The following is a 57,671-nucleotide window of genomic DNA, read 5'->3' on the forward strand; positions in this document are numbered from 1 at the left end:
GCTGAACACGTGCCGCGACAGCGGGAGCGTCGCCGCCATCTCCGCGTCGTAGGTCGCGAGATCGCCGTCGTCGAGCGCGGCCAGCGCCGCCGAGGCGGCCGGAGCGATCGCGGCGAACGCGCCGAGCAGCGCGTCCGAGTGGTGGTGCGAGTCGCCGCGGATCAGCTCCGGGTAGTTGAAGTCGTCGCCGGTGTAGAGCCGCACGCCGGCCGGTAGTGCGGCGCGCAGACCGCGTTCGTGCTCGGCCGACAGCAGGGACACCTTCACGCCGTCGACCTTCGCGGCGTGGTCGCGGACGAGGTCGAGGAAGGCCTCGGTCGCGGTGGCCAGGTCGGTCGAGCCCCAGTATCCGGCCAGGTGCGGGTCGAAGACCTCGCCGAGCCAGTGCAGGATCACCGGCTCGGCGACCTGCCCGAGCACCGCGTCGTACACCCGCCGGTAGTCCTCGATACCGCAGGCGATGGCGGCCAGCTGGCGGGAGGCCATCACGATCACCTGCGAGCAGGTCGACTCCACGAAGCCGACCTGCTCCTGGTAGGCCTCGACGACGTCGTCGAGGGTGCTGGCCCCGGCCCGGTGGTCGGTGCCCGCGCCGGAGGCGATCCGGGCGCCGGCGGAGCGGGCCTGCTCGGCGCTGCGGCGGACGAGTTCCTGCACCGCGGGCCAGTCCAGGCCCATGTTGCGCTGCGCGGTGTCCATCGCCTCCGCCACCCCGAGGCCGTGGCGGAACAGCTCCCGGCGGAAGGCCAATGTGGACTCCCAGTCCACTGCCGCGGGCGCCCCCGGCGTGTTGTCGCCGAGCGGGTCGGCGACCACGTGCGCGGCGGCGAACGCGACCCGCGAGCCGTGCGGCTGCGGATGTTCCTCCCACCGCCTGGGTTCGCGCAGCACGACCTCCGCCCAGGTGCCCTGGTCGGTGGGCAGCTCGATCGCGCTCATGCCGCGCCGCCGGTGGGCAGCTCGATGCGGCGGCCCTCCGCCGACGAGGCGAGACCGGCGGCGGCGAGCCGGAGTCCGCGCAGCCCGGCCGCCAGGTCGTAGGGGTGCGGCCTGCCGTGGTGCACGTCCAGCAGGAAGCGTTCCCACTGCGCGCGGAAACCGTTGTGGAACTCCGCGTTGTCGGGGATCTCGTCCCACTGGCCGCGGAAGTCCTCGGTGGTGGGCAGGTCCGGGTTCCACGACGGCCGCGGGGTGCGCACCCGCGGCTGGATGCGGCAGCCGAACAGGCCCGCGACCGCCGAGCCGTGCGTGCCGTCGACCTGGAACTCCAGCAGTTCCTTGCGCTCCACCCGCACCGCCCACGACGAGTTGATCTGCGCGATGACCCCGTCGTCGAGCTCGAAGATCGCGTACGCCGCGTCGTCGGCGGTGGCGTCGTAGCGCTGCCCGTCCTCGTCCCAGCGCTGCGGGATGTGCGTGACCGCCTTCGCGGTGACCGCGCGGACCTGGCCGAAGATGTTCTCCAGCACGTAGTTCCAGTGGCAGAACATGTCCAGCACCACGCCGCCGCCGTCCTCGGACCGGTAGTTCCAGCTCGGCCGCTGCGCGGGCAGCAGGTCGCCCTCGAACACCCAGTAGCCGAATTCCCCGCGCACGGACAGGATCCGGCCGAAGAAGCCCGCGTCCACCAGCCGTTTGAGCTTCTGCAAGCCGGGCAGGAAGAGCTTGTCGTGCACGACGCCGTTGACGACCCCGGCGTCTTCGGCCGCTTTCACCAGTTCCTCGCCTTCGGCCACGGTCTCGGCCACGGGCTTCTCGGTGTAGACGTGCTTGCCCGCGGCCACGGCCTTCAGCACCGCCTTGCGGCGCTCGCTGGTGACCTGGGTGTCGAAGTAGATCTGCGCGGTGTCCTCGGCCAGCAGCGCGTCGAGATCGGTGCTCCACTCGGCGATGTCGTGGTCAGCGGCGATGCGGGCCAGCTTCTCGGCGTTGCGGCCGACCAGGACCGGCTCGACCTGGATGCGGCCGCCGTCGGCGAGCGGCACGCCGCCGTCGTCGCGGATCGCCAGCACCGAGCGCAGCAGGTGCTGGCGGTAGCCCATCCGGCCGGTGACGCCGTTCATCAGGATGCGGTAGGTGCGATCGGTCATGGTCGCGGGCCCCCTGTCTTCGACGATGCGGTGCTGGCGCGTCGGCTGCCGAGGTAGAGCTCGCCGAGCTGCGGGTCGGCGAGCAGGTCGGGCGCCGGGCCGGAGATGTGCACCCGGCCGAGGTCGAGCACGCAGCCCAGGTCGGCGACCTCCAGCGCGCGGCGGGCGTTCTGCTCCACCAGCAGCACCGCCGTCCCCGCGTCGCGCATCCGCGCCACCTGGGCGAACACGGTCTCGGTCGCCTTGGGGTCCAGGCCCATCGACGGCTCGTCGAGCAGCACGACCTTCGGGCTGACCATCAGGGACCGGGCGAACTCCACCTGCTTCTGCTGCCCGCCGGAAAGCGCCCCGGCCAGCGCGTCCCACCGCTCGGCCACGACCGGGAACAGCTCCTTGACGAAGGCCGCGCGGTCGGCGATCTCGGACCTGTCCCGCAGCGCGTACGCGCCGAGCAGCACGTTCTCCGCGACCGTCATCTCCTTGAACACGCTGTGGCCCTGGAGCACGTGGGACAGACCGGCTTCGAGCATCTGCTGCGGTCGGCGGTTCGTGACGTCCTTGCCGCACACCAGGATCCGGCCGGCCCGCGGTGCGAGCATGCCGCTGGCGACCTTGAGCACCGTGGACTTCCCGGCGCCGTTCGGTCCCACTAGGCAGACCACGCTGGCCGGTGGCACCCGCACCGTCAGCCCGCGCAGCACCAGCGCTGCGCGCCCGTAGCCGGCCTCGACGTCGACGAGCTCGAGCAGGTGCTCGCTCGAACCCCGCTGCTCAGATCCCAAGGTATGCCTCCAGGACTCGCGGGTCGTTGCGGACCTCGTCGGGCGTGCCCGCGGCGATCGGCCGCCCGCGGTCGAAGACGACCACGTGGTCGGACAGGCTCATCACCAGGTCCATGTTGTGCTCCACGATCAGGAAGGTCCGGCCCTCGGCGTTGAGCGCGCGCACCAGCTCCCCGATCCGCTCGATCAGCGCCGGGTTCACCCCGCCCGCGGGCTCGTCGAGCAGGACCGTCTCGGGATCGGCCATCAGCACCCCGGCGAGTTCGAGCAGCTTCTGCTGGCCGTAGGACAGGTCGCGGGCCTGGACGTCGGCCAGGTGCTCGATGCCCACGCGGGTGAGCAGTTCGCGCGCCCGGTCCAGGTCGGTGCGCTGGCGCGCGGAGACCAGCTGGCCGAGCAGGGTTCGGGAGCGGACCGGGACCAGCAGGTTCTCCAGCGCCGTCATCCGGGGGAAGATCCGGCACAGCTGGAAGCTGCGGCCGATGCCGGCGCGGGCGATCCGGTGCGGCGGGCGGCCGGTGATGTTGCGCCCGCGGTAGCTCGCGGTGCCGGAATCGGGCTTGATCATCCCGGTGACGCAGTTGAAGAACGTGGTCTTGCCCGATCCGTTGGGGCCGATCAGCGCGTTGACCTTGCCGTGCTGGAAGGCGACGGTGGCCCCGTCGACGGCGCGCACCCCGCCGAAGGACTTGGTCAGTCCGGTGGTTTCCAGTCCCGTGCTCACAGGCGCGCCTCCTCGACGGTCCCGGTCCGGCGCTGCTCGGCGAGCTCGGCCTGGCTGACTTCCCGGATCGACGCCGTTCGCGGGCGGAACCGGTGCAGCAGGTCGCGCAGCGCCGGGATGATCCCGTCGGGCATGAACAGCACGACCGCGGCGAGCAGCACGCCCAAGGCGACCAGGTGCAGCTGGGTGTCGCCGTACTGGGCCTTGAAGTACTCCACGGCGTAGCCGACGATCACCGCGCCGAGCACCGGCCCGAACAGGCTGCGCACGCCGCCGAGCAGGCTCATCAGCACCAGGTAGGAACCGGTCAGCACGGAGAACTGGAAGATCGGGTCCAGGAACCCGAACCACAGCGCGTAGAGCCCGCCGCCCAACGCGGTGAACAACGCCGAGACCACGAACGCGACGAGCTTGTAGGCGAAGGTCGGCACCCCGAGCGCTTCGGCCTTGTCCTCGTCCTCCCGGATCGCCTTCAACCCGGAGCCGAACCGGGAGCGGTCGATCACCCACCAGCACAGCAGGGCGACGGCCAGCAGCGCGGCGTGCAGGTAGAAGAACCGCTCGTGCTGCTCGGGGCGGAGCACGTCCGGGCCGAACGGGCGCGGCACGCGCAAACCGTTGGAACCACCGGTGAGATCTCCCCAGCTCTGGAAGACCAGCAGCGTGATCAGCACCAGCGCGATCGAGACGATGACGAACGACGCACCGCGCACCCGGAGGCTCGCGACACCGATCGGCACCGCGAGCACGGCGACGACCACGGCGCCGAGGACCAGCGCGAGCCACGGGTTCAGGTCCGCGTGCACGACCAGCAGCGCGGTGGCGTAGCCGCCGAGCCCGGAGTACGCCGCGTGGCCCAGCGAGATGTAGCCGGTGAAGCCGCCCACGAAGTTCCACGACGTGGCCAGCACGGCGTAGCTTATGATCACCACGCCGACCGACAGGATGAACGGATCCGGTGCCAGCGCGGGGAAGGCGAGCACCAGCGCGGCCAGCAGGAGTAGGCCGACGAGCTTCGCGGCGCGGGCGGGGTCAGAAACGCTGCGCAAGGCGGCCTCCGAAGAATCCCTGGGGGTGCAGCAGCAGGGTGGCGAACAGCGCGATGTAGAAAACCGTTTGCGCCCAAGTGGTTCCGAGCGGCAGCTGGAGCAGGCTCTGGCCGAGCCCCAGCACCACGGCGGCGATCGCCGCACCGGGGACGCTGCCCAGCCCGCCCACCACGATGATCGCCATCAGCGGTCCGATCCAGTGCCAGTGCAGCGACGGGTAGATCGTGGAGTCCAGGGCCAGCGCGGTTCCGCCGATCGCCGCGGTGGCCAGGCCCAACCCGAACCCGTAGCCGGCGATCCGGCCGGTGTTGATGCCGACCAGCTGCGCGGCCTCCCGGTGCTGGATCGTCGCGCGCAGCGCCTGGCCGAACCGGGTCTTCTTCAGCAGCACGGAGAGCCCGGCCAGCGACACCGCGGCGAGGCCGAACGCGATCAGCTTCACCACCGGGATGCTGGCCCCGAAGAACTGGATGTCCGCGCCGGAGTAGGGCAGCTGGATGCGCCGGTGGGTACCGCTGAAGAGAAGCCCGAGCGCGCCCTCGATCACCAGCGCGATGGCGAACGTCAGCAGCACCGACATCATGGTCAGCGTCGCCGGGCGCAGCCGCGAGATCAGCAACCGCTGCATGGCCACGCCGACCGCGAAGAACAGCGGGACGGTCACCACCAGCGACAGCAGCGGGTCCAATCCGGTCTGGAGGTTGAAGAACCAGGCCAGGTACGCCGCCAGGATCAGGAAGGCGGAGTGCGCCAGCATCACCACGCGCATCACGCCGAAGTACAGCGTCAGGCCCGCGGCGAGCAGGGCGTAGAGCCCGCCGAGCAGCACACCGAGCACCAGGCTCTGCAGCAGAAGCGATCCGGTCATCTCGGCATCACCACGCCGGCTTGGGGTGGACCAGGTCGGCTTCCTTGGTCTCCGCCGGGAGCACGATGCGGATCCGGCCGCCGACGTACTGCTGGATCAGGTGCGCGCCGCGCGGTTTCCCGGTGGCGTCCCAGCTGAGCTTGCCGACCACGGTGTCCACCTCGTTCCGGTGCAGCCAGTCGATGAGCCTGCGCTGGCAGTCGGGGTCCGGATCGGCGCAGCCGACGGCTTGCACGGCGGCTGCCACGACCTGCCCGGTGGTCCACGCGTTGGCCTCGTCCTCGCTGGGCGGGGAGTTGAACATCTTCGTGTAGTGCTCGACGAATTCCTTGTTGGACGGGAAGTTCGCGTCCGGCGTGTAGCCGGTGGGGGAGAGGATTCCCTCGGTCTGCTCGCCGATGGCCTTGGCGAACTCCGGGTTGGTCGGCGCGGTGGAGAAGGCCGCCATCGACGGCTGGTAGCCGAGTTGGCGCAGCGCCAGGATGAGGTTGACCGCGTCCTGGTACTGCGTCCCGCCGACGACGAGGTCGGCCCGCGAATCGGCGATCTTGGCCGCGATGGAACCGAAATCCGTGGTGTTGGGCGGGTAGACCTCGTCGACCACCGTGCGGATCCCGGCCGCTTCGAGCTTGCCCTTCAACCCGTAGGCGGTGCCCTGGGCGAACGGGTCGTCCATCGCGGCGTACGCGGCGGTTTTCGGGCGCTGGTCGGCGGGCATCGCCAGGACGGCCTCGGCCAGGTGGTTGTAGTGGTCCTCGGCGACCGCTGGCGCGGCGTAGAAGAGGTTGTCGAAGCCCTGGTCGAACACTTCCTCGGCGGCGCCTGCCGGTTCGACGAACAGGAAGCCGTAGTCCTTGGCGACCTGCGCGGCCGGGACCACCAGGCGGGTGGAGAACGGTCCGAAGACCAGGTCGGCGCCGTCCTGGTTGATCAGCTTCTCGTAGTCGGCCGCGACGCGGTCGGCGTTGGACTGGTCGTCGAGGACGGTCAGCTCGACCTTGCGGCCCAGCAACCCGCCGCGGGCGTTGACGTAGTCGGCCCACGCTTCGTAGCCGCGGCGGACGCCCTTGCCGGGTTCGGAGAAGTCGCCGGTGAGGGGCAGGGAGATGCCGATCTGGATGCTGTCGTCGTTGCCTCCGGCGCCCGAGCTGAGGCAGCCGGTCAGCGCGAGGCTCGCGCTGGTCACGAGTACACCTAGTCGAAGACGTTGTGAAATTTTCATGGTCCACCCGTCGTTGGGGGCATCCGCAAGCGCTTACGTAAGCGCTTACGGCAGAATAGGAACCATCGGGCGAAGTGGCAAGGGTCACGGATCATGGTTCGCGGTCCGCGGGGCGGACCGGAGCGGAAGGGGGCACGGATGCCGCAGCAACGCGCGAGGCTCAGGCTCATCGACGTCGCCGAGCGGGCAGGGGTGTCGATCGCGGCGGCGTCGCGGGCGTTGTCCGGGTCAGCGGGCGTCAGCGACGCCATCGCCGAGCGGGTGCGCGAAGTCGCCGCGCAGATGGGCTACGTCGCCAACGTGCACGCCCGCACGCTGGCCGGTGGCGCGAGCACCAGCGTCGGACTGCTCGTGCACGAGATCGGCGACCCCTACTTCACCGAGATCGCCAGCGGAGTGCTGCGCGTCGGTGCGCAGCAGGGCCTGACCGTGCAGATCTGCCACACCGGGCGCGACCCGGAGAACGAGCTCGTCCAGGTCCGCACGCTGATCGCCAACCGGGTCCGGGCGATCATCATCGCCGGTTCGGGTTTCGTGGACGCGCGGAAGCAGGCGCCGGTGAAGCAGGACCTCCAGGCCTTCCAGGAGACCGGCGGCCGCGTCGCGGTGATCGGACGCCACCACCTCGGCACCGACGCGGTCCTGCCGGACAACACCGCGGGCGGCCGGTCGATCACCGAGCACGTGCTGTCCCTGGGGCACCGGCGGATCGCTTTCGTCTCCGGCCCCCGGACGCTGACCACAGTGGCCGATCGCCTCGCGGGCGCCGCGCAGGCACTGGAAGCGGCCGGACTGTCGATTGAGGACGTTCCCGTCGTCGAGGAAGCGTTCACCCGCGACGGCGGCACGACGGGCATGCGGCGCGTCCTCGACGAGCACCCCGACGTGACCGCGGTGATCGCGCTCAACGACGACATGGCGATCGGCGTCCTCGCGGCCCTGCGAGCGCGCGGAAAGGCTGTGCCGGAGGACATCTCGGTGGCGGGCTTCGACGACGTGGCAGTCGCGGAGCACCTGTCGCCTGCGCTGACGACGGTCCGGTTGCCGATGGCGGAAATGGGGGAGCAGGCGTTGCGCCTCGCCTTGAAGGACCCGTCGGCCCGCCCCCGCCGCCGCACCACGGCGCACTCCCTGGTGGTGCGCGAGTCCACCGCCCCACCCCCGCGCCGCAAGCGGTGACTCCCGCCGGGGCTGTGCCGGTTGCGGCGAGCAACCAACGGCTGCTGGACGAGCACGGCTCGACGGAGTACTACGGCCCGAAGCCGGTCGCGGGCCGACATCGCGCGCTCTGAGTCGGAAGCCTCTGTTCGGATGTTCGAACAGCGGCATGCTTGTGGTTGGGCGCGGCCGCAGCGCTCCCCAAGATCGGAGCTGCTGGCAACGTGGCCGCACGGGGAGATGAGCAGTCGATGAGCGAGGTCGTTGGCCGGTGGTGCGCGGGGCGCGGTCACTGGCACGAGGACGGCTGCTTCGAGATCGTCTTGGAGCACGCCGCGGGCAAGTGGCTGGTCACCTACCTCACCCACGGCGAACAGCACGCGCGCATCGGTTTCGACACGGAGGAAGAAGCGCACGGGGACATTCGGTGGCTGATGTCCATCCTTCCCCCGGACGTTGCTCCGTGGGAGCGCGTGGCTGATGAGTAGTTGTCACGTACCGGCTCGCGGGGCGGGAAGTGCTCCCCGGCGATTCCGGCGAGGTGGGGGTCGTCGGCGACTCCAGGCCTGAGCTCGACGGGCCGACCCGGGTGCTGTTCGACGGCTGGTTGTGGTCGTGGTCCGGCTGCGGCGGTGCGAAAATCAGGGCGGGGAGTCGGACGCATCGGGGCGAGATGGTCGAGGAACGTGATGCCGAGTTCGTGACCCGGGGTGGGCACGGCGGGATCGCGCGGCTGCAGTCGAAGGCTGAGGCGCGCCTCGGGCTGCTGGCCGCGGGCTTGCAGGAGTACGCGATCTTCGCGCTCGACGTGGCCGGCCGGGTGGAGGGCTGGGGCGACGGCGCAGAACGCATCATGGGCTATCGCAGTGCCGAGATCATCGGGAGGCACTTCTCGGTGCTCTCCCCGGCGCAACCGGGTGCTGCCGACAACGCGGAGTGGCAGCTGGCCCAGGCCGCCGAGTTCGGCAGCCACGTGGACGAGGGCTGGCTCCTGCGCCGGGATGGCACCCGCTTCTGGGCCCACGTGGTGACCATCGCGCAGCGGTCGGTCGAGGGTGGCGTGCGGGGCTTCGTCCAGGTCACCCGTGATGAGACCGAAGCCGGTGCCCGGCAGCAGCGGTCCAGCCGGCGGTTCACCGACCTGTTCGACCTGACCCCGGCCGGTATCGCCCTGTTCGACGCGTCCGAGCGCGTGCTGGATGCCAACGAGGCGCTGTGCGGCCTGCTGGGCTACCGGCTCGCGGATCTGAACAACATGCCCGCCGCGGGCCTGCTGCACCGGGACGACCGGGGCGCAAGCCTGTTCGTGGACGCCGCGGCACTGGATGCACCGCTGAACCAGTCGCGGGTGCACCAGCGGGTGCTGGTGCGTTCGGATGGCCGGCCCGTGCACTGCGACGTGCACAGCGCGGCATCGGTGGCGGACGACGGGAGCAAGTTCTGGCTGGTGGTGTTCCAGGACATCACCGAGCGGCTGCGGCAGACCGAGGCGTTGCGCTACCAGGCCACCCACGACGATCTGACCGGCTTGCTCAACCGCACGGGCCTCAACGAGCTGCTCGACAGCTTGCTGCACCGGGGGGCAGAACAGGTCGCCGTGCTGTTCTGCGACATCGACAACTTCAAGCGCGTCAACGACGCACTGGGCCACGAGGCCGGCGACGAACTGCTCACGGCGTTGGCGCGGCGACTCGTGGACGGACTGCCGTCCGGCTGCACGCCGGCCAGGCTTTCCGGCGACAAGTACTTGATCATCTGCTCGGACGTCGACGCCGTGGGGGGCCTGGAGGCCTTCACGATCTGGGTGGCGGAGCTGCTGCGCACGAGCGTGCCCGTGCGCGGGTACCCCGTCGCCGTATCGGCCTCGATCGGGGCCGCGACGCTCGACCGGGACACCGTCGGCGCGGATCTGCTGCGCTACGCCAACGCGGCGATGTTCCACGCGAAGAGCCGGGGGCCCGGGCGGGTGTCGTTGGCCACCCCCACCATGATCGCCGTGGTGGAGGAGCAACTGGGCCTCGAAGAGCAACTGCGCTCAGCGATGGAGGCCGACTCCCTCGTCCTGCACTACCAGCCGGTCATGGCCGGCGATCGTTCCGTCGTGATGGCCGAGGCGTTGGTGCGCTGGCCGCATCCCGACCGCGGCCTGCTCTCACCGGAGGTGATCCTGCGCGTGGCGGAGCAAGGCAACCTGCTGCGCCGACTGGACCGGTGGGTGCTGCGCACCGCCTTGCGCGAGGCAGCCGACTGGCCCATCCACAATGGACGCCCGGTGGCCGTCGCCGTCAACCTGGTCGATCTGCTGCCGCACGACCCGGAATTCGCCGACGAGATCATCGAGATCATCACCGAGAGCGGCATAGACTCGCACCGCGTGGTGCTGGAAATCGTGGAAACGTCCTTGATCGACCTGCCCGCGCGCCCCCGCGATGCGATGGTCGAGCTCGCCGAACGCGGCGTGCGCTTCGCCCTGGACGACTTCGGCACCGGCTACTCCTCGCTGGCCCGCCTCAAAGACCTCCCCACGCAGATCATCAAACTGGACCGCCAATTCGTCTCCGGTGTGGAGACCGACCCGGCCGACGTCGCCATCGCCAAGGCGATGACCGGCATGGGGCACGCGATGGGACGCAGCTGCGTCGCCGAAGGTGTCGAGAACGTCGGCCAGTTCCAGGTCCTCAGCGATCTCGGAATCGACTTCTACCAAGGTTGGCTGTTCTCCCGCCCGCTCCCGGCCGACCAGCTCCGCGCCTTCCTCGAAGAACCACCCACCCGGGAACCGGAGTAGGACTCCGCCGGTCCGCGATCGCCGGTGCGCCCCCGCACCCCGACCGGGCGTCGGAACGCCACGTGGCGCCGCTCCTGACCAGGGGCGGCGCCACGTGCTCGCGGACGGATCAGGCGCGGTCGGCGAGGGCAGGGTAGTCGATGTAGCCGGCTTCGCCGCCACCGTAGAAGGTGGCGTGGTCGCCTTCGGCCAGCTCCGCCCCGGTGCGGAAGCGCTCCGGCAGGTCGGGGTTGGAGATGAAGGGGCGGCCGAAGGCGACCAGGTCGGCGTTGCCGGAGGCCAGGATCTCCTCCGCGCTGTCCCGGTCGAAGTCGCCGTTGGTGATGATGGTGCCCGAGTACGCCGAGCGGGCCAGCGCCGTCGGTCCGCCGACGTGGATGAGCCCCTGCGGCGGCGTCGTCTGGGACGTCTCGACGACGTGCAGGTAGGCCAGCCCGTACTCGTCGAGCGCCTTGATCGCGTGGTGGAACGTCTCGGCCGGGTCGTCGTCGTGCATGTCGCCGAAGGTGCCGCCGGGGGACAGGCGCACGCCGACGTGCTCGGCGTCCCACGCCTCGATGACCGCTTCGGTGATCTCCCGCAGCAGGCGAACCCGGTTGGTCACCGATCCGCCGTAGGCGTCGGTGCGCTTGTTGGTCCCGGTCTGCAGGAACTGGTCGATCAGGTAGCCGTTCGCGCCGTGGATCTCGACGCCGTCGAAACCGGCCGCGCGGGCTTGCCGCGCCGCGTGGCGGAATTCCTCGACGATGCCGGGGATCTCGTCGGTCTCCAGCGCCCGCGGGGTCGGGATCGGCTGCGGCCCGTCGGGGGTGAAGATGTCCAGGTCCGGCGCGATGGCGGACGGCGCGACCGGGGTCTGCCCGTGGACCGAGGGGTGGCCGGAGCGTCCCACGTGCCACAGCTGCGCGAAGATGCGCCCACCGGCTTCGTGGACTGCGTCGGTGACCAGGCGCCAGCCGTCCCGCTGCTCGTCGGTGTAGATGCCGGGCGTGTACGGGTAGCCCGCGCCGAGCTCGCTGACCTGGGTGGCCTCGCCGATGATCAGCCCGGCGCTCGCGCGCTGCGCGTAGTAGCGCGCGTTCAGCTCGGTGGCCACGGTCTCGAAGGACCGGGCGCGGGTCATCGGGGCCATCAGAACGCGGTTGGCCAGCGTGGTGGGGCCGAGCTGGTACTGCTCGAACAGGCGCATGTAGTGCCTTTCCTCTTCGGGGCATGTCGACTGCGTGCCGCCGCACGTGCGGCATCGACCGGGGACGTTGTTTCGGATTCAGCCGGGCGGACGTGATCCTCCACCAGTCGACGAACGGGAACGGGGGAGAATTCCCGAGCCCTGACCGAAGCGAAGCTGGTCGGCGCCCTGCCCTGCGAAAACTTCGTCCAGCGGTGACTTTTCCCACGAGGAGCGCCGGGCCGCTTCACCGGCCCGCTTCCTCGTGGAGGGCGAGGAAGGCGCGCAGCGGCGCGGCGGGCGCAGGGGTGCGGCGCCACGCGAGGGCCTTCTCGTACGGGATGGCCGGGGACAAGGCGACCGCGGTCACGCTGTCGCCGACCACCTCGGCGGCGGGGGTGAGGGCGATCCCGGCACCGGCCGCGGCGAGCGCGATCTGAAGTGCGACGTCGTTCGCGGTGTAGGCGGGGCGGAAGGCGGCACCGGCGGTGTCGAAGGCCTCCTCCAGGTGGGGGCGCAATCCGCTGTCGGAGCCGTAGCCGATCAGCGGGGTGTCGGCCAGGGCGGCCAAGGAGATCCTGCCCGCCTCCACGGCGGGATGGTCGTGGGGGACGACGGCCACGATCTCGTCCCGCAGGAGGGTCCGGAACTCGAGGTCGTCCGGCGACTGCCGGGGACGGGCTACGACGGCGGCGTCCAGGGCGCCGGTGCGGACTTGGGACAGCAGCGGGCCGCTCGTGCCGCTGACGAGGCGGACCGATACGCCGGGGTAGCGGCGGTGGAACGCGCCGAGCACGTCCGGCAGCGCGGTGATGTGGGCGCCGTCGACGGTGCCGACTCCGAGGTCTCCGGTGAGCAGGCCGGAACGAGCGGCGAACTCGGCTTGAGCCGCCGCTACCGCGGACAGCGCTGCGCGGGCGTGCGGCAGCAGCGCCTCTCCTGCCGGGGACAGCCGCACCGAGCGGGGCTCGCGGTAGAACAGCGCCTCGCCGAGCTCGCGTTCCAAGCCGCGGATCTGCTGGCTGATCGCCGGTTGCGCGACGTGGCAGCGAGCGGCGGCGCGGGTGAAGGACGCCTCCTCGGCGACCCCGCCGACGACCCGGTGTACCCCGACGCGGACGCCCGGGAGTTCTTCCTGGGCAGCGCGGCGCTCGGACCGGCATGGCGCAACGAGGTCACCGTCCGCACCGGGGAGTGGAGCAGGGTGTACGACGCCAGCGCGTACGTCGAGCTGGTCAGCCCCCGGCCGCTGCTCATGGTCGTCGCTGCGGACGACACCCTGTCCGGCACGGATCTCCAGTTGGCGGCTTACGAGCGGGCACTGGAACCCAAGTGGTTGCGCATCCTGCCCGGCGGACATTTCGCCCCCTACGTCGAGCAGTTTGAAGCATCGTCGTCGGAAGCGGCCGAGTTCCTCGCCCAACACCTGTGACGGTCCGTCGCCGTTCGTGCGGACGAGGACGATCGGGGTCAGCGAGCGGGCCAGGGGCGGGCGTCCCGCAGCAGTCCGAGCATCCCGGAGACGAGCCGCATCTGCTCCACCGTCCGGATGTCGGCCTCCAGCAGCCGCGGGCTGCACACCAGCACCGCCACCGACTGCGCTCGCGACAGCGCCACGTTCAACCTGTTGCGGGACAACAGGAAATCCAGTCCGCGGGGCAGGTCGATCGCGGACGAGGACGTCATCGTCGTCACCACGACCGGGGCTTCCTGGCCTTGGAACCTGTCCACCGTGCCGACCCGCACGTCGCCGAAACCGGCGTCGGCCAGCGCGCGGGTGACCGTCCGGGCCTGCAGGTTGTACGGCGCCACCACGAGGAAGTCCTCGTCCGCCAGCGGGCGGCCCTGCCACGTGCGCCCGTGCAGGTCCGCGATCACCGACACGACCTGCGCCGCTTCCTCGACCGACCGCGTGGTGTTCCCGCGGTGCTCCACCGACGCGAGGTACAGGCCGGAGGCGAAGCCGTCGACCGAGCGGTCCGCGGACGGGTGCGAGTGCAGCAAACCCGCGTACGACAACCGGGAAACCGGCGCGCACACGGCAGGGTGCATGCGCCGCGTCTGGTCCAGGAAGTAGCCCAGCTCGGGCGGCATGATGTCCGCGTCGCCGATCAGGTGCCCCAACGCCGACGCCTCCGCGCCCGCCGGGTGCGTGCCCTGCACGACCTGCGGCAGCTGCTGGGGATCGCCCAGCAGCACCACGTTCTTCGCGCACATCGACACGGCCAGCGCGTCCGCGAGCGCGAACTGCCCGGCCTCGTCGATCACCAGCACGTCGAACGGTTCCTCGCGCACGGCGGCGTTCGCGAACGTCCACGCGGTGCCGCCGACGAGGTGCCCGTCGTTGTGCTCCTCGCGCCACTTCGCCAACGCGTTGTTCGTCTTCGGCTGCTCCCACGGCAGCTCGGGGTCCGGCGTCCGGCGCGGCCGTTTCGCGCACGCCATCGACGGTGCGTTGCGGAGCGCGGCGGACAGCACGTTCTCCACGGCCTTGTGGCTGTTGGACGTCACACCGACCGTCCGCCCGGACCGCACGAGGTGCGCGATCAGCTTGCCCGCCAAGTACGTCTTCCCCGCTCCGGGCGGGCCCTGCACCGCGAGCACCGACCCGTCGAGCGCGTCGACCGCCTCGATCGCGGTGGCCACGGTGTCCTCACCGGGTGCGGGCAGCGCGCCGCCGCGCAACCGCGGGATCCGGCGCAGCAGGTCCACGCCCGGATGAGCGGGCAGCTCGGGGAGCGCTTCCCCGACCAGCCGGGCCAGGTCGGCCACGGCCTCGTCCTTCGGCGCGGGCCGCACCGGGCCGCCCGGCAGGACCGCGACCGGTCGCTCGTCCGACGTGCTGTCCGGCGCGCTGCTCTCCTCCAACGTCAGCTCGACCGCCGACGCCGCCACGACTTTCGCGTCCCGCGCGTCGGCGCCGTACCGCAGCCGCACGCCGTCCCCGACCGCGAACGGATGCGGCCGGTCCGGGTCGCACGCCACCGTGAGCGTGCGCTTGGCCGTGCGCTGCCGCCCCGACGGCGGAACCCACTCGCCCGCGGACACCGACACCGGCACCGCGCAGGTCGTGTCCACCTCCAGGTCGCCGACCGGTGCGGCGAGCTGCCGGAAGAACTCCCACCACGCCGGGTTCGTCTCGCGCCGGTGGTACCCGACGGAGGCGGCGAGCAGCGCGCGGGCGTGGTCGTCCGGGGTGAAGTCGGCGGGATCGTCGGGCAGGCCGTCGAGCAGCGGGTCGACCAGCGCCGCCAGGGCGGCCGCGCGTTCGGCCCGGCGCAGCGCGGCCTCTTCCTCCTCCGCCTCCCGCAGCAGGGCGTCCACTTCGGACTCCGGCTCCGGGGTCGCGAGCTCGATGCCCGCTTCCTCGCGGACGCGGTGCAGGAATTCCAGCAGCCGCAACGTGGACACGCAGTCGTACTCGTTGTAGTCGGCGATGCCGCGCAGCACCTCGTCGGCCTCTTCGACCTCGCCGGCCTTGGTGAGCGTCAGGTAGTCCTCGTACGCCTCGATGCTCGACGCGGCCGTCTTCACGTCGCCGTCGCGGGCGTCCGGCATGTACAGCGGTTCGAGGTACTTGATCGAGTACGACCGCTGGCCGACGCGCAACGCCTTGCGCACCACGGCGTACAGGTCGACCATCCGGCCGCTGCGCAGGAGCTCGTCCACGGCTTCCTCGCGCGTTCCGTGCACCGCGGCGAGCCGCTTGACGGCCGTGACCTCGTACGGCGCGTAGTGGAAGATGTGCGCGTCCGGATCGTCGGTGAGCCGGGCGGTGGCGAAGTCGATGAACTCCTCGAAGGCGCGCTTCTCCTGCGGACGCGTGTGCGCCCAGAACGGCGTGAAGCGGGCGTCGGGCGTGACCGCGCCGAACAGGTACTCCAGCCCGGTCCCGGCGAGCGCGTACGGGTCGCCCTCCATGTCGAAGAAGATGTCGCCCGGGCTCGGCGGCGGCAGCTCGGCCAGCGCCGACGGGTCGATGATCTCGTACGCCAATTCCCCGGTTTCGTCCTGCCGCACCTGGATCGCGGCCTGCGCGCGCAAGGTCGCGAACGTGCCCGCCGACATGTCGCGCGGCCGGTCCGCCGGCTCGGCGGTGGCGAGCGCGTCGATCGTGCCGAGCCCGGCCGTCACGAGCTTGCGCCGCTGTTCGCCGCGCATGCCCGCGACCAGCGACAGGTCCCGGTCCGCTTCGCGCGCGGACGAGCAGTGGTCGGCGAAGCCGCAGCCGGTGCAGGCGGGGCGTTCGTCGGCCCACATGCGTTCCGGCAGCCGCGGCGGCCGAGTGGTGAGCCGGTCGCGGAGGCGGTCGAGCAGCGGCAGGAAGTCGTCGACGCGCAGGCTGCGCGTGGTGCCGTCGCCGAGCAGCAGGTGCATCTCCGGCCCGGCCGGCCAACCGGCGCGGCGCAACGCGTCGGCGTAGGCGGTGAGCTGCACGACCGCGGAGGGCTTCGCGTGCTGGGCGAGCTTCGTGTCGTAGACCTCGTAGCGGCCCTGGTCGTCGCGGAGCAGGAAGTCGGCGCGGCCGGAGAACTCGCCGTCGTGGAAGACGGCTTGGTAGACCACCGGTGCGCCCGCCCGCAGCGCTTCCTCGGTGGCCTTCGCGGCGGTGACCGGGTCGCGCTCGTCGATCTCGACCACGGTCTTGCGCTCGCCGCGGAGCCGTTCGAGCGCGGCCGCCTCGTGCGCGTGGCCGTGCTTGACGGCCAGCCGGTCGGGCCCGGAGCCCGGGCGCGGCGCGCCGGGCAGCCCCGCCGCCAACGCTTGCTTGAGGATGCTGCGGTGTTCGCATTCGAGCAGGTCGGCGAGGTCGGACGGGGTATGCATCGCCAGGCAGTCTTCCATGCGCGCCCGTCCTGGCCGCCGCCGCGGGTGCCGACACGCCGAGGCTCACGGCACACGCCCACCGCTGCGTGGGGACGGCCCCCGATTCAGCAGCGAGTCGGTCGGCACCCGACCGCGGCCGCGCCCCACCGGCGCAGTTGGCCGAGTGCCGACGGCTGGGATGGTCAGCGGTGCTGCAGCATCATGCTCGCGCCTGCGACGCCGAGCACGCCTACGACGGCTCCGCTGATCACGTTGCTGATCACGACGGGCATCGTCGCGACGGCACCGCTGATGACCCAGGGCGTGATGATCGTCCACACCCCGAGCACCGGGATCAGCCACGCGGCACCGTGGAGCCGGCCGAAGGCCGAAGCGCAGCCGATGCCCAGCCCGGCAACGGTCAGGCCGATGATCAGGTTGTTGACCGCGAGCGTGCTCATGCCCGCGAAGCCGACGATCCACGGCGACAGCGCGACGTACAGCCCGGCCAGGACGGTCAAGGAGTACGTGGTCTGCGCGAGGGGAGTCTCGGCGACGTGGTCGTAGCGGGCCCGCAGCTCCGCGAGATCGGGATGCCGTGCGATGGGAACTTGCTGACTTGTCATGGCGCACCTCCCCGACGCTGTGGTGCTACATCCAGGTTGACATGCGGATTTGCACTATGCAAGTCTTGCTGCTGTGAAGTCTGCGTCGGGCGCCGGGACGTGCGACTCGAACGCGATCAGCGCGTTCGAGACGGCCACGCGCATGCTGGTGGGACTGGCGTCCCGGAGCCTGGCGGGCGAACCGGTGACCCTCCCGCAGTTCCGGTTGCTCGCGGCCCTGGCGGAACAGGGGCCACTCCCGTCCTCGCGTGCCGCGGCGGCGCTGGGGTTGAACGCGTCCTCGGTGACGCGCCTCGGAGACCGGTTGGCGCTCGGCGGGCTGATCTCCCGCACCCGCGAACCGGACAAACGCAGCGTCGTCACGCTCGCCCTCACTCCCGCAGGCGACCAGCTGGTCCAACGCGTACGCGCGTCCCGGCGCGACACCCTCGCCCGCCTACTGGCGCAGCTCGACCCGCGCGAGGTCGACACGGCCGCGAAGACCTTGCAGCACCTGGCGGCGCTCGCGGCCGACGACGAGGAGCTGGGTGACCACCTGACCCCCTACTCGCACGGCTGATCAGCCGCTCCTCGGGTTGGGAGCAACTTGGTCTTGGGCAAGGGGTTTCGGCTGGTGCGGCAACCGATTCCGTTGAGCGGCAGCGCGCCTGGCGCTCAGCAGCAGCGGGTCTTCGGGTTCGACTCCATCCGGTCGGTCCTTGCAGTATGTACGGTATCTTCTGGAAATGTATGGTAATTGTTCCATGTGAAGTTGTCGGAGTATGCGCGTAGGAACTCGGTGACCTACCGGACCGCTTGGAACCGGTACCGGGCCGGGAAGATCGAGGGCGCCTACACCGACGAGCACGGCTTCATCCACGTCCCCGAAGACATCGATGTCGACCTGAGCAAAGCAGCCATCTACGCGCGGGTGTCGGACCCGCGGAAACGAAAAGACCAGCTGCTCAAGCAGGAAAGGCGCGTGCAGGACTGGGCAGTGGTCAACGGCTACCAGGTCGTTGAATCGGTGCGCGAGGTCGGCTCTGGGGTGAACGACAAGCGCACAGCGCTCACCGCGCTGCTCAAGCGGGACACGTGGGAACGTTGATCGTGGAACACAAGGACCGGTTGACCCGGTTCGGGTTCCGCTGGTTCGAACTGTTCGTCACCGCCCATGGCCGCCGGATTATCGTCGTGAACGAGGCGGCCGAAGGAACCGACGACCTCGTTCACGACCTGGTTGCGATCATCTATTCGTTTTCTGCGCGCCTGTACGGGCAGCGGCGTTCCGGGCGTGCTCAGGCGCTGTCCCGTTTGGCCCGTGATCCGATGGATGTTGAGGAAATGGGTGACGACGGGACCGAGTCGTCATGAGTGGGAAGGCATCGCGTGCGTTCCGTCTGCGCAGCAGTTCGCACCGGATCAAGGATGAGCGGGTAGCCGAGATCCTGCCGGTGTGGCAGGCCGGTCTTGGCCGCATGCAGGCCGAGGTTGCTCGCCTGATCTTCACCACCGGCGAGCTTCCCAAGTGGGTGGACGCCAAGGGCTGGGATGGTGGCCTGTCGCAACGCCAGTGGGACTCGGTTCGAGCTCAGTGTATTGCCCAGCACAAATCGTGGTTGGGCAACTGCGAACGCGTCTTCCGGCAGACCGTCGCCGCGTCCGCGATCACCGGTCAGGTGCGTAAGGACTTGTTCTCTGTCAACAAGTCCCGCGCCTGGTACCTCCCGGTTGAGGGCGATAGCGTGGCGATCACCGGCAAACGCAGCGTCCCCGCTGAGACCATGTGGCTCGCTCGCCGCATCATGAAGCACGTCCGCGCCCGGGTTGGTCGGCCGGACATGCGTCGGCTTCCGACGATGGTGATGGATGGCAAGGTCGCCAAGGTCGAAACACCCCACGGTCATCACGGCGACTACTGGGTCCGCATCGCCACCCTCACCGCCGGTAAGCCCGTTGTGATCCCGTTGCACGCGCACCGCGCGTTCCTCGAGCGCCTCGCGCGGCCGGGCGCGAAGCTGGCCAACCACTGCCAGGTGCATGTCAACACTGACGGCACGGTGGACTACCGGCTCGTCATCCACACACCCACATGCCCAGCCCGCACGGGCGGACGTGAGATGGGTATCGACTGGGGCATGTCCACCCTGTTCGCCACGAGCGACGGGCGCCTGCACGGACGCGGATTCCTCGACCGGCTCCGCGCCTACGACGCGCGTCTGCAGCCCCTCATGGCCGCGTTGCAGCGCAACGGAATCAAACTCCGTGACTCGCGGCGCTATCGGGCGCTGGTGCAGGACGTTCGCGGGTTCATCACCAACGAAGTCAACCGCTGCCTCAACCGCATCATCGCAGACGACTCGATCGACACGCTCGTAGTCGAGAAGCTGAATTTCCAGGGCATGGCCCGCGAAGGCCGCCTGTCCAAGCGCATGCGGCGCCTGCTGTCCAACACCGGACGCGGTGCCGTCAACACCAAGCTCGCTTCCCTTGCCGAGGACCACGGGGTCGCCACTGTTGAGGTCAACCCCGCCCACACCAGCCGGGAATGCACCGGCTGCGGCTACACCAGCAAGACCAACCGCACGACCCAAACCACGTTCCGGTGCAGGTTCTGCGGCAAGACCGTTCACGCCGACATCGGTGGTGCCCGCACGGTGCTGGGACGTTCCCAGAACAACAGGCATTGGACCGACCGGAACCGTGGACAAATCCTGACCATGCTCGACGAGGATTTCCGGTCCCGGTGGGGCTTGGGGTTCGCCGACGTGGCTCAGCGACGCAACACCAGGGGGTCACGAGTCGCCCCCACGCCGGCTACCCCAGCGGCGCAAGCAAACGCGCTACCACGCCAAGCATGACTCTTCATCCGCTCGAACTCGCGCCGGGACGGCGGTGTGCGGTCCGGGTGACGTGCGCGCAGGTGATCGACGTAGCGCTGGTAGTCGTTCTCGCCGACCACTTCGCGGACGTACCAGATCGCCCTGCGCGCGGCTCGGCGCAGCGCCCCGGCCACTCGGCGGTCGGGGCGTGCAGCGCGGTCGGTGCCGGTCAACCCGATCCCACCCGTTCGGTTCCGGTCGACTCGTACTCCTTCCAGCGCTGTGCCAGTGCCTTCTCCTCGGCCGTGGTGATCAGTCCCGCTGGTTCGAACACCTTCGACGGTTCGGCGGGGTGCTCGGTGGCGTCGATCGCGCCGCCGCGGATCGCTGCCATCGAGCGCCGCGCGGCGTCGACGAGCACGATCACGATCAGGACCGCGAAGACTATGGACAGCGTGCCTTGCACGAACGTGTTGTAGACGACCTGTTCCATCTGCTCGACGTTCTTGGCCTGGCCCATCGACGTCTTCCCGGCGGCCAGCGCGTCCCGGTACGCGTTGTGCTGCGCCCAATAACCGATGGACGGGTTGCCGCTGAAGATCTTCTGCCAGCTCGCGGTGAGGGTGACCACCGCGTCCCACACCAGCGGGATGCCCGGGACCCACACCCACCGCACGCGACCGGTCTTGCACATGATCGTCACGCACACCGCCAGCGCGACGGCGGCCAGCAGCTGGTTGGCGATGCCGAACAGCGGGAACAGCGTGTTGATGCCGCCGAGCGGGTCGGTGACGCCCATCAGCAGGATCGATCCCCACGCCGCGACGATCAGCGCGCTCGTCACGATCGAACCGGTCTTCCACGACGTGTCGCGGAACTTCGGGATCAGGTTGCCGAGGGTGTCCTGCAGCATGAACCGGCCGACGCGGGTCCCGGCGTCCACAGTGGTCAGGATGAACAACGCCTCGAACATGATCGCGAAGTGGTACCAGAACGCCTTCAGCGCGGCACCGCCGAACACGGCGCCGAGGATCTCCGAGATGCCCACCGCCAGCGTCGGCGCACCGCCGGTGCGCGACACCAAGGTCTTCTCCTCGACGGCCGCGGCCGCCTGGCCCAGCGCCTCGGGCGTGATGGACACCCCGGGCAGACCCAGTCCGTTGACGAAGGTGGCCGCGCCTTGCGCGGTGCCACCGGTCGACGTGGCCGCCGAGTTCATCGCGAAGTACAGGCCCTGGTCGATCACGCTCGCCGCGACCAGCGCCATGATCGCCACGAACGACTCGGTGAGCATGGCGCCGTAGCCGATCAGCCGGACCTGCCGCTCCTTCGTCACCAGCTTCGGCGTGGTGCCCGAGGAGATCAGCGCGTGGAAACCGGAGAGCGCACCGCAGGCGATCGTGATGAACACGAACGGGAACAGCGAACCGGAGAAGGCCGGCCCCTTGCCGTTGAAGGCGAACTCGGTGAAGGCGGGCATCACCGTGCTCGGCAGCGTGATCAGGATGCCGACCGCCAGCAGCGCGATCGTGCCGACCTTCATGAAGGTGGACAGGTAGTCGCGCGGGGCGAGGAGCATCCACACGGGCAGCACGGAGGCGAGGAAGCCGTAGCCGATCAGGCACCAGACCAGCGCGACCTCGCTGAGCGTGAAGACACCGGCCAGCGGTGAGGCGGCCACCCACCCGCCCGCGACGATGGCCAGCACCAGCAGCGCGCACCCGATGACGCTGACCTCGATGATCCGGCCCGGCCGCAGGTAGCGCAGGTAGAACCCCATGAACAGGGCGATCGGGATGGTCATCGCGATGGAGAACACGCCCCACGGCGACTTGGCCAGCGCGTTGACCACCACCAGCGCCAGCACCGCCAGCAGGATGATCATGATCGCGAGCACGGCGACCAGGGCGGCCACGCCGCCGACCGGCCCGATCTCGTCGCGCGCCATCTGGCCGAGGGAACGGCCGTTGCGGCGCATCGAGAAGAACAGCACCAGCAGGTCCTGCACCGCGCCGGCGAAGATGACGCCGACGATGATCCAGATCGTGCCCGGCAGGTAGCCCATCTGCGCCGCCAGCACCGGGCCGACGAGCGGACCGGCACCGGCGATCGCGGCGAAGTGGTGCCCGTAGAGCACCCGGCGGTCGGTGCGGTGGAAGTCGAGGCCGTTCTCCAGCCGCTCGGCCGGGGTGGCGCGCTTGTCGTCCGCTCGCAACACCTTCGTGACGATGAACCGGGCGTAGAACCGGTACGCGATGGCGTAGGAGGCGAGTGCGGCGAAGACGAACCACACCGCGTTCACCGGTTCGTCGCGGGAGAGCGCCAAGATCGACCACGCCACGGCACCGATCAGCGAGATCGCGACCCAGATCGCGATCCGCACCGGGGTCCAGCGCGGTTTGTCGTCCGCCTCGACCGGCGGTGTGCCGGCCGCGGTCATGCCGCAGTTGCTTTCATGCGTGGCTCCTCCGTCGGAGTGCTTGCCGTGCGTTCTGAGAGCCGGTCTTTGCTCCTCGTTTTGTCTTTGATGCGCCGCAGGCGCATAGCCCACCCTCGGCGCTTGCACCGCCACGCAAAATGAGTTCAAAGACAGGCACCCAGGCACACCGGGACCGCGGGGCGTCGATCGGCTCGTACGTCCTGCGATGTGGGAACGGCCCTGGTTTTTCGCTGTTCGCTGGGGTTCACTACCGCATCGTCCGAACACCTCCCGCGTTTTTCGTCCTCGCCCAACAGTTGCCGGTGCTGACCGGAAGGTTTACCGGCGGTCGAAACGGAATTCGCCACCGGCGGCGAACCGCACCGGTGGCCGCCCCAGCCCGAGTGCGGAGAATCCATGGACAACGTCGTCGCGGTGGTCACGTGCGCGGTGGTCGTGCTCGCCGGTTCGGTGGGAACTCTCGTCGCTGCCCGGCGATCGGCGTGCGGCCGGGTCCCCGACGACCTCGCTGGGTGGGCGCTGGCCGGTCGCCGGCACGGCGGAGGGCTGATGTGGTGCCTGCTCGGCGGCACGATCTACACCGCCTACACCTTCACCGCGGTGCCCGGAGCGGTGTTCAGCTCGGGGGCGATCGGCTTCTACGCGGTGCCGTACACGGTCCTCAGCTGCGCGATCGGCTTCGTGCTCCTCCCGCGGCTCGTCTCGGTAGCGCGGGCGCACGGCTACGTCACCGTCGCCGACTTCGTCCGGGGCCGCTACGGTTCGCCGCTGCTGGCGCTGGCCGTGGCGTTGACCGGGATCTTCGCCACGATGCCCTACGTCGCGCTGCAGCTGATCGGCATCCGGGCGGTGCTCACCGTGCTCGGCCTGTACTCCGGTGGCATGGCCGGGGATCTGGTGCTGGCCGTGGTGTTCGCGATCCTGGCGTTGTCGACCTATCGCTACGGGTTGCGCGCACCGGTCTTCGCCGCGGTGATCAAGGCAGTGCTCGTGGTGGCCTGCACGGTGGTGGTGGCGGCACTGGCCGTGGCGAAGTTGGGGACTCCGCCCGAGATTCTCGAACGTGCCGGCGGGGCAGAGGTGTTGGCGCTGTCGCCCGCGTTGTGGCCGGCCTTCGCGTCGCTGGCACTGGGTTCCGCGCTCGCGCTGTTCGCCTTCCCGCACGTGCTGATGGTCGCCTTCTCCGCGCGCGGCCCGGACGTACTGCGCCGAACGTCGGGTGGACTGCTCGGCTGGGCCGGCATGCTGGCCGTGTTCGCGCTGCTGGGGGTGGCCGCGCTGGCTGCGGGCGTGGTGCTGCCACCCGGCCAGAGCGAGCTGGCCGTTCCGGTGTTGATGGGTGTGCTCGCGCCGAGCTGGCTGGCCGGGATCCTGTTCGGGGTGCTGGTGGTGGCAGCGCTGGTGCCGGCCGCGGTGATGTCCATGGGCGCGGCGGCGCTGTTCGCCCGCAACGTCTACGTCGAGTTCGTCAACCCGACCGCCACCGACGCCCAGGAGGCGCGGATGGCGCGGCTGACCTCGCTGGTGGTCAAGATCGGTGCCCTGGCGTTCGCGCTCGGCCTGCGCGACCAGGCCGCGATCAACCTGCACCTGCTCGGCGCGGTCTGGGTGCTGCAGACCCTGCCCATGATCGTGCTGGGGTTGCTGCGGCACACCCCGCGCCCGTTCGCGCTGCTGGCCGGCTGGCTGACGGGCATGGTCGCGGGCACCGTGCTGGTCAACGAGGGCGGCTTCACCCCGCTGGTCGTCGTCCACTTCGGCCAGTTCACCGCGCACGTCTACACCGGAATCGTCGCTCTGGCGGTGAACATCGCGGTGACCGCGGCGACGCAGGCGCTGCTGCGCGGACTCCGGGTCCCGCGCGCGCCCTCGGGCGTGATCCATCCGATCCACCCACCGCGGGTGCTCCGGGAGGGGGTGCGACGCCGTGACTCCGGGATCTCCTGACCGCACGGACTCCGCGGCTGATCGGCGGCAGTCGCACGAGGTGCCGCCCACCGAGCCGAGCATGGACATCCGCGACGTGGAGCGGGAATCGGCGATGGTGCGGCTGTTCGACGGTCACCACACGCAGCTGCTGCGGCTGGCCGTCCTGCTCGGCGCGGAGCAGGACGCCGAGGACATCGTGGCCGAGGCGTTCTGCCAGCTGCACCGCGGTTGGTACCGCCTGCGCGATCCCGAAGCGGGCCCGCGCTACCTCCGCTCCGTGGTGGTGAACCTGGTTCGGATGCGCATCCGCCACCTCAAGGTGCTGCGCAAGCACATCGACGTCCAGGAACCCAGCATCGAGTCGGCGGAGGCCACCGCGCTGCTGCACGAGGACCAGCGGCGGGTGGTGGACGCCCTGAACTCCCTCCCGGCGCGGCAGCGCGAGGCGTTGGTGCTGCGGTACTGGCTGGACCTGAAGGAATCCGAGATCGCCGAAGCCATGGGCATCAGCAAGGGGGCGGTCAAATCGCACACGTCGCGCGGAATGCAAGCGCTGTCGCGGGCGATGGGGGCACACTCGTGACCGTGCGCGACCCGGAGGAACAGCTGCGCGAGACGCTCGACGTGCTCGCGACGTCGGTGGTGGCCTCACCCGACGCCTACGCCAAGGCCCGGTCGGAGTGGCAGCGCCGGGAGCGCCGCCGCAGGCTCATCATGCTCGTGCTGGCACTGCTCATCGTCGCCGCGGCCGATGTCGTCGGTTTGTGGGCGCTGAACTCGCTGTCCGCGCCGCCGCCTCCGCACGCCCCCGGCGGTGACCCGGTGGAGATCGTCATCCAGCCCTGATCCGCGCACCACGACGCCACCTCCGCTCCCGCGCGCAGCAGAGGTGGCGTCGCAGTGCGCGGATCAGGCCATCTTGCCCGCCAGGTCCCACATCGCGTCGACGACTCGCTCGACGTCGTCGCGCTGGTGGAACAGGTGGGTGGAGATGCGCACCGGTGCGTGCTTCTGGGCCGAACCGATCACCGGGAAGTCGACGTTGCGGATGACGATGCCGTACTCGTCCTTCATCCGCGCCACGAACTGGTCGGACTTGGCCTTGTCCAGCACGTCGGCCGGGTTGCGGAACGGGTTGAACGAGGACAGCGCGCACACCAGCCGCGGGTCGTCCTTCGGCGAGTACAGCGAGGCCACGCCCCACCGCTCGGTGACGAGTTCCTTGAGGTAGGCGGAAAGTTCGAGCGCGTGGTCCTGGATGCGCTGCCTGCCGATGCGGTCCCACACCTCGCAGGCGTTGCGCACGCCCTCCATGATCGCGATGCTCCCGTTGCCGACCGACTGGAGGTACTTCGCGATGTCGTAGCTCTCCTTGCTCCCGCTGGAACGCGGGGGCAAGCCGCCTTCCTCCGGGTAGCTGCTGGACACCACCGGCCAGAACTCGGGCAGCGGGTTCGGGTTGTGCTGCGGCAGCACCTTGTTGCGGATGTAGAGCACCCCGGTGCCGCCGGGTCCGCATTGCCACTTCGCGGCCGAACCGGCCAGGAAGTCCACGCCGAGCGCGTGGAAGTCGTAGGCCATCATGCCCGGGATGTGGGCGCCGTCGACCACGGTGGTCACACCGTGCGCCTGAGCAAGCTTGGCCAGCAGCTGGATCGGCAGCATCGTGCCGGTCTTGTAGGTGGGTGCGGAGAACAGCATCACCTTCGTGCGGCTGCTGATCGCCCGCTCGAACGCCGCGACGTAGTCCTCGGCGCGCTGGTCGTTGCCGACCGGCAGCTCCACCCGCTTGAGCACCACGCCGTACCGGTCCCTGGCCAGCGCCATGGGAACGTTGCCACCGGGGTGTTCGTGGTTGGTGGTGAGGATTTCATCCCCGGCGCGCAGGTTGAGGCCAGCCAGGATCTTCGACATGCCATCGCTGGTGTTGTGCGAGATCACCAGTTCGTCGGGGTCGCAGCCGTATCCCTTGGCGGCCACCGCGCGGACGTCGGCGAAGTCGCTGTAGGCCGACTTCGCGCCGACGGCGACCTCGCGGTGCACGCGGTCCAGGGTGTCGACCACCTCGCGCGGCGGCGAACCGACGGTGCCGACGTTCATGAAAAGCACGTTCTTGTCGAGCATGAAAAGCCGCTCGACCTCGCGCCAGTAGGCGTCGTTGGATCCGGTGGGCAAGTTCGCCGCCAGCGGTGTCAGCTCGGCGGCTCCGGCCGCGGAGGACAACCCGGTGGTGCTCAACCCGGCGACGGCGGCACCGGCCCCGGCGATGCGCAGGAAACCCCTGCGGGACAAGTCGTTCGTTCTGCTCGAAAGTTTCGGCACTGCCAGATCCTTTCGGGTTCTGCTGGAGCTATCGGACTGCGATCGCGGAGATCTCGACCTTGGCGTCCTTCGGCACCCGGACGACCTGCACGGTGGCCCGCGCCGGCGGCGCGCCTTCGGTGAAGAACTCGGCGTAGGCGGCGTTGAACCGCTCGAAGTCGGCGAGGTCGGACAAGTAGACGGTGGTGCTGACGACCTGCGCCATCTCGAGGTGATCGGCCGCGAGCACCGCCCGAACGTTGCGAAGCACCTGCCGGGTCTGCTCCTCGACGGGCGCATCGGCGAGCAGCTTTCCGGTGGACGGGTCGATCGGCAGCTGCCCGGACACGAACACCATCTGACCGGTCGAAATGCCTTGCGAGTACGGGCCGATCGCTTGCGGTGCGTCGGGCGGGTTGAGCGGCCGGTGCCCTACCAGGCGATCGGCCCCGGCCCAGGCGCTGCTGCCGAGGACCGCCAGCGCGAGCGCCGCGGCAACGGCTCCGAGCCGCCACCTGCGGACTCTGGAAGGACTTCGGGAGCTTCCCTGCACTTCTTGCGGATCGTCCATGCACAACCTCCAGCGCGACGTGGTTCACCGGTTGGTGCGGTCGGCTGTTTGGTTGCCGATCGGGAGGCACCGGTTTACCGCTCAGCAGTGGGAAATGTGAACTTCACCAGCTGAACCGGTTCGCACCCGATCGCGGTAAACCCGGCGACACCGCAGCGCAACATGAAGTGGGGGAGAGCTGCGCGCTCAGCAGGTCCAATGTCGAAGGGTCCGCCCGCCGCGCGGAACGCAGTGGGCGGACCCTCCGGTCGTGCTCCACCGGGTGGAGCAGGTCAGTTTCACCAGTCGTGCACCCCGGCGCCAGTAGCCGCCGCGGTACAGGTACTGCCAGCTGTCCTCGATGCGGTGCACATCGCGCCCGACCAGCAGCGGGGCGACGCGCTCACTCCTCTTGACGGCGGATCGATCGAGCGGACCTCCGGATCCGCGAGGTGGCAGCGCCGGCCGCCACGCGTTCGCGGACGGGCCCGAGTCGGTCCAACCTGGGAAGCCGGGATTTAGAGTGGCAACTCGTTGCCATTTGTTGTCGCCGATTCCGGGAGGCGGATCCGTGGAGCGAGAACGGCCGACGATCTACGACGTGGCACGCCACTGCGGCGTGGCCGCTTCCACGGTGTCCCGCACCTTCAGCAACCCCGCCAGGGTCAGCGCTGGAACCAGGGAACGGGTGCAGGCGGCCGCCCGCGAGATCGGTTACGAGCCGCGGCCGCTGGCCCGGGCCGAGGCGCCGGGGCGCATCCGGACGCTGACCCTGGTGGTCTCCGACATCTCCAACCCGTACTACGTCACGGTCATCAAGGCGGCGCAGGCCAGGGCGATCGAGCGCAACTACACCCTGGCGCTGACCGACAGCGACGAGTCGGCGCAGGTGGAGGCCAACAACCTGCGGCACCTGCTGGCCACCACCAGCGGCGGGATCCTGTCGACCTCCCGGCTGTCGGACGAGACCGTGCAGCAACTCGCCGGGTACCGGCCACTGGTGATGATCAACCGCGAGATCGAGGGCGTGCCGAGCCTGGTGGTCGACACCGCGGCCGGGATGCGCAAAGCGGTCCGGCACCTGGCGGTGCTCGGGCACCGCAGGCTCGCCTACCTGTCGGGCCCGCGGAACTCCTGGATCAACGGGCAGCGCTGGCGCGCGGTCCAGGACGAAGCGTCGTCGCTGGGCCTCCAGGTGTCCTTCCTGGGTCCGTTCGCGCCGAACCGGCAGGGCGGGCAGGAAGCGGCGGAGGCGTTGATGCTGGGCAAGGGTTCGGCGGCGATCGCCTACAACGACCTCATCGCCATCGGCGCACTGCACCGGCTGCAAGCCGTCGGGGTTAGGGTGCCCGAGGACCTCAGCCTGGTCGGTTGCGACGACATCTTCGGCGCGGATTTCACCGTCCCGGGCCTGACCACGATCGCCGGTCCAGCGGACAAGCTCGGCTGGTGCGCGGTCGACATCTTGCACGAGCGACTGACGGGGCGAGGTGACCTGCAAGCCTCGCGCAGCTTCGAGTCCCACCTGGTGATCAGGGGCTCCACCGGGCCAGCACCGCAGGGGTGAGGTGGGTGCTCCGCTCCAGCGCTGTCCACAGTGGAGTGTAGCGGTTCGGAGTGAGGCGATTCTCTCCGGTGGTCGGTTCGGGGTGGCCGAGGCGACCGGCCAGTTCTCGACCTGGCCCGGTGAACTCGGGCTGGCCGCGACGCACGATCCCGCGCTGGGCGAGCGGCACGTTCGGGGAGAACCCCGAGCTCGCCGCCGACATGATCGGTGCCGTGGTGCGCGGTTTCCAGGGCGAGCGGCTCTCGTCTGAGAGCGTTTCGGTCACCACCAAGCACTTCCACCGCGCCGACGGCAGTTCGCGTTCGGGCAGGACATGGCTCAGAACACCGATTCCGCAGCTTGGCGGGGTCCGGGTTCTGCTACCCGGACCATCGCGCTGCAACGCGGCTGGAGAACCTCGATGCAACTGTTGGCAACCTGTTGCCATGGGTGGTCGCCGACGATGATGCTGCGGCGCATGGACGGTCGTACGACATCAACTGCGCACGCGAATGCAGTGGAGGCGGCTCGGCGTCCCGCACCGCTGGATCGCTTGTTTCTGAGCGATCCGGCCCAGCGCGCGATCGCACGGCGGCTCCACGAGAGCATGCGGGACCTTCCGCTGATCATTATCCGACGATCGATGCGGAATTGCCGCTGAAGACCGCCCCGCGCAGAGCAACACCCGCGTGCCCCGCTGACGCGCGATGACCGGGAGCCGGTTCCGCCCGTTCCGACTCGCCCGAGCTGTCCCGCACAACGACGTGACTGCTGGCAGGAGCCGCCCTCGCCAGCCAGGGGAAGGGAAGTGCCGACATGCACCTGTTGGACTGGTCGGTCATAGCCGGCTACTTCGTCGTGATGGTCGTGATCGGGGTCTGGGCGCACCGCCAGGTGTCCAGCTCCGCCGACTACTTCACCGCAGGCGGGCGGATGCCCTGGTGGCTGGCAGGCATCTCGCACCACATGTCCGGTTACAGCGCGGTGGTCTTCGTGGCCTACGCGGGGGTCGCTTACGACCAGGGCATCGTGTCCTACATCGTGTTCATGTTCCCGCTCGCGGTCGCCACCGGCATCGGCGCTTTCCTGTTCGCGCCGAAGTGGAACCGCCTGCGCGCCCGCTACGACATCGCCTCGCCGCTGGAGTACCTGGCCACCCGGTTCAACGTGCCGACGCAGCAGGTGCTGGCCTGGAGCGGGTCGCTGCTCAAGATCTTCGACGTGGCCGCGAAGTGGTCCGCGGTGGCGTTGCTGCTCGACAAGTTCGTGGGCATCCCGCTGGTGTGGGGCGTCGTGATCACGGCAGGCGTGACGCTGCTGTACTGCACCGCGGGCGGCCTTTGGGCCGACGCGCTCACCGAACTCGGCCAGTTCGTGATCCAGGGGCTCGCCGCGTTCGCCATGCTCGTTGCCGTCGGTTCCGCGTTGTCCGCGCAGGGGTTGAACTACCTGAACTTCTGGGGTGCGCTGCCCGCGGGCCACACCGACCCGACTACCAGCAAGTACCCGATGTACTTCGTGATCGTCTACATCGTGGTCAAGACCTTCGAGTACAACGGCGGCATGTGGAACCTGGCGCAGCGCTACATCGCCACGCCCAGCCCCGCGCAAGCTCGGAACACCGCGCTGCTGTCCAGCTTCCTGTACTTGGTGTGGCCGATCGTCCTGATGCTGCCGATGTTCGCGGCGCCCTTGCTGGTGCACGTCACGAAGTCGGAGGACGTCTACGCGCAGATGGCCCTGGACTTCCTGCCCGCGGGTCTGCTGGGGCTGGTCCTGGTCGGCGTGTTCTCGCACACGATGGCCATGGCCGCCTCAGACGCCAACGCCATCTCCGCGGTCATCACGCGCGACGTGCTGCCCAACGTTTGGAAGCGCTTCAAGAGCTTCACGGACGCGGAGGCGCTGCGCACCGGGCGCTACCTCACCGTGGTCTTCGTGCTGTTGAGCGTCGTCGTCGCGATCAACGCGGAGAACCTGGGCGGGGTGCTGTCGATCATCGTGACCTGGGTGGGTGCGCTGATCGGACCGATCTCCATCCCGATGATGCTGGGCATGCTGCGCCCGTTCCGGCACATCGGCCCGACCGCGGCGCTGATCTCGTGGGGTGGCGGAATCATCTCGTACGCGCTGACGAAGTACGTGTGGCACCTCAACGACGCGATCACCGTGGTCACCCCGGTCCTCGTGTCGCTCGCCCTGTTCATCGGCGTCGGCGCCCTCCGCCGGGACGCACCCGCAGCAGCCGAAGAGATCACCGAGTCGCTGGCCCGCGACGACAACTCCGCACCAGCAGCGAGGACCTGAACCGGAAGCGCCGCCGAGGCGATCGCGCAGTGACGGCCATTCCGACACCGTGTCGAGCCGCCAGCGCCGGATTTGCTTCGCTGAGCCCATGAAGCGAAGACCTGCCCCGACCTAGCATCGCGCTGATCTCCGCAACCGCAACAGGATTGGCAGGGACGGCGATGGCCCGGTGGGACCTGGACGAAGCAGACGGGCGCATCTACTCCGGCGGCTGGCGGGGCGGCGGCGGAGGCACGGTGCCGGTCGTCTCGCCCGGAGATGGCGGGTTGGTGGGGCTGGCCGGGATCGCCGACGAGCACGACGTGGAGCGGGCCGGTGCGGCTGCGGTGGCGGCGCAGGCCGAGTGGAACTGTGCGTCGTACCGCATCCGCGCCGACGTCCTCATGCGCGCCGCGGACGCGCTGCGCGACATCCGCGCCGACGTCGAGAACCTGCTCGTGCGCGAGAGCGGCTCGCTGCCTGCGAAGGCTAAGCACGAGGTCGACAAGGCCATCGATGAACTGGTCGGCGCAGCCGGTCTGGTCACGATGTCGCAGGGCGACCTCCTTCCGGTGGAAGATCCGGCGACGCTGGGCCTGGCCCGGCGGATCCCGGTCGGCGTCGTCGGTGTGATCGCTCCGTGGAACGCACCGCTGATGCTGGCCATGCGCTCGGTGGCCCCCGCGATCGCGCTCGGCAACGCCGTGCTCGTCAAGCCGGATGTGAAGACCGCTTTCTCCGGCGGTGCGGTGATCGCCCACGTCTTCGAGCGCGCCGGACTGCCCGAAGGCGTCCTGCACGTGTTGCCCGGCGGTGTCGGAACGGGTGAGGCCGTGGTGCGTTCGCCGCACACGGCCGCGATTTCGTTCACCGGTTCGTCGGCCGCGGGCAGGCGGGTCGGTGCGGTCGCGGGCGGCCTGCTCAAGCGGGTGGTGCTCGAACTCGGCGGGAACAACGCGTTCATCGTCATGGCGGACGCCGATCTCGACCGCGCTGTGGTCGGCGGCGCCGGGGGTTCCTTCCGGCACCAGGGGCAGATCTGCATGGCAACCGGACGGCATCTCGTGCACGAGAGCATCGCCGACGAATACGTCGAACGGCTCAGCGCAGCTGCGGGTGAGCTGCGCCTCGGCGACCCTCGGGCACCTGGGACGACGCTCGGTCCGCTGATCACGGCCGGGCAGGCCGAGCACGTGCACGGAATCGTCGAGGCGTCGATCGCCGGTGGCGCCCGGGTCGTGTGCGGCGCCGCGCACGAGGGCGCGTTCTACCAACCAACCGTGCTAGACGGCGTGACCGCTGACAACGCGGCATTCCTGAGCGAGATCTTCGGTCCGGTAGCCCCGGTCACCCGCTTCTCGACGGAAGCGGAAGCGCTCGCGCTGGCCAACGCGACCGATCACGGCCTCTCCGCAGCGATCCACAGCCGCGACATCGGACGCGCCCTCGGCTTCGCCGCGCGCTTGCGAGCCGGGATGATCGCCCTCAACGGCCAGACCATCTACGACGCCGCCCACATCCCGATGGGCGGGCTCGGCACGTCCGGCAACGGCGGACGGCACGGCGGCCGTTGGAACCTCGACGAGTTCACCTGCTGGCAGTGGGTGACGGTTCCGACGATCCAGGACTGAGCCCAGCGTTTCCGACACCGCGTCGCACCTTCCTACACCGTGTCGGACAAGTGCGGAGGAGATTCCCGCAGCGGCCCGATTCCGCGGCGGAGCAGGTTCCGTAGCTTCGAATCGTCGCCCGGTGCGGGCCCGCCAAGACGGACGAAGGAGTCGGAGTACATGGACATTTCCAGTGCTGCTGGGGCGCTGACCGGCGAGCAGTACAAGCGGAGCCTCGACGACGGCCGCGAGGTCTGGCTCGACGGGAAGCGCATCGAGAACGTCGCGGAGCACCCGGCGCTGCAACCGGCCGTCGACGAGTTCGCCCGCTTGCTCGACCTGCGTTTCGCCACCCCCGAAGCGCGGCAGGCGACGCTGTTCAAGTCGGACGAGACCGGTAATGAGGTCAGCTACGCCTTTTCGCTGCCGAAGACCCGGGAGGAGCTGCGCGCCAAGTTCGCCGCATCGGAGTGGTGGATGCGCGAAAGCCTCGGGCAGCTCGGTCGTTCGCCCGACTTCATGTCGAACGTGGTCGCGGGTCTCGCCGATTACGCCGACGAGCTCGAACGCAACCGCCAGGGGTTCGGGGAGAACGCCCGGAACTACCGCCGCTTCGCCATGGAGAACGACCTCGTGCTGACGCACGCACTCGGCGATCCGCAGATCGACCGCAGCGCCAGCCCGCTCGACGACCCGGATCTCGCACTGCGCGTCGTGGAGGAGCGTGAAGACGGAGTGGTCCTGCGCGGGGCCAAGCAACTCGCCACGCTCGCCCCGTTCTCCCACGAGGTCCTGGTGTACCTGAACGGTGTCACGGCCGCACGCGGTGCGGAGGACTTCGTCATCTGGTTCGCCCTGCCGATGAACGCGCCGGGACTGAAGATCCTGTTGCGCGAACCGCTCGGTGCACCGCAGAGCGGACACGCGCACCCGCTCGGGAACCGGTACGACGAGCAGGACGCGATGCTGTTCTTCGACGACGTTTTCCTGCCCCGCGAACGCATCTTCCTCCTCGGTGACTCCCTGCGCGCGCTCAAGGGCCTGAGCCGGATCAACGTCTGGAGCCTGCAGAGCACGCACATCCGCTTTCTCGCCCGGATGAAGTTCTTCACCTCGGTCGCGAAGAAGCTCGCCCATTCCATCGGCGTCGACACCTTCCGCGGCATCCAGGAACAGCTCGGCGAACTCATCTCCTACGTCCAGACGCTCGAACTCGCGATCAAGGGCGCCGAGGCCGACGTCACCACGACCCCGGCCGGGCACCTCGCCCCGACCAACAGCAACGGCGTGGGTTTCTGGTCGGCCGACATCTCGGCGCGCATGGTGCAGATCCTGCGCCAGATCGCCGCCTCCGGACTGATCATGCAGCCCACGGAAGCCGATCTCGCGAACCCCGAACTGCGCCCGTTCCTGGACCTCTACATGCGCGGCCACGACATCGGCGCCGCCGAGAAGGCGCGGCTGTTCCGGCTCGGCTGGGAACTCGCCGGCTCGAGCTTCGGCATGCGCCAGGAACTCTACGAGTACCTGCACCGGGGCGACCCCGGCGCGGGCCGCACGCGGCTGCTGCGCTTCTACGACACGTCGGCGACGGACGCGCGGGTCGACGAACTCATCAGCAAACCGCTCACGAGTGCCTGAGACATCCGAACAGACGCAGAGGAGCGTTCCGTGATCATCGACGTCCACGGCCACATGTCCGCGCCGGACGCCTTCTACGCCTGGAAGGCCTCGCTGCTCTCGCACCGCGGCGCGCACGGCAGCAAACCACCGGCCATCAGCGACGACGCGCTCGTCGCCGCTTACCACCACCCGCATCCGAGCTTCGGCGACATCTCGCACCTCGCGCACCTCGACGGCGCCGGCATCGACCTGCAGATGATCTCGCCCCGGCCGTTCCAGATGATGCACAGCGAACGGCCTGCCAAGCTCGTGCAGTGGTTCACCGAGGAGACGAACAACCTCATCCACCGCGCGACCGAGCTGTTCCCCGGCCGGTTCAAGGGCGTCGCGGGACTCCCGCAAAGCCCGGACCTGACGCCACGCGAGTGGACCGCCGAGTTGCGCCGCGCGGTGACCGAACTCGGCTTCGTCGGCGCGATGCTCAACACCGATCCGCACGAGGGGACGGAAACCCCGTTGGCGCTGGGCGACCGGTACTGGTACCCGGTGTACGAGGTCCTGTGCGAACTCGACGTGCCGGTCCTGCTGCACGCGGCCGGGTGCAAGCCACCGGCCCGCGAGCCGTACAGCCTGCACTTCATCCAGGAAGAGACCGTAGCGGTGTGGAGCCTGGTCAACTCGAGCGTCCTCAAGGACTTCCCGGAGCTGAAGGTGATCGTCTCGCACGGCGGGGGAGCGATCCCGTACCAGGTGGGCCGCTTCCTCCCGTCGGTCGTGCGGACGGGGGTGTCCTACTTGGACAAACTCCGCCGGTTGCACTTCGACTCCTGCCTGTACACCCGGGGCAGCCTGGAGCTGCTCATGGAGGTCGTCGGCACCGACCGGGTGCTGTTCGGGTCGGAGAAACCGGGGACCGGTTCGCAGATCGACCCGGAGACCGGCCGCTGGTTCGACGACATCCACCTGCTCATCGACGACATCGACTGGCTCGACGACAAGCGTCGCGCCGACGTCCTCGAGAACAACGCACGCGCGCTCTTCCGGCTGTGAGCGGCGAGAAGGAGGAACGGTCATGACCGAGATCGTCGCCGGGTTCGGCACCTCGCACGGACCGCAGCTCAAAGCCCCGCCGCCGGAAGCCTGGGAGACGAGGGGGAAGGCCGACCGGCGCAGCGAGGGGTTGAAGTTCCGCGGCGGGACGTACACCTACGAGGAACTGCGCGAGCTGCGCGAGGATTTCTCGCACGAGATCACCCCCGAGGTGATGCGGCGGCGCTGGGACAGCTGCCAGCAGTCGATGGACCGGCTCGCGGACTTCGTCCACGCGCAGGACGTGGACGTCCTCGTCATCGTCTCCAGCGACCACAAGGAGACCTACGGGGACGAATGGCTGGCGCCGTTCTCGGTGTACTGGGGCGACGAGGTCGCGCACGTGCCGTTCACGCAGGAGCAGCTCGACGCGATGGCTCCCGGCCTCGCCGAGGCCGCGGCCGGCGACGTCCCGGACCGCACGATCATGCGGCCCACGCATCGCGAACTCGGCAAGCACATCATCCAGTCCACCCAGGCCGAGGACTTCGACACCGGGGCTACCGAGGTCATCCCGGCCGGCCGGTACGGGAACCACACGATCCCGCACGGGTTCGGCTTCATCTACCAGCGGTTCCTCGGCCAGGAGTCGACGGTGCCGATGGTGCCGATCTTCATCAACACCTTCTGGGAACCGAATCCGCCGGGGGCCAAGCGCTGCTACGACTTCGGCCGCGCCGTCGGCCGGGCGATCAGGTCGTTCCCCGGCGATCTGCGCGTCGGCGTGGTCGCTTCGGGCGGGCTCAGCCACTTCGTGATCGACGAGAAGCTGGACCAGGAGTTCATCCAGGCGCTGCGGGACCACGACGCCGGCTACCTGTCGGTGGTCCCGGCCGCCGAGATGCGGTCCGGCGCGTCGGAGCTGCGCAACTGGATCGCGGTGGCCGGGATCGCCGATGAGGCCGGCCTCGACGTGACGAGCGCCGATTACGTGCCGTGCTACCGCACGGAAGCGGGCACCGGCAACGCGATGTGCTTCCTCACCTGGGAACGGAAGTGATCATGTCTCCCGAAGAGATCGTCGCCGCGCTGCGCGGACTCGACAGCTGTGCGGTTTCCGACGCGCTGGACACCCTCGGACTGCCCGGCGCGGTCACCGCGCTGACCCCGATGTGGCCCGCGGGCGCGGTCCTGGCCGGCCGTGTGCGCACCGTCACCGCGGCTCCCAAAGCGACGGACGGACCCGCGACCCACATCGCGTCGCCGCTCGTGGCGACCACCGAGCCCGGCGACGTCGTGGTGATCGACAACCACGGCCGCACCGATGTGTCCTGCTGGGGCGGCCTGCTAGCCGAGGCTGCGGTGCGGCGCGGGGTGGCAGGCGTCATCGTCGACGGCGCCTGCCGCGACGTTCAGGAGAGCGAAGCGCTCGCGCTCCCGGTCTTCGCGCGGACGGCCGTTCCGGTCAGCGCGCGGGGCCGCATCGTGCAGGAAGCCATGGACGAGCGGATCCAGGTGGCCGGTGTCTCGGTAGCAGCGCACGACTACGTGATCGCCGACGTCAACGGTGTGGTCTTCATCGCCGCCGGTGACGCCGAACGCGTCAGCGGCCTCGCGCAGCGCATCGCGGAACGCGAAGCGCGGATGGCCGAGGCCGTCCGCTCGGGCCGCGACGTGCGAGAAGTCATGCACGATTCCCAATTCCCCACAGTCACCGCGGAGCAGCGCTGATGTCCGATCCCATCCTCGACAGGTGCGCGGTGCTCGGCACCGCGACGGTCTCCGACGCCCTCGACAAGCTCAAGCGCCCGGGCAGCCTGCTCGGGCTGGCTCCGCTGTCGGACGGCCAGCGCATGATCGGCCGCGCGTTCACCGTGCGGTACGTGAGCGCGCAGGTCCCCGCAGGCACCGTGGGCGACTTCATCGACCAGGTCGAGCGCGGGCAGGTGATCGTGCTCGACAACGACGGCCGACTCGATTGCACCGTGTGGGGCGACATCCTCACCGCGGTGGCGCACCAGCGCGGCATTTCGGGCACGGTGATCGAAGGCGTCTGCCGAGACACGCACCGGGCGCTGTCCATCGGTTACCCGATCTACAGCCGCGGCCGCTTCATGCGCACCGGCAAGGACCGGGTCGAGGTGGCCGAAGAACGCGGACCGGTGACCATCGGCGGTGTGACCGTCCGGCACGGCGACCTCCTGCTCGGCGACTCCGACGGCGTCGTGGCGATCCCGCGGGACTGCGAGGAACAGGTGCTCGAGACCGCCGAGATGATCCACGCGCGCGAAGAAGCGATCCTCGCCGCTGCCCTCGGCGGCGCGACGATCGCCGAAGCCCGCGCGAAGTACGGCTACCACGATCTGCAGCGGGCGGACTCATGACCACTCTGGACGAAGACGATCGCGAACTGCTAGCGCTGGGCACGGCCACCCTGTACGAGGCTTCCGGCCTCGACTGCTTCCTGGACGCCGCGTTCCGGCCGGCCTGGGACGGTGCGCAGGTGGTCGGCCGCGCGGTGCCGGTATCGGCGCAGGTCGGCGACAACCTCGCGCTGCACCACGGAATCGAGGCGGCTGGCCCCGGCGATGTGCTCGTCGTGGACGCTGGTGGCGCGCCGTTCGGGTACTGGGGCGAGGTGATGGCCGTCGCGGCGCAGGCGCGCGGCATCCGAGGCCTGGTCATCGACGGCGGCGTGCGGGACACCCAGCAGCTCGAGTTGCTGGGCTTCCCGGCGTTCAGCACGGCGATCTCGATCCGCGGGACGGTCAAGCAGTGGCCGGGCACGGTGGGGATCCCGATCACCCTGCGCGGCAGGGTCGTCCGCCGGGGCGACATCGTGGTGGCCGACCGCGATGGGATCGTCGTGCTCCCGGCGGGGGAGTACGACCGCGTCCTGGAGGCCTCTCGAGCTCGCGCGGGGAAAGAAGGGGCCATCATGAACCGCCTCCGTTCCGGTGAGACGACGTTGGACGTCTACGGCTTCCGCCACCTCGGCTCCCCGGTCCGCGAATCCGACCCGGCGAGGTGAACCCATGACTGCCGATGAGGAGCAGCGGCGAATCGACAGCTTCCGCCAGGCGGCCGGAAGGTTCGCCTCCGGCGTCACCGTCGTGACAACGGCACTGGACGGGCACCTCTACGGAATCACGGCGACATCGTTCGTCTCCCTGTCGTTGAACCCGCTTCTGGTGACCGTCTCGATCAACGTGCACAGCCCGATCCTCGACGAGATCCGGGCGAGCGGGGTCTTCGCGATCAACGTGCTCGGCCGCCACCAGCAGCAGGTGTCCGCCTGCTTTGCCCGCCGGGGACGCGGCCGGAGCAAGGAGCGGTTCGACGAGGTCGAGACGCGCACCGAGGCCACCGGAGCGCCGGTCGTCACCGGCGCGCTGAGCTGGTTCGACTGCACCGTGCACACGATGCTGGGCGGCGGCGACCACATCATCCTGGTCGGGGAAGTCGTCTCGGCGGGCGGTGGAACCGGGCAGCCGTTGCTGTACTGGTCGGGCGAATACCGCGAACTCAGCGTGGAGGAGGAAGATCGGGCTGTCGAGGCGGACATCGGCCGGATCTCGGACTCGCTTTCGGTCCAGCTGCACCTGCACGGCATGCGGACCGAGCAGCTCCTGGAAGCGCAGCACGCGGTCGAACCCGCCGCCGCCGCGCTCGCCGCTCGCGAGGCCACCGACGCCCAGGTGGCGCAGTTGCGAGCGCTGGTCGAGGAGTCGGAAAAGCACGTGCAGGACGCAGGCCGGTACAACCCGCTGTCGCTGGAATTCCACGCCCGGCTGGGGCTGCTCAGCGGGAACCCGGCGATCGCCGCGTCGGTGGGCGCGCTCAACCGCCCGCGGGAAAGCGCGTACGCCGTGCACACCAACGCCGAGCGAGCGACCAGGGCGGTGGGCGCGCATCGGCGCATCCTCGAAGCGATCGAGGGCCGCGACGAGACCGCCGCCCGCCGGCTGATGACCGAGCACCTCGGCGTCGTCGCGCAGGGGATGCACTGCTGAACGGAGTGACATGACGCAGACCACGGACGCGGACGTCCTCATCATCGGCGCCGGGCCGGTCGGCCTCGTCGCCGCGCTGGATCTGAGCAGCCGGGGTGTCTCGGCGATCGTCGTGGAGGAACGGGAATTCCTCGAACCGCCGAACGTCAAGTGCAACCACGTCGCCTCGCGCACCATGGAGAGCTTCCGCAGGCTCGGGATCGCCGCCGAGGTGCGCGCGGCCGGACTCCCGCACGACTACCCGCAGGACGTCGCGTTCCGGACCTCGTTGACCGGCCGGGAGCTGTCGCGCATCCCGATCCCGGCGAGCGGGGTGCGGTACACCTCCCGCATCGGCCCCGACACGAGCTGGGCGACGCCGGAGCCGCCGCACCGGATCAACCAGACCTTCCTGGAACCGATCCTCGCCCGACGTGCCGCGGCCGCGCCCGGCGTGACGCTGCTCAACCGGACTCGGTTCCTTTCGCATGAGCAGGATGCGTCATCGGTTTCGGCAATCGTGTCCGATGTGGACGGTTCGGGCGAACGCACGCTGCGCGCCCGGTACTTCATCGGGGCGGATGGCGGCCGCTCGGCGGTGCGCAAGCAGATCGGCGCGAAGCTCAGCGGTGATCCGGTGCTCCAGCACGTGCAGTCCACCTGCATCCGCGCGCCGAAGCTGTACTCGTTGATGTCGGCCTACGAGCCGCGCGCGTGGGGCTACTACACGTTCAACGCCCGGCGCGTCGGCCACGTGTATGCGATCGACGGCACCGAGACGTTCCTCGTGCACACCTACCTGTCACCCGAGGAAGCCGAGACCGAAGGCTCGGTCGACCGCGACGCGGCGATCCGCGCGATCCTCGGGGTGGACGAGGCGTTCGAGTACGACGTCGTCTCGAAGGAGGACTGGGTCGCGCGTCGCCTGCTGGCCGACCGCTTTCGGGACCGCCGGGTGTTCCTCGCGGGCGACGCCTCCCACCTGTGGGTTCCGTTCGCGGGTTTCGGGATGAACGCCGGTATCGCGGATGTGCTCGACCTGACCTGGCTGCTCGGCGCTCATCTGGGCGGCTGGGCCGAGGAAGGGATTCTGGACGCCTACGAAGCCGAGCGGCGGCCGATCACCGAGCAGGTGTCGCACTTCGCGATGGACCACCAGCGGAAGCTCGCGCGGCCGGGACTCCCCGGAGCGCTCGAAGACGACACCCCGGAAGGGGAGGCAGCGCGTCGATCCTTCGGTGCCGCGGTGCGCGAGCTCAACGAGCCGCAGTTCGCCGCTGCCGGGCTGAACTACGGGTACGCCTACCACGGCTCCCCGATCATCGCCTACGACGGCGAGGACGCTCCCGGCTACACGATGGGCACTTACGTTCCGTCCACTGTGCCGGGTTGTCGCGCACCGCACTTCACCTTGGCCGACGGATCTTCGCTCTACGACCACCTCTCGCCCGGATACACCGCTGTCGTCAGGCTCGGTGCAGACGTTGCCGTGCTGACCGAGGAGGCGGAACGCCGAGGAATCCCGTTCGGCGTCGTCGAGGTGGATGTGGCGCCGGGGGAGTACCGGCACCCGATCACCTTGGTTCGCCAGGACCAGACGGTGGTCTGGCGGGGTGGTGCACCGGATCGGGAGGAGGCCGCGCAGCTGTGGGAGCAGCTGCGCGGCGCGAACGCCGGGTGATCGGCAGCGGAAGGGCGGGGCCTCCTGGGGAGCGGCCCCGCCCTTCCTGCTGCTCAGCGGCGGATGATTTTGGTGGCAGCCATGGCTTTCAGCCCTTCGACGCCGAACTCCAGCCCGTAGCCCGAGGACTTCGTCCCGCCGAACGGAATCGCCGGATCGACCCCGCCGTGCTGGTTGATCCACACGGTGCCGGCCTCCAGCCGCTGCGCCACCACCTCCGCTTCGTCGGGATCGGGTCCCCACACCGAGGCGCCCAAGCCCTGGTCGGTGCTGTTGGCCCGGCGCACCGCGTCGTCCACCTCGGAGTACCGGATCACCGGCAGCACCGGGCCGAACTGCTCCTCGTCGACCACGGGGGCGCCGTCCTCGACGTCGGCGATGATCGTCGACCGGTAGAACAGCGGACCCAGTTCCGCCGCCGGCTCGCCTCCGGTGACGATGCGGGCGCCGCGTTTCCGGGCGTCCTCCACCAGCTGGGACACGATCTCGAACTGCGCGGGGTTCTGCACCGGTCCGAGCCGGTTCGCCTTGTCGCTACCCGGTCCCATGGGTGCTTTCTCGGCGCGTTCGGCCAACGCCGACACGACGTCGGCGTAGATCGATTCGTGCACGTACAGCCGCTTGAGCGCCGCGCACACCTGGCCGGTGTTCATGAAAGCCGCCCAGAAGAGCTTGTCCGCGACGGCGTCCACGTCGGTGCCGGGCAGCACGATCGCGGCGTCGTTCCCGCCGAGTTCCAGGGTGAGGCGGGCGAGGTTGCCCGCCGAGCTTTCGACGATCCGCCGCCCGGTCGCGGTCGACCCGGTGAACACGATCTTGGCGATCCGGGGGTGTGCGGCCAGCGCGGCACCGACCTCGCGATCCCCGGAAATCGCGGTGAGCACGTCCGCGGGGAGGTGCCGGCGGAAGATCTCGGCGAGGGCGAGCACGCTCAGCGGGGTGTTCTCGGAAGGCTTGAGCACCACCGCGTTCCCCATCCGCAGCGCCGGGGCGAGGTGCCACACGGCGATCATCACGGGGAAGTTCCACGGGCCGATGGACGCGACCACACCGAGCGGGACGTAGTGCAGCTCCGCGCGCGACGTGCCATCGTCCTCCAGCACCTGCGGTTCCAGCACCGCGTCCGCCGCGGCCCGCAGCCAGTGCGCAGCGGCGTGGGCTTCACCGGCACCACCGGCTTTGCCCTGCTCGTGGGTGATGATCTCGCCGAGTTCTTCGGCGTGCGCGTCGATGTCGTCGGCGATGACGTGCAGGAGCCGCGACCGTTCGGCGTGTCCCGAAGCGGCCCAGCCGGGTTGTGCGGCAGCGGCAGCGGAGATCGCGGCGTCCAGCTCGTCGACCGTGTGGACGGGTGCGTGGCCGATGACTTCGCGCGTCGCGGCGTCCAGGATCGGCCGCCCGCGGCCCTCCGGAACCGAGACGGTGGTCAGCAGTGAGTTCATGAGGGGCCCCTTCGGTAAAAGACTACATTGAATATAGTGAATTACGGGCGACGGGGCCACCACCGAATTCCGCGGCCGCGGTTCAGCGCAGGCGCGCGAGGGTTGCCACGCGCAGCCCGGTGTGGAGTTCCCGCCGCACCTTTCCGTCGGAGAGGTCGACATCGGCGACCGCGCGCACCCGGTCCAACCGGTAGTAGAGGGTGCTGCGGTGGATGTGGAGCGCTTGAGCCGTCCGTTGCGCGTCGCAGCCGCAGTCGAGGTACGTCTCCAGGGTGTGCGCGAGATCGGGCCCGGACTGCGCGTCGAGCAGCAGCCGAACGGCGTCGGGGAGATCCGCGGCGCCGAGGTCCTCGAGCGGGAGTTGCAGCAGCAGCCGGTCCAGTCCCAGGTTCGACCAGTGGGCCACGCGGTCGCACCCGGGATCGGTGATGCCGCCGCGCAGGGCGATCCGGGCTTCCCGCTGCGACCGGTACGCGCGGGACAGCGGCGCGTGCGCTCCGCCGACTCCGGCGTGCAGACCGGAAAAGGCGGGCTGCGCAAGGAGGGTCGACAACCGCTCGGTGTCGACCTCGTACGGCACGAGCAGTACCGCTTCGCCGCCGAGCACCGCGCCGACCGCCTTCAGGGTGGGGAAGCCGGGGATGGTCGACAGCGCCCGGTCCAGCACCAGCCGGAGTGTTGCCGAACTGGGTTCGGCTCGGGGCGGGGAGGCGATCGAGATGACCGTGTAGTGCGGGACCGGGGAGAGCAGGCCGCTCGCGAGCAGTTCGTCGGCCGCTCGGACGCGCTGGTCGCCGTTGCCCTCCAGGAGTCCGGTGAGCAGTCGCAGCGCGCGATCCTCGTCTTCGCGGTTGCCGAGCGCCATGGCAGCCAGCAGCAGTCCGATCTGGGCCCGGCGTTCGCGGAGCTCGTCGTCGTCCTCGTAGGCGGATTCGTCGTCCTCGGGGATCGTCGAGGAGAGGTAGCCGACGAGCCGTCCCTCGTGCCGGACCGGTGCGACCAGGCGGGACTGGCCGCCGTCGAGCGGCGGGATGCGGACCGGGCCCTGCGCTCGGCTCACCCGGTAGTCCCGGATGGACTCCCGGGCCCGCGAAGATCCTTTGTGGGACAAGATTATCGCCAGCCGCGCGTGATCGACGTCCTGGTCGTGCACGCTGAACGCGATCACCGTGAAATCGACGTCGAACACGATGATGGGCCGGCCGAGCCGGTCGGCGTAGGCCTGGACCTGTCCTTCGAGATTCATCGCCCGCCTTTCCGATGGCCGCGGTGCTCGCGCGGCCGAGCGCAGGTCGGCTCCGCGGTGATCCGCCGCCCGTTGCCAGTCCGCTCGAGCTTTGCTTATATTCATTATAGACATTTGACGAGAGGGATCCGCATGGCTCAGATGACAGGCGGTGACGCGCTCGCCAGGGCGCTCATCAGCGAGGGCGTCGACACGGTTTTCGGCATTCCCGGGGTCCAGCTGGACGGGCTCACCGACGGCGTGTACCGCGTGCGGGAGGAGCTGGAGCTGCTCGTGCCGCGGCACGAGCAGGCCACCAGCTACATGGCCGACGGCTACTACCGCGCGTCCGGGCGGCCTGGGGTTGCGATGGTCGTGCCCGGGCCGGGTGTCCTGAACGCCGGCGCGGGAATGGCGACGGCCTACGCGTGCTCGTCGCAGGTGATGCTGCTGGCCGGGACCATTCCGTCGCCGCTCGTCGGCTCGGGACTCGGTGCGCTGCACGAGATCCCGCGGCAGACCGACACCGTCGAGGGGCTGACGAAGTGGTCCGCGCGGCCGACGCGGGTCGAGGAAATCCCGGATCTGGTGCACGAGGGGTTCCGGCAGATGCGCACCGGGCGGCCGCGTCCGGTCGCGCTCGAACTGGGTCCTGATCTGCTGCACGCAGTGGCCGACCTCGATCCGGGCGAGCCGTTCGCGGTCCAGCAGCCGGAAGCCCCGGAGGGGGAAGTCGCCGAACTCGCGCGATTGCTGGCGGCGAGCAGCCGGCCGGTGATCCACGTCGGGGGCGGGATGCGGGACCCGCGTGCGTTCGAACTCCTGGCGCGGCTGGCCGAACTGCTCGACGCTCCCGTGGTCATGAGCGAGAACGGACGCGGTGCGATCGACGCGCGGGATCCGCACGCGCTGCCCGCGTTCGCGTTGTGGGAGCTGCGGGCCGCTGCGGATCTCGTGATCTCGTTCGGCAGCCGGTTCCTGACTCCGTTCGGGCAGCAGCTGAACATCGGCGACGCGCGGCTCGCGCTGGTCAACATCGACGCGGCCGACCTCCGCCCGCCGCGTCGCCCGGACCTCGCGGTCAACGCCGACGCGGTGACCGTGCTGGCGGCACTGGTCGAGCGGCTCGTGCCTCGCTCGACCTGGGGCGACGAGCTGCGCAGGCTCCGCGAGGACTGCGATGCCCGCATCCGGGAACAGGCCGCTCCGCAGATGGAATTCGTCGACGCGATCCGCGCGGCACTGCCCGAAGACGGGATCTACGTCAACGAGCTGACGCAGATCGGATACGTGTCGACGTACGGCTTTCCGGTGCAGGCGCCGAGGTCCTACGTGTGGCCCGGATACCAGGGCACGCTCGGCTACGCGATGCCGACCGCCCTCGGCGCTGCGGTGGGTGCGGGCGGCCGCCCGGTCGTGGCGGTGACCGGTGACGGCGGCATCGGCTGGTCGATGCAGGAGTTCGCGACGGCCAAGAAGTACGGCATCCCGCTGGTGACGGTGCTGTTCGAGGACTCCCGGTTCGGCAACGTGTGGCGCATCCAGCGCGACACCTACGGCGGCCGGTTCATCGGCTCAGACCTGACCAATCCCGATTTCGGCGTCCTCGCGCAGTCTTTCGGGCTGGACTTCGCGCTCGCCGAAGACGCCGAAGCCGTCGAGAAGCACGTGGCGGCAGCGATCGCGGCCCGCCGCCCGGCGATCGTGAAGGTGCCGGTCGACGTGTTCCCGTCCCCGTGGCCGCTGATCCACGAAAGGCACTGAGGCGGACCGGCTCGGTCAGGCGGCGGCGCCGACGTGGCTCAGCGCGAGCGACGCCAGCGACGCCGCCTGGTCACCGAGCACGCTGTCGTCGAACAGCGCACGCGGCGAGTGGTTCATCTCCGCCATGTCGGGGTCGATCCCGTCCGGGGTGGCGCCGAGGAAGACGAAGGCACCGGGAACTTCGTTCAGCACAGCGGAAAAGCTCTCCGACGCCATCACCGGATGCTCAAGAGCGAGCGCGCGATCTGCGCCGAACAGATCGCCGAGGACGTTCAAAGCGCGCGCGGCGGTCTTCGGATCGTTCTCCGTGACGGGATAGACCGACCGGATCTCGGATTCCGCACGGCAACCGAACGCCGAGGCGATCCCGTCCGCGAGCGATGGCAGCTCCCGGGAGAGGATCTCAACGCTGTCCCGGGAAAGCGCGCGAATCGTCGCCCCGAGCGTCGCTTCGTCGGGGATCGCGTTGATGATCTCGCTCGCCTGCATCTTGGTCACCGACAGCACGACCGGGTCGAACACCGGGAACCGCCGGGTGACGTAGGTGTGCAGTGCCGAGATGATCTGCGCCGCAGCGGGAACCGGATCCACCGCCTGGTGCGGACGCGACCCGTGGCCGCTTCGCCCGAGCACGCGCACGGTCAAGCTGCTGGCTCCGGCCATGACCGCTCCGGGGCGGGTCGAGAACACGCCTGCCCGGCCGGGCAGGACGTGGATGCCGTACGCCGCCTCGGCGCGTTCTCCTGCTGCCGAGAGCACGCCCTCCTCGATCATCCGCCGCGCGCCCCCGCCCGCTTCCTCGCCGGGCTCGAACATGAACACCACCGAGCCCTCGATTTCCGCACGGCGCGCGCTGAGCAGCTTCGCCGCGCCGACGAGCGCAGCCGTGTGCAGGTCGTGCCCGCAGGCGTGCATCAAGCCGCGCTCCTGCGAAGCGAACGGCAACCCGGTCTCCTCCGTGACGCGCAGCGCGTCCATGTCGGCTCGCAGCACGACGGACGGTCCGGGACGCACGCCGCGAAGCACTGCGACGATCGACGTGAAGTCGTGCGGGCCGGGCGTCACTTCGAGATCGAGCCCGTCCAGCGCGGTCAGGACGGCGCGCTGAGTGCGGGGGAGGGCGAACCCGGCTTCGGGATGGGCGTGCAGGGCTCGGCGGAAGGCGATCAGGTCGGGCAGCAGCGCGGCGGCGTCGGCGAGGATCGGGGCGGACACCGGCATCGGGGCTCCTTCGACACGGGTGCGCGCCGCGCTGGAGACACACCTGGCTAATGACTACAATCAATATAGATGATCCCGAGTGTGCGGGGCTCCGGTCCGCCTCTAATCTGTTACTACGCGTGACCCGCGTTGGCGACGTCACCGGAACGAGCACTTCGGAGGACTTCTTGCCGCAGATCACGAACACCGTCGCCGCCGTCCAGGTCGCCCGCGCGCTCGAGGACGAGATCATCTCGGAGGGCTGGAGCGCCGGGCACTTCATCGGGCGCCGCCAAGAGCTGATGGCACGCTTCGGGGTTGCGCCGGCGACGCTGAGCGAGGCGATCCAGCTGCTGCGCGCCCGCGGGATCGTCGACGCGAAACCCGGTCCGGGTGGCGGAATCTTCGTCGCGACGCGCTCGCCGTTCATGCACCTCAGCGATCAGCTGCTGCAACTGCGCGAGGGGAAGGCGACCGTGGAGAACTGCCTCCGCGTCCTCGACGCGCTCGACGGTTCGGTGCTGCACGACGCGGTCGAGAACGCGAACGACGAGGACATCGCCGAGATCGCCGCGTGCGCTGAGACGCTGCAGGCGGCGTGGAATTCCGCCGAGGCGCCGACCGCTATCTGGGCGCTGCACGCGCGGATCGCCCAGGTGTCGCCGAACGAGCTGTTGCGCAGCCTGTACACGAACCTGGTCGACTACATCATCGCGGCGGGGCTCGAAGGCGTCACCGCGCCGACCACCCAGGAGCGGCTGCGGACCCACCTCGATTTCGCCGAGGCGGTCGCCAGCCGGGACCACGAACTCGCGGACTCGGCGATCTCGCGGCATCGCCGCCTGGTGGTGGCCTCCCGGCCCTCCTGACTCCTCGAGCCGGAGAAATTCGTGGATGTACGCGCGCTCAAAATTGTGTATATTCATTACAGCTAATCTCCGGCTCGAGGAGGATGCATGCTGCTGGAGCTCCGCAGTGTGGTCGACCGCGTACTCGCCGCCCCCGATCGCTCGGCCCGCGGCGCACTTCCCCCGATACGCCTGTCGCAGAACGAAATGCCGTGGGCGCCCGCGGACGTGATCGTCGCCGCGATGACCGAGGCGGTCCGGAACGCCCACCGCTACCCCGATTACCACCGTTCCGCGGCGCGCGCCGCGGTCGCCGGGGCGATGGGGCTCGACCCCGGGCGGATCGCGATCGACAACGGCTCCGGCACCCTGCTGCACGCACTCGCCCGGCTCGTGTGCGAACCAGGAGTGCACGGCGTTCGCCCCGCACCGTCCTTCGAGGCATATGCGGCCGCGCTGTCGCTGGCCGGCGCGGAGTCCACAGAGGTCGGTCTCGACGGGAACGGCGCGATGGACCTCGACGCGATGCTCGCCGCGGTCGGCCCGGAAACCCGCATCGTCTACCTCTGCAATCCCAACAACCCGACGGGTGGGATGCGCGGCGTCGAGGACATCCGGGACTTCCTGCGGCGAGTCCCGCCGAGCGTCCTGGTCGTCGTCGACGAGGCGTACCGCGAGTTCGTGTCTTCCGAACCGGTCGACGCCACTGTCGGATTGCTCGACGAGTTCGAGAACCTCGTGCTGCTGCGGACGCTGTCCAAAGCGCACGGTTTGGCGGGGATCCGCGTCGGCTACGCCGCGGCCGCGCCGCGCATCGCGGAAGCGCTGCGCCGCACCTCGGTCGGGTTCGCGCTCAACAGCGTGGCCGAAGCCGCGGTCATCGCGGCACTGGGACCGGACGGATTGGCGGTGGCGAAGGAGAGAACCGCGGTCATCGTCTCGGAACGCGCCCGAGTCGAGGCCGCGCTCGAGGCCGGAAACGTCTCCTTCGTCCCCAGTCAAGCGAATTTCCTTTTCCTGCACGGTGATGCTGCGGACCTGCTGGCCCGGCTCGAAGCGCGCGGCGTTCTCGCCCGGCCGTTCCCGAAGGCGGGCGGGGCGCGGGTGACGATCGGGCTGCCCGAGGAGAACGACGCCGTGCTCGCCGCCCTTCTCTGATCCGACGCTGCGGTCCGGCGCGCTTTTCCGCTCGTGCGGCCGCGGGTTTCCTCCGACACCGTGTCGGAGGAAACCGGAAGGACTTCGGAGCGCCGCTCGAAGAGGCGCCACACCCGAGTTCTTACGCTCACAGGCAAGACAGACGGAGCGGTCTGTCCCCGCGGCGGGGCTCCGATCGCTCGCAGGGAGAGGTGTGGCAGTGACGGAGCGCCTATTCGTGCAGGACCGGCGGGCATCGCTGCGCCGCTCGGTCACCGGCGGTGTGCTCAAAGCAACCCTTCTCGCCGGGCTCACGCTGATCTTCGTCTACCCCGTGGCGATGATCGTGCTCGGGGCCTTCCGCGACGGGTTGCCGTCGGACGACATGCCGTTCACCGTCGGCGGCCTCCTCGCGGCGTTCGAAACGCCCGAGACCTGGCAGACCCTGTGGAACTCGGTCGTGCTGGTCGTCGTGTGCGGCACCATCTCGGTCGCCGGCGGCGGGCTGTTCGCCTGGATCGCCGCCAACACGAACGTTCCCGGGCGGCGGCTGCTCACCCCGATCATGGTGATCAACCTCTTCGTCCCGCCGCTGTTCCACACGCTGGGCTGGATCATGCTCGGCAACGCGCAGAACGGTTTGCTCAACCAGGTCGGCCGGGCGCTCGGCACGCACGGTCCGCTGATCGACGTCCAGGGCTGGGGCGGGCTGATCCTGCTGACCTCGCTGGGGTACATGCCGTTCGCCTACCTGCTGCTGCTCGGTGCGTTCAAGAACCGGGACCAGTCGCTCGACGAGGCCGCCGCGATCAGCGGGGCGGGCACCGTGCGCACGTTCTTCACCATCACCGTGCCGTCGGTCGGCCCGGCGATCACCGGCGCTGCCCTGCTCATCGCGGTGCTGGTGTTCCAGTCGTTCGACGGACCGCAGCTGATCGGCCGCCAGGCGGGCATCTACGTCTTCTCGACGCAGATCTACCGCTACGTCCGGGACGAAGCACCCGCCGAGTACACCAAGGCGTTCGCGCTCTCGCTCGTGCTGATCGTGCTGGTGCTGCTGCTGTTCCTCGCCCAGCGCTGGATGCTGCGGGGTCGCAGCTTCACCACGCTCACCGGGAAGACCTCGCGGCGCGATCCGCAGGAGCTGGGCCCGATCCGGTGGCTCCTGGCCGCGCTCATCGTCGTGGTCGTGCTGCTGAACTTCCTGCTCCCGCTGTTCGCGATGGTGCTCGGCAGCCTCCAGCCGATCTTCGGCGTCGCCAGCACCGGTTTCACCCTCGACAACTACGTCACGATGCTCACCGATCCGCAGTTCAGCTCGAGCCTGGCGCTCACCGCGTGGCTCGCGGTCATCGGTGGTTTCGGCTCGATCTCGATCGCACTGCTCACGACCTACGTCACCGCGCGGCGCAAGGGATTCCTGCGGGGCTACACCTCGTTCGCCGTGTGGATCCCCTGGGCGCTTCCCGGCGTCGTGCTCGGGCTGGCCTACATGTTCGCCGTGCTCTACATTCCCGCCTTCCGCGGGCTCTACGGCTCGGCGTTCCTGATGACGCTCGTGCTCATCGTCGCCACGATCCCGGTCTCCAGCCGCATCGCCGAGGGTGCGCTGGCCCAGCTGTCGCCCGAACTGGAGGAAGCGGGCCGCATGTCCGGCGCGAGCGCGGGACGCGTGCTCGTGACCATCGTGCTGCGCCTGGTCATCCCGAGCTTCCTCGCCGGGTGGTTCCTTTCCGCCCTCTTCATCTCCGGGAACCTCGCCGTGCCGATGCTGCTGGCCCCGCCCGGCCTCGAACCCGTGTCGCTGACCGCGTTCCAGCAGTTCCTCACCGGTGACATGTCCCGGGGCGCGGCGCTTTTCATGATCATCCTGATCGCCGCGTTCGCCGTCCTCGCGCTCGCCGCGCTCTCCGCCAAGATCGGCGGCCGGCTCCGCGGCCGCTCCGACCGGTCCGCGGGCCCGCTCTCCCGAATCACCGCCTGACCCGAGAGGAAGAACAATGAAGTTCTCCCGCACGAAGCTGCGCACGCAGGCGCTGGCGCTCACCGCCGGTCTGCTCGCCGCGCTCACCGCCTGCACGTCGGCGGGCGCGACCAAGTCGAGCACGCCGGTCGAGGTGCCCGGTGCGTCGGCCGAGGCCAACAAGTACATGAACGAGCTGTACGACAAGGCGTTCGCTGCCGGGCACACCCAGCTCGTGCTGTACGGGCCCGGGGTGACCGCGAACCAGGCCATGAACGACGTGTTCGTGAAACGCTTCCCCGGCATCAAGCTGCTCCCGCAGGACCAGGCCGACGCCCAGATCCTCACCAAGCTCGACACCGAGGCGCAGAGCGGCAACCGCATCGCGGACATCTACGTCGGCGGCGAATCGCCCCAGGCGGCGGAGAAGCCGAACATCTGCACGCCCGCGGACGTGCGCACCGCCGAACCCGGCTTCCAGGTCCCGACCGACAACGACGGCAGGCTCACCTACTTCGCGCTGCGCTACTTCGGGTTCGTGTACAACACCGACCAGGTGCAGAAGCAGGACGCGCCGAAGACCTGGCACGATCTGCTCGACCCGAAGTGGAAGGGCAAGATCGCGGTCGGCGACATGACCGTCCCCGGCGGCATCCGCTACATCCTGACCTCGCTGATGGTGCCCGAGAACGAGCAGAAGTGGGGTCGCTCCTACATCCAGGAACTGGCGGCCCAGGACCTGCAGATCTCGCAGTCGGAGCCGGTGGTGCCCACCGACGTCGCCAGCGGCCGGTTCCCGGTCGGCATCGCCGTGTACCAGGGCTACTACGAGCAGCAGAAGAAGAAGGGGGCGCCGATCGACATGGTGTTCCCCCTCCAGGACGGCGGGAACTTCATGGCCCGGTCGGCCCTGTGCCTCATCAAGGACGCGCCGAACGCCGAGGTCGCCCAGCTGTACGTCAACTGGCTCTACTCCCCGGAGGGCCAGCAGGCGCTGGCGGAGAAGGACAACTCCTACGGCCGGACGCCGACCGCGCCCGGCCCGGCCGGCCTGCCGCCGCTGGACAAGCTTCCGCGGCTGCCGTTCTCCAACCCCGACCCCGCGTTCAACAAGCCCTACTTCGACTTCATCAACCAGGCGTTCAAGAAGTGACGCAGGCGTCGTTCCCGTTGCGGCCGAGGAGAAAGCGCAGATCACGATGACCGAGGTCCAGGTATCCGGACTCACCAAGAAGTACGGCGCGAAGGCGGCGCTGCACGAACTGGATCTGACGATCGCGTCCGGGCAGTTCGTGACGTTGCTCGGCCCCTCGGGCTGCGGCAAGACGACCACGTTGCGCTGCTTGGCCGGGCTGGAGCGGCCGACCTCGGGACGGATCGCCATGGGCGACCGGATCGTGGTCGACACCGCGCGGCGCACGTTCGTACCCGCGGACAAGCGGCGGGTCGGCATGGTGTTCCAGAGCTACGCGCTCTGGCCGCACCTGAACGTCACGGACAACGTCGCCTACCCGCTCAAGGTCGCCCGGATTCCTGGCCGGGAGCGCGCGCAGCGCGTGCAGGAGATGCTCGACGCCGTCGGCCTTTCCGACCTCGGGAAGCGCCCGGTCACCGCCCTGTCGGGCGGCCAGCAGCAGCGCGTGGCGCTGGCCCGCGCGCTGGCCGCCCGGCCGGGCATCATCTTCTACGACGAACCCCTGTCCAATCTGGACAGCAAGCTGCGGTACCAGATGGGGCAGCAGGTGCGAGCCCTGCACAACCGGTTCGAGACGACCTCGGTCTACGTGACGCACGACCAGGAGGAAGCGATCACGCTGTCGGACCGGATCATCGTGATGAACGAGGGCGTCATCGTGCAGGACGGCACGCCCAGCACTCTGTACGACCGGCCGAATTCCGCGTACGTAGCGGATTTCATGGGCTTCCAGAACATCCTGCCGGGCACCGTTGTCGGGGTGCGCGGCAAGACCGCAGAAGTGCGCGTCGACGACACCTCGCACGTGTTCTCCGGGATCACGACCGGCGAAGCGTCGGTGGGGAACCGGGCCGACATCGCGTTCCGCGCGGCGCACGCCCGGCTGTGCCCCGCCGGAAGCACCGGAACCGGAAAGTTCCGCGGCACCGTGGAGCGGACGACCTACCTCGGCAGCGCGGTCAACCTCCTGGTCCGGTCGGACGGGCTCCCGATGCGCGTGCGCGCCGAGACGGCGGAGCTGTCCGCGGACGCGGTTCCGGCGGCCGGTGAGGAGCACACCTTCGCGGTGAACCCGGACCGGGCCGTCGTGATCGTGCGCGAGGGCGCGACGCCTGCCGCGGACGACTACCTGACCACGATGACCGATGCCGTCGTCGCGCCCCGCTGACGCCGGACGAAGGGATGAATCCGTGCCCGACTTTCCCACGCCCCGTTCCGACGGGCCGCGGATCCGGGAGCTCGCCGAGATCGGCGGGCGCACCGACACCCGCGACGTCCTCTCCCACGCGACCAAGCAGGCGGAGCGGGAGTACGACGACTACTTCATCGTCGACATCGACGCCCACGTCTCGGAGGACCACTTCTGGGGCGAGGTCCTCGAACTCATCGACAACGACGTGTGGCGCCACATCGGGATGGATCAGCTCGGCAAGTTCGCCGGCAACAACGCGCTGCTGAACATCCAGCCCGGGATGTCGCACCAGAGCGTCGGCGGGCGGATCGGGCACCAGGGCCGCAAGGAGCCGCTGGACGGCGAGTCCGGGCACCCGTTCGTCACCGCGGCGCGGCGCGGCATGGACGCGATGGGGCTCGACTACCAGGTCGTGTTCCCGAGCGCGATGCTGCTGCTGGGCATGCACCCGCAGGACGAGATCGAGGTCGTGCTGGGGCGGGCGTTCAACCGCTGGCTGACCGAAGTCGTGCTCCCGCAGGACGATCGGCTCAAAGGCATGCTGTACCTGCCGTACAACACGCCGGAGGTCTGCGAGGAACTCGTCGAGAAGTACGCCGGCGACGACGGGATCATCGGGTACACGGTGTGCTCGACCCGCAACAACCCGGTGCACTCGGACGTGTACACGAGGCTGTACGGGCTGATCGAAGCGAGCGGCAAACCGCTGGCGTTCCACTCCGGCTACCACTGGGGCGACCCGTCCTTCGCCCAGCTGAACCGGTTCCTGTCGATGCACGCGCTGTCCTTCACGCACTACAACCAGATCCACGTGACCAACTGGATCATCAACGCGATGCCCGAGCGGTTCCCGGACCTCAAGATGGTCTGGGTGGAGAGCGGATTGGCGTGGATCCCGTTCCTCATGCAGCGGCTCGACCACGAGGTGCTGATGCGCCCTAGTGAGGCCCCGGGCCTGACTCGCCTGCCGAGCGAGTACATGAAGGAGATGTGGTACACGAGCCAGCCGATGGAGCGCACCAGCATGGAGCTCCTGGAAGCGGGGATGAAGGCGTTCAACGCCGAAACGCAGCTGCTGTACTCGTCGGACTGGCCGCACTGGGACTGGGACGCTCCGTCGACGATCACGCGCCTGCCGTTCTTGTCGGAGCAGGCCAAGCGCAACATCCTCGGGCTCAACGCCGCCCGCGTGTTCAACCTCCCCACCGACCGCCGGAAGCCCGCCGCGAAGAGCGTGCTCCAGGAACGCCCCGGGATCTCGTGACATGACTTCGACTCCGGAACTGACCTCGTTGGTCGCGCGCCTGGGCGAGCTGACCCGTGATGTCACCGAGCACGACCGGGCCGCCGAGGTCGCCGATGAGGACATCGCCGACCTCCTCTACGCGGCAGCACGCCTGTTCTCGGCGAAAACCGACCGGGTGGGCAAGATCGCGTGGCCGGTCCACGAGGATGCCCTGACCGCGACCGAGACGGTCGTTCTGGTGACAGCGCTGCTGGACGCCGCCGACGTGAACCTGTTCGACATGGCAATCTGGTACCGGAGGGCGGAATGAGCACCGCGCACCGCGACGTCGTCGTCGCCGGACTGGCCGACCTCCGCGAACGCGAACGCATCGTGGTCGAAGTGGACGGTCTGGAACTTGGCGTCTACTTCCACGCGGGCGAGGTGCGGGCATGGCACAACGCGTGCCCGCACCAGGGCGGCCCGGTTTGCCAGGGAAATCTCATGCCGCGGACGATCCAGCCGCTGCGCGAGGACCGCAAGAACGCCGGACCCGCCTTCCACCCGGCCGACCGCAACATCGTGTGCCCTTGGCACGGCTTCGAATTCGACGTCCTCACGGGGCGGCATCCGGCGAATCCTGACGTCGGGCTGCGGCCGATCCCGGTACGCGTGGAGGACGACGAGGTCATCGTGACGATCTGACGACTGGTGGCACGTCCCCGGGACCTTGCTGCCCCGGCGACTTGGTCAGTCCGAGAGTTCCCACAGGAGCCGGTAGTACGTGATCCGTTCCTGGTCCGGGGCGATTCCGTAGGCCTCGAGCAGCGGGTCTTCCCAGCCCGGGCCGTAGTTCCACTGCGTGCTCCACGTGGCGATGGCGAGGTCGGCCCAGCGGTCGGCGACGCCGAGGGCACCGAGGTCGACGTGTCCGGTGCACGTGCCGTCGTCTCCGACCAGGGTGTTGGGGGCGCAGGCGTCGCCGTGGCAGACGACGAGCTCGTCGGCAGGCGGGATGTCGGTGAGCACGCCGAGCGCGCGCTCGACGGTGCCGATGTGCTGGAGGTCTTCATGCCAGTCCGCCGGATCGATGCGGTCTGCCGCTGCTCGTGATCGCACTGCTTCCAGGCGCTTTTCGGCGGACCAGTCGAAGGGGCAGTCCGCGACGGGCAGCGCGTCGTGGAGCGCGCGCAGCCCGGCTCCGATCGCGCGTACTGCTGTGCCGGGGTCGCGCTTCCAGCGGTCGTCCACCGCCGTGCGTCCGGGCAGGCCGTGCGTGACGATCCAGGCCCCTGCTTCGTCAGCGCCCTGGTCGAGCACGCGCGGCACCACGGTGAACTTCGCCGCCCAGCGCAGGCGTGCCACCTCGGCCGCGAGGTCGATGCCGCTGCCTGCCGGTGTCCACTTCACGAACTGCCGCTGGTCACCCAGGCCGACTTGGAACGTCAGCCCGCCGAGCTCGTTCTCCCAAACGGCCCGCGTCGGCCGCCCTGCCGCAAGCTCGGTGACGATGCGCGGGATGTCCACGGGGCCTTGAGGTGCTGCGGCGATCACCCGCTCATTCTTGCCGGACCCGCCCGTGGTCGGCCAGCCAATTTTGGGCGTCGCCCGTTGCCCACCCGCGGTGTGGTGGGCAACGGGCGCACCAGCAGCGCTGCTGCGGAGGAAGGGTTACGCGAAGCCCGCCGTGGTGTGCGGGGCGTAGGCCTCTTCCAGGTACTGCGCTTCCTCGTCGTCGAGCGTCACGTCCACGGCGGCGATCGCGTCCTGGAGGTGGGTCACCTTGGTCGCTCCCACGATCGGCGCGGAGACCACCGGCTTGCGCAGGAGCCACGCGAGAGCGAGCTGCGCCGCGGGGACCCCGCGCTTGCCCGAGATCTCCTGCAATCGCTCGACGATCGTCCGATCGCTGTCCAGGTACAGGGTCTTCCCGAATTCGTCGGTCTCGGAGCGGGCAGTCGAGACGTCCCAGGGGCGGGTCAGCCGACCCCGCGCCAGCGGGCTCCACGGGATCGAACCGACTCCCTGGTCCGCGCAGAACGGCAGCATCTCCCGCTCTTCCTCGCGGTAGAGCAGGTTGTAGTGGTTCTGCATGGTGACGAACCGCGTCCAGCCGTTGCGCTCGGCGGTGAACTGGGCCTTGGCGAACTGCCAGGTGTGCATGGAGGAGGCACCGATGTAGCGGGCCTTGCCCGCCTTCACCACGTCGTGCAGCGCCTCCATGGTCTCCTCGATGGGCGTGTCGTAGTCCCACCGGTGGATCTGGTAGAGGTCGACGTAGTCCGTCCCGAGCCGGCGCAGGCTGTTGTCGATCTCGGCGAGGATCGCCCGGCGCGACAGCCCGGCGCCGTTGGGCCCCGGGCGCATCCGGTTGCGCACCTTGGTGGCGATCACGACTTCCTCGCGCGGGACGAAGTCCTTCAGAGCACGTCCGACGATCTCCTCGCTGGAGCCGTTCGAGTAGACGTTGGCCGTGTCGAAGAAGTTGATTTCCGCGTCGAGCGCGGCGCGGATGATCTCGCGGCTGGGCTCCTCCGGAAGGGTCCAGGTGTGGCTGCCGCGATCCGGCTCCCCGAAGCTCATGCAGCCCACGCAGATCGACGAGACCTCCAGGCCGGTCGTTCCGAGTCGGGTGTAGCGCATGCTCGTCCTCCTACTGGTCCTGCTTGCTGCTCCAGTACCTACCGGTCGGAGGACCGCTGTTCAACTCAGCCCGCATCCTGCGCAGAACGCAGCCGACCCCAGGACGCGATTCCAGTCCGACGTGGGAACGGACTTCGCTTTCCGGAGCGGGCGGATTCCTGCCCGGCATTGTTGGCCCGAAGCATCCGTTGTGGACAGAGGTCCCGCGCTTTCTCATATATCGAGCAACGACTTTCGTTGGCTTGCAAGGGAAGTCTTGACCGGGTGTTGGAGCCGACTGTAGCGTCCCTCTCGCTAATTGAGCAGCGATGCTCATATATTGATAAACTCAGGGAGTCGGCGATGACCCACCCGAAGAGTGCGTCGCAGGTCGATCCACCGTTGTCCGGATTCCGGGTGCTGGAACTCGGGAACTTCATCGCAGCACCGTTCGCGAGCCGGATCTTCGCGGACTTCGGTGCCGAAGTCGTCAAGATCGAGCGCCCGGGTGCGGGTGACGAGCTGCGGGGCTGGCGGCGCAGCCGGGGCAGCACCTCGATGATGTTCCGGACGATCGCCCGGAACAAGAAGTCGATCACGCTGGACCTGCGGACCGACGAGGGGCGCGAGCTGGTCCTCGACCTGGCCCGCTCCTGCGACGTGGTGATCGAGAACTTCCGGCCGGGGACCCTCGAGCGGTGGGGCCTCGGTCCGGAGGAGCTCACCGCGGCGAACCCGGACGTGGTGCTGGTCCGGATCTCGGGGTACGGGCAGACCGGCCCCTACCGG

Annotated in this window: 50 protein-coding genes and 1 pseudogene (2 of these 51 running past the window's edge); 31 read left to right on the top strand and 20 right to left on the bottom strand. The window is 69.5% G+C overall.

The window, feature by feature from the left end:
• The 7 genes in view from OU415_RS08985 to OU415_RS09015 are tightly spaced (at most 7 nt apart) and all read right to left on the bottom strand, a layout consistent with a single transcriptional unit that may run on beyond the window.
• Positions 1–939, bottom strand: the 5' portion of a protein-coding gene (locus OU415_RS08985; protein ID WP_270948146.1) for a dihydrodipicolinate synthase family protein. Its footprint begins 219 nt before the window's first position; only the first 939 of its 1,158 coding nucleotides appear in the window; the start codon lies at positions 937–939; its stop codon lies beyond the left edge, outside the window.
• Positions 936–2,090, bottom strand: a complete 1,155-nt coding sequence (locus OU415_RS08990; protein WP_270948147.1) for a Gfo/Idh/MocA family protein — start codon at positions 2,088–2,090, stop codon at positions 936–938. Before OU415_RS08990 ends, OU415_RS08985 begins: the two co-directional genes overlap by 4 nt.
• Positions 2,087–2,872 (bottom strand): ABC transporter ATP-binding protein, encoded by a 786-nt coding sequence (locus OU415_RS08995; RefSeq protein ID WP_270948148.1) that lies wholly within the window; start codon positions 2,870–2,872, stop codon positions 2,087–2,089. Before OU415_RS08995 ends, OU415_RS08990 begins: the two co-directional genes overlap by 4 nt.
• Positions 2,862–3,596, bottom strand: coding sequence for an ABC transporter ATP-binding protein (locus OU415_RS09000; RefSeq protein WP_270948149.1), 735 nt, complete (start codon positions 3,594–3,596; stop codon positions 2,862–2,864). The genes OU415_RS08995 and OU415_RS09000 overlap by 11 nt, the downstream gene beginning before the upstream one ends.
• On the bottom strand, positions 3,593–4,645 hold the full coding sequence (locus OU415_RS09005) for a branched-chain amino acid ABC transporter permease (RefSeq protein WP_270948150.1): 1,053 nt from the start codon (positions 4,643–4,645) through the stop codon (positions 3,593–3,595). Before OU415_RS09005 ends, OU415_RS09000 begins: the two co-directional genes overlap by 4 nt.
• On the bottom strand, positions 4,629–5,513 hold the full coding sequence (locus tag OU415_RS09010; RefSeq protein WP_270948151.1) for a branched-chain amino acid ABC transporter permease: 885 nt from the start codon (positions 5,511–5,513) through the stop codon (positions 4,629–4,631). Before OU415_RS09010 ends, OU415_RS09005 begins: the two co-directional genes overlap by 17 nt.
• A gap of 7 nt (positions 5,514–5,520) precedes the next feature.
• On the bottom strand, positions 5,521–6,699 hold the full coding sequence (locus OU415_RS09015) for an amino acid ABC transporter substrate-binding protein (protein ID WP_270948152.1): 1,179 nt from the start codon (positions 6,697–6,699) through the stop codon (positions 5,521–5,523).
• Between the two features lie 174 nt (positions 6,700–6,873).
• Here OU415_RS09015 and OU415_RS09020 point away from each other — a divergent pair, with 174 nt between their 5' ends.
• The 3 genes from OU415_RS09020 (at position 6,874) to OU415_RS09030 (ending at position 10,681) form a co-directional block, all read left to right on the top strand.
• Positions 6,874–7,914 carry a LacI family DNA-binding transcriptional regulator gene (locus tag OU415_RS09020; protein ID WP_270948153.1) on the top strand — a complete coding sequence of 347 codons (1,041 nt, stop codon included), beginning with the start codon at positions 6,874–6,876 and terminating at the stop codon, positions 7,912–7,914.
• A 230-nt stretch (positions 7,915–8,144) separates the two neighbouring features.
• Complete coding sequence (locus OU415_RS09025; RefSeq protein ID WP_270948154.1) at positions 8,145–8,381, top strand: hypothetical protein; 237 nt, start codon at positions 8,145–8,147, stop codon at positions 8,379–8,381.
• Between the two features lie 185 nt (positions 8,382–8,566).
• Positions 8,567–10,681: a putative bifunctional diguanylate cyclase/phosphodiesterase gene (locus OU415_RS09030; protein WP_270948155.1), complete on the top strand. Its 2,115-nt coding sequence runs from the start codon at positions 8,567–8,569 to the stop codon at positions 10,679–10,681.
• A gap of 109 nt (positions 10,682–10,790) precedes the next feature.
• Here OU415_RS09030 and OU415_RS09035 read toward each other — a convergent pair whose 3' ends face one another.
• Together OU415_RS09035 and OU415_RS09040 are read right to left on the bottom strand one after the other, a co-directional pair.
• A complete protein-coding gene (locus OU415_RS09035; RefSeq protein ID WP_270948156.1) occupies positions 10,791–11,870 on the bottom strand; it encodes an alkene reductase in 1,080 nt (359 codons plus the stop codon).
• 226 nt (positions 11,871–12,096) lie between these two features.
• Complete coding sequence (locus OU415_RS09040) at positions 12,097–12,876, bottom strand: LysR family transcriptional regulator (RefSeq protein ID WP_270948193.1); 780 nt, start codon at positions 12,874–12,876, stop codon at positions 12,097–12,099.
• 6 nt (positions 12,877–12,882) lie between these two features.
• Here OU415_RS09040 and OU415_RS09045 point away from each other — a divergent pair, with 6 nt between their 5' ends.
• Positions 12,883–13,281 (top strand): alpha/beta hydrolase family protein, encoded by a 399-nt coding sequence (locus OU415_RS09045; protein WP_270948197.1) that lies wholly within the window; start codon positions 12,883–12,885, stop codon positions 13,279–13,281.
• A gap of 38 nt (positions 13,282–13,319) precedes the next feature.
• On the opposite strand, the gene OU415_RS09050 is transcribed toward OU415_RS09045, so the two are convergent.
• A complete protein-coding gene (locus tag OU415_RS09050; protein WP_270948157.1) occupies positions 13,320–16,676 on the bottom strand; it encodes a TM0106 family RecB-like putative nuclease in 3,357 nt (1,118 codons plus the stop codon).
• A 182-nt stretch (positions 16,677–16,858) separates the two neighbouring features.
• Positions 16,859–17,281: an SPW repeat protein gene (locus tag OU415_RS09055; protein WP_270948158.1), complete on the bottom strand. Its 423-nt coding sequence runs from the start codon at positions 17,279–17,281 to the stop codon at positions 16,859–16,861.
• A gap of 73 nt (positions 17,282–17,354) precedes the next feature.
• Between OU415_RS09055 and OU415_RS09060 the strand changes: the two genes are divergently transcribed.
• The 3 genes and pseudogenes from OU415_RS09060 (at position 17,355) to OU415_RS09070 (ending at position 20,121) form a co-directional block, all read left to right on the top strand.
• Positions 17,355–17,840 (top strand): MarR family winged helix-turn-helix transcriptional regulator, encoded by a 486-nt coding sequence (locus OU415_RS09060; RefSeq protein ID WP_270948159.1) that lies wholly within the window; start codon positions 17,355–17,357, stop codon positions 17,838–17,840.
• A gap of 351 nt (positions 17,841–18,191) precedes the next feature.
• Positions 18,192–18,634, top strand: a pseudogene (locus OU415_RS09065) (IS607 family transposase).
• Positions 18,631–20,121 carry a transposase gene (locus OU415_RS09070; protein WP_270948160.1) on the top strand — a complete coding sequence of 497 codons (1,491 nt, stop codon included), beginning with the start codon at positions 18,631–18,633 and terminating at the stop codon, positions 20,119–20,121. Before OU415_RS09065 ends, OU415_RS09070 begins: the two are co-directional and overlap by 4 nt.
• Here the strand turns inward: OU415_RS09070 and OU415_RS09075 are convergent.
• Together OU415_RS09075 and OU415_RS09080 are read right to left on the bottom strand one after the other, a co-directional pair.
• Positions 20,034–20,276 (bottom strand): YbdD/YjiX family protein, encoded by a 243-nt coding sequence (locus tag OU415_RS09075; RefSeq protein WP_333777378.1) that lies wholly within the window; start codon positions 20,274–20,276, stop codon positions 20,034–20,036. The genes OU415_RS09070 and OU415_RS09075 overlap by 88 nt on opposite strands.
• A 35-nt stretch (positions 20,277–20,311) precedes the next feature.
• Positions 20,312–22,522, bottom strand: a complete 2,211-nt coding sequence (locus OU415_RS09080) for a carbon starvation CstA family protein (protein ID WP_270948161.1) — start codon at positions 22,520–22,522, stop codon at positions 20,312–20,314.
• A 396-nt stretch (positions 22,523–22,918) separates the two neighbouring features.
• Between OU415_RS09080 and OU415_RS09085 the strand changes: the two genes are divergently transcribed.
• From OU415_RS09085 to OU415_RS09095, 3 genes are read left to right on the top strand one after another with little or no spacing between them, the layout of a single operon-like run.
• A complete protein-coding gene (locus tag OU415_RS09085; protein ID WP_270948162.1) occupies positions 22,919–24,469 on the top strand; it encodes a sodium:solute symporter family protein in 1,551 nt (516 codons plus the stop codon).
• Complete coding sequence (locus OU415_RS09090; RefSeq protein ID WP_270948163.1) at positions 24,450–25,034, top strand: RNA polymerase sigma factor; 585 nt, start codon at positions 24,450–24,452, stop codon at positions 25,032–25,034. Before OU415_RS09085 ends, OU415_RS09090 begins: the two co-directional genes overlap by 20 nt.
• A gap of 2 nt (positions 25,035–25,036) precedes the next feature.
• Positions 25,037–25,297 (top strand): hypothetical protein, encoded by a 261-nt coding sequence (locus OU415_RS09095; RefSeq protein ID WP_270948164.1) that lies wholly within the window; start codon positions 25,037–25,039, stop codon positions 25,295–25,297.
• Positions 25,298–25,360: 63 nt separating this feature from the next.
• Here OU415_RS09095 and OU415_RS09100 read toward each other — a convergent pair whose 3' ends face one another.
• Positions 25,361–26,743, bottom strand: a complete 1,383-nt coding sequence (locus OU415_RS09100) for an aminotransferase class V-fold PLP-dependent enzyme (RefSeq protein WP_270948165.1) — start codon at positions 26,741–26,743, stop codon at positions 25,361–25,363.
• Between the two features lie 58 nt (positions 26,744–26,801).
• Complete coding sequence (locus OU415_RS09105) at positions 26,802–27,323, bottom strand: Rid family detoxifying hydrolase (protein WP_333777366.1); 522 nt, start codon at positions 27,321–27,323, stop codon at positions 26,802–26,804.
• 550 nt (positions 27,324–27,873) lie between these two features.
• On the opposite strand from OU415_RS09105, the gene OU415_RS09110 reads away from it, so the two are divergent.
• The 11 genes from OU415_RS09110 to OU415_RS09160 all read left to right on the top strand — a co-directional run bounded on the left by OU415_RS09110 (position 27,874) and on the right by OU415_RS09160 (position 41,069).
• Positions 27,874–28,869 (top strand): LacI family DNA-binding transcriptional regulator, encoded by a 996-nt coding sequence (locus tag OU415_RS09110; protein ID WP_270948166.1) that lies wholly within the window; start codon positions 27,874–27,876, stop codon positions 28,867–28,869.
• 795 nt (positions 28,870–29,664) lie between these two features.
• Positions 29,665–31,155 carry a sodium:solute symporter family protein gene (locus tag OU415_RS09115; RefSeq protein ID WP_270948167.1) on the top strand — a complete coding sequence of 497 codons (1,491 nt, stop codon included), beginning with the start codon at positions 29,665–29,667 and terminating at the stop codon, positions 31,153–31,155.
• A 161-nt stretch (positions 31,156–31,316) separates the two neighbouring features.
• The gene (locus tag OU415_RS09120) at positions 31,317–32,765 is read left to right on the top strand and encodes an aldehyde dehydrogenase family protein (RefSeq protein ID WP_270948168.1); all 1,449 of its coding nucleotides are present in this window, start codon (positions 31,317–31,319) and stop codon (positions 32,763–32,765) included.
• Between the two features lie 159 nt (positions 32,766–32,924).
• Complete coding sequence (locus OU415_RS09125; RefSeq protein ID WP_270948169.1) at positions 32,925–34,385, top strand: 4-hydroxyphenylacetate 3-hydroxylase family protein; 1,461 nt, start codon at positions 32,925–32,927, stop codon at positions 34,383–34,385.
• Positions 34,386–34,415: 30 nt separating this feature from the next.
• Positions 34,416–35,417, top strand: a complete 1,002-nt coding sequence (locus tag OU415_RS09130; RefSeq protein ID WP_270948170.1) for an amidohydrolase family protein — start codon at positions 34,416–34,418, stop codon at positions 35,415–35,417.
• Positions 35,418–35,439: 22 nt separating this feature from the next.
• The gene (locus tag OU415_RS09135; protein ID WP_270948171.1) at positions 35,440–36,456 is read left to right on the top strand and encodes a DODA-type extradiol aromatic ring-opening family dioxygenase; all 1,017 of its coding nucleotides are present in this window, start codon (positions 35,440–35,442) and stop codon (positions 36,454–36,456) included.
• A gap of 2 nt (positions 36,457–36,458) precedes the next feature.
• Positions 36,459–37,127 (top strand): RraA family protein, encoded by a 669-nt coding sequence (locus OU415_RS09140; protein ID WP_270948172.1) that lies wholly within the window; start codon positions 36,459–36,461, stop codon positions 37,125–37,127.
• Positions 37,127–37,780, top strand: a complete 654-nt coding sequence (locus OU415_RS09145) for an RraA family protein (protein WP_270948173.1) — start codon at positions 37,127–37,129, stop codon at positions 37,778–37,780. Before OU415_RS09140 ends, OU415_RS09145 begins: the two co-directional genes overlap by 1 nt.
• The gene (locus tag OU415_RS09150) at positions 37,777–38,427 is read left to right on the top strand and encodes a 4-carboxy-4-hydroxy-2-oxoadipate aldolase/oxaloacetate decarboxylase (protein WP_270948174.1); all 651 of its coding nucleotides are present in this window, start codon (positions 37,777–37,779) and stop codon (positions 38,425–38,427) included. The genes OU415_RS09145 and OU415_RS09150 overlap by 4 nt, the downstream gene beginning before the upstream one ends.
• A gap of 4 nt (positions 38,428–38,431) precedes the next feature.
• Positions 38,432–39,409, top strand: coding sequence for a flavin reductase (locus tag OU415_RS09155; RefSeq protein WP_270948175.1), 978 nt, complete (start codon positions 38,432–38,434; stop codon positions 39,407–39,409).
• Positions 39,410–39,419: 10 nt separating this feature from the next.
• Positions 39,420–41,069, top strand: a complete 1,650-nt coding sequence (locus OU415_RS09160) for an FAD-dependent monooxygenase (RefSeq protein WP_270948176.1) — start codon at positions 39,420–39,422, stop codon at positions 41,067–41,069.
• Positions 41,070–41,122: 53 nt separating this feature from the next.
• On the opposite strand, the gene OU415_RS09165 is transcribed toward OU415_RS09160, so the two are convergent.
• On the bottom strand, positions 41,123–42,511 hold the full coding sequence (locus OU415_RS09165; RefSeq protein ID WP_270948177.1) for an aldehyde dehydrogenase family protein: 1,389 nt from the start codon (positions 42,509–42,511) through the stop codon (positions 41,123–41,125).
• Between the two features lie 82 nt (positions 42,512–42,593).
• Entirely contained in the window at positions 42,594–43,757 is a 1,164-nt protein-coding gene (locus OU415_RS09170) for a PucR family transcriptional regulator (RefSeq protein ID WP_270948178.1), read from the bottom strand.
• A gap of 132 nt (positions 43,758–43,889) precedes the next feature.
• On the opposite strand from OU415_RS09170, the gene OU415_RS09175 reads away from it, so the two are divergent.
• A complete protein-coding gene (locus tag OU415_RS09175) occupies positions 43,890–45,500 on the top strand; it encodes a thiamine pyrophosphate-binding protein (RefSeq protein WP_270948179.1) in 1,611 nt (536 codons plus the stop codon).
• Positions 45,501–45,515: 15 nt separating this feature from the next.
• On the opposite strand, the gene OU415_RS09180 is transcribed toward OU415_RS09175, so the two are convergent.
• A complete protein-coding gene (locus tag OU415_RS09180) occupies positions 45,516–46,721 on the bottom strand; it encodes a M20 metallopeptidase family protein (protein ID WP_270948180.1) in 1,206 nt (401 codons plus the stop codon).
• 119 nt (positions 46,722–46,840) lie between these two features.
• On the opposite strand from OU415_RS09180, the gene OU415_RS09185 reads away from it, so the two are divergent.
• The 8 genes from OU415_RS09185 (at position 46,841) to OU415_RS09220 (ending at position 54,965) form a co-directional block, all read left to right on the top strand.
• Positions 46,841–47,569, top strand: a complete 729-nt coding sequence (locus tag OU415_RS09185; RefSeq protein WP_270948181.1) for a FadR/GntR family transcriptional regulator — start codon at positions 46,841–46,843, stop codon at positions 47,567–47,569.
• An 87-nt stretch (positions 47,570–47,656) separates the two neighbouring features.
• Positions 47,657–48,706, top strand: a complete 1,050-nt coding sequence (locus OU415_RS09190; protein ID WP_270948182.1) for a pyridoxal phosphate-dependent aminotransferase — start codon at positions 47,657–47,659, stop codon at positions 48,704–48,706.
• A gap of 199 nt (positions 48,707–48,905) precedes the next feature.
• Positions 48,906–50,669, top strand: coding sequence for an ABC transporter permease (locus OU415_RS09195; RefSeq protein WP_270948183.1), 1,764 nt, complete (start codon positions 48,906–48,908; stop codon positions 50,667–50,669).
• A 16-nt stretch (positions 50,670–50,685) separates the two neighbouring features.
• A complete protein-coding gene (locus OU415_RS09200) occupies positions 50,686–51,801 on the top strand; it encodes an ABC transporter substrate-binding protein (protein ID WP_270948184.1) in 1,116 nt (371 codons plus the stop codon).
• Between the two features lie 46 nt (positions 51,802–51,847).
• Positions 51,848–53,011, top strand: a complete 1,164-nt coding sequence (locus tag OU415_RS09205; protein WP_270948185.1) for an ABC transporter ATP-binding protein — start codon at positions 51,848–51,850, stop codon at positions 53,009–53,011.
• A gap of 22 nt (positions 53,012–53,033) precedes the next feature.
• Entirely contained in the window at positions 53,034–54,299 is a 1,266-nt protein-coding gene (locus OU415_RS09210) for an amidohydrolase family protein (protein ID WP_270948186.1), read from the top strand.
• Position 54,300: 1 nt separating this feature from the next.
• Positions 54,301–54,591, top strand: a complete 291-nt coding sequence (locus OU415_RS09215; RefSeq protein ID WP_270948187.1) for a hypothetical protein — start codon at positions 54,301–54,303, stop codon at positions 54,589–54,591.
• Positions 54,588–54,965, top strand: coding sequence for a Rieske (2Fe-2S) protein (locus OU415_RS09220; protein ID WP_270948188.1), 378 nt, complete (start codon positions 54,588–54,590; stop codon positions 54,963–54,965). Before OU415_RS09215 ends, OU415_RS09220 begins: the two co-directional genes overlap by 4 nt.
• A 45-nt stretch (positions 54,966–55,010) precedes the next feature.
• On the opposite strand, the gene OU415_RS09225 is transcribed toward OU415_RS09220, so the two are convergent.
• Together OU415_RS09225 and OU415_RS09230 are read right to left on the bottom strand one after the other, a co-directional pair.
• Positions 55,011–55,814 (bottom strand): aminoglycoside 3'-phosphotransferase, encoded by an 804-nt coding sequence (locus OU415_RS09225; protein WP_270948189.1) that lies wholly within the window; start codon positions 55,812–55,814, stop codon positions 55,011–55,013.
• Between the two features lie 117 nt (positions 55,815–55,931).
• Positions 55,932–56,903, bottom strand: a complete 972-nt coding sequence (locus OU415_RS09230; RefSeq protein ID WP_270948190.1) for an aldo/keto reductase — start codon at positions 56,901–56,903, stop codon at positions 55,932–55,934.
• 342 nt (positions 56,904–57,245) lie between these two features.
• Here OU415_RS09230 and OU415_RS09235 point away from each other — a divergent pair, with 342 nt between their 5' ends.
• Positions 57,246–57,671, top strand: partial view of a CaiB/BaiF CoA transferase family protein gene (locus tag OU415_RS09235; protein ID WP_270948191.1) — the beginning only. 810 nt of this gene lie beyond the right edge of the window; only the first 426 of its 1,236 coding nucleotides appear in the window; the start codon lies at positions 57,246–57,248; the stop codon falls past the right edge of the window.

It is taken from the genome of Saccharopolyspora oryzae (genome assembly GCF_027853915.1).
Classification (GTDB): Bacteria; Actinomycetota; Actinomycetes; order Mycobacteriales; family Pseudonocardiaceae; genus Saccharopolyspora; species Saccharopolyspora oryzae.

Coding starts and splice junctions, on each gene's coding strand:
- OU415_RS08990 (WP_270948147.1), bottom strand. CDS start 2,090: ATGACCGATCGCACCTACCGCATCCTGATGAACGGCGTCACCGGCCGG.
- OU415_RS09010 (WP_270948151.1), bottom strand. CDS start 5,513: ATGACCGGATCGCTTCTGCTGCAGAGCCTGGTGCTCGGTGTGCTGCTC.
- OU415_RS09020 (WP_270948153.1), top strand. CDS start 6,874: ATGCCGCAGCAACGCGCGAGGCTCAGGCTCATCGACGTCGCCGAGCGG.
- OU415_RS09025 (WP_270948154.1), top strand. CDS start 8,145: ATGAGCGAGGTCGTTGGCCGGTGGTGCGCGGGGCGCGGTCACTGGCAC.
- OU415_RS09030 (WP_270948155.1), top strand. CDS start 8,567: ATGGTCGAGGAACGTGATGCCGAGTTCGTGACCCGGGGTGGGCACGGC.
- OU415_RS09035 (WP_270948156.1), bottom strand. CDS start 11,870: ATGCGCCTGTTCGAGCAGTACCAGCTCGGCCCCACCACGCTGGCCAAC.
- OU415_RS09050 (WP_270948157.1), bottom strand. CDS start 16,676: ATGCATACCCCGTCCGACCTCGCCGACCTGCTCGAATGCGAACACCGC.
- OU415_RS09055 (WP_270948158.1), bottom strand. CDS start 17,281: ATGACAAGTCAGCAAGTTCCCATCGCACGGCATCCCGATCTCGCGGAG.
- OU415_RS09070 (WP_270948160.1), top strand. CDS start 18,631: ATGAGTGGGAAGGCATCGCGTGCGTTCCGTCTGCGCAGCAGTTCGCAC.
- OU415_RS09080 (WP_270948161.1), bottom strand. CDS start 22,522: ATGACCGCGGCCGGCACACCGCCGGTCGAGGCGGACGACAAACCGCGC.
- OU415_RS09085 (WP_270948162.1), top strand. CDS start 22,919: ATGGACAACGTCGTCGCGGTGGTCACGTGCGCGGTGGTCGTGCTCGCC.
- OU415_RS09105 (WP_333777366.1), bottom strand. CDS start 27,323: ATGGACGATCCGCAAGAAGTGCAGGGAAGCTCCCGAAGTCCTTCCAGA.
- OU415_RS09115 (WP_270948167.1), top strand. CDS start 29,665: ATGCACCTGTTGGACTGGTCGGTCATAGCCGGCTACTTCGTCGTGATG.
- OU415_RS09120 (WP_270948168.1), top strand. CDS start 31,317: ATGGCCCGGTGGGACCTGGACGAAGCAGACGGGCGCATCTACTCCGGC.
- OU415_RS09125 (WP_270948169.1), top strand. CDS start 32,925: ATGGACATTTCCAGTGCTGCTGGGGCGCTGACCGGCGAGCAGTACAAG.
- OU415_RS09135 (WP_270948171.1), top strand. CDS start 35,440: ATGACCGAGATCGTCGCCGGGTTCGGCACCTCGCACGGACCGCAGCTC.
- OU415_RS09140 (WP_270948172.1), top strand. CDS start 36,459: ATGTCTCCCGAAGAGATCGTCGCCGCGCTGCGCGGACTCGACAGCTGT.
- OU415_RS09145 (WP_270948173.1), top strand. CDS start 37,127: ATGTCCGATCCCATCCTCGACAGGTGCGCGGTGCTCGGCACCGCGACG.
- OU415_RS09150 (WP_270948174.1), top strand. CDS start 37,777: ATGACCACTCTGGACGAAGACGATCGCGAACTGCTAGCGCTGGGCACG.
- OU415_RS09155 (WP_270948175.1), top strand. CDS start 38,432: ATGACTGCCGATGAGGAGCAGCGGCGAATCGACAGCTTCCGCCAGGCG.
- OU415_RS09160 (WP_270948176.1), top strand. CDS start 39,420: ATGACGCAGACCACGGACGCGGACGTCCTCATCATCGGCGCCGGGCCG.
- OU415_RS09165 (WP_270948177.1), bottom strand. CDS start 42,511: ATGAACTCACTGCTGACCACCGTCTCGGTTCCGGAGGGCCGCGGGCGG.
- OU415_RS09170 (WP_270948178.1), bottom strand. CDS start 43,757: ATGAATCTCGAAGGACAGGTCCAGGCCTACGCCGACCGGCTCGGCCGG.
- OU415_RS09175 (WP_270948179.1), top strand. CDS start 43,890: ATGGCTCAGATGACAGGCGGTGACGCGCTCGCCAGGGCGCTCATCAGC.
- OU415_RS09180 (WP_270948180.1), bottom strand. CDS start 46,721: ATGCCGGTGTCCGCCCCGATCCTCGCCGACGCCGCCGCGCTGCTGCCC.
- OU415_RS09190 (WP_270948182.1), top strand. CDS start 47,657: ATGCTGCTGGAGCTCCGCAGTGTGGTCGACCGCGTACTCGCCGCCCCC.
- OU415_RS09200 (WP_270948184.1), top strand. CDS start 50,686: ATGAAGTTCTCCCGCACGAAGCTGCGCACGCAGGCGCTGGCGCTCACC.
- OU415_RS09205 (WP_270948185.1), top strand. CDS start 51,848: ATGACCGAGGTCCAGGTATCCGGACTCACCAAGAAGTACGGCGCGAAG.
- OU415_RS09215 (WP_270948187.1), top strand. CDS start 54,301: ATGACTTCGACTCCGGAACTGACCTCGTTGGTCGCGCGCCTGGGCGAG.
- OU415_RS09220 (WP_270948188.1), top strand. CDS start 54,588: ATGAGCACCGCGCACCGCGACGTCGTCGTCGCCGGACTGGCCGACCTC.
- OU415_RS09230 (WP_270948190.1), bottom strand. CDS start 56,903: ATGCGCTACACCCGACTCGGAACGACCGGCCTGGAGGTCTCGTCGATC.